At 44.7% G+C, this 57,229-nt stretch carries 58 protein-coding genes and 5 pseudogenes (1 of these 63 cut by a window edge); 29 read left to right on the top strand and 34 right to left on the bottom strand.

Annotation, left to right across the window (positions count from 1 at the left end; all coding sequences use genetic code 11):
• Both RIG66_RS03930 and RIG66_RS03925 read left to right on the top strand, forming a co-directional pair.
• Positions 1-126: the end of a glycosyltransferase gene (locus RIG66_RS03930; RefSeq protein WP_446375405.1), read on the top strand. 1,980 nt of this gene lie to the left of the window's left edge; only the last 126 of its 2,106 coding nucleotides appear in the window; its start codon lies off the left edge, out of view; its stop codon occupies positions 124-126.
• Positions 127-697: 571 nt separating this feature from the next.
• On the top strand, positions 698-1,300 hold the full coding sequence (locus RIG66_RS03925) for a Uma2 family endonuclease (protein ID WP_446375403.1): 603 nt from the start codon (positions 698-700) through the stop codon (positions 1,298-1,300).
• 261 nt (positions 1,301-1,561) lie between these two features.
• On the opposite strand, the gene RIG66_RS03920 is transcribed toward RIG66_RS03925, so the two are convergent.
• The 8 genes from RIG66_RS03920 to lepA form a co-directional block, all read right to left on the bottom strand.
• Positions 1,562-1,774 (bottom strand): hypothetical protein, encoded by a 213-nt coding sequence (locus RIG66_RS03920; RefSeq protein WP_446375401.1) that lies wholly within the window; start codon positions 1,772-1,774, stop codon positions 1,562-1,564.
• Positions 1,775-1,838: 64 nt separating this feature from the next.
• Complete coding sequence (locus tag RIG66_RS03915; RefSeq protein WP_446375399.1) at positions 1,839-3,014, bottom strand: glycosyltransferase; 1,176 nt, start codon at positions 3,012-3,014, stop codon at positions 1,839-1,841.
• 12 nt (positions 3,015-3,026) lie between these two features.
• Positions 3,027-3,935: a glycosyltransferase family 2 protein gene (locus RIG66_RS03910; protein WP_446375397.1), complete on the bottom strand. Its 909-nt coding sequence runs from the start codon at positions 3,933-3,935 to the stop codon at positions 3,027-3,029.
• Between the two features lie 10 nt (positions 3,936-3,945).
• Positions 3,946-4,857 (bottom strand): sulfotransferase family protein, encoded by a 912-nt coding sequence (locus RIG66_RS03905; RefSeq protein ID WP_446375395.1) that lies wholly within the window; start codon positions 4,855-4,857, stop codon positions 3,946-3,948.
• 33 nt (positions 4,858-4,890) lie between these two features.
• Positions 4,891-6,102, bottom strand: a complete 1,212-nt coding sequence (locus tag RIG66_RS03900; protein WP_446375393.1) for a glycosyltransferase family 4 protein — start codon at positions 6,100-6,102, stop codon at positions 4,891-4,893.
• 33 nt (positions 6,103-6,135) lie between these two features.
• The gene (hpsE, locus tag RIG66_RS03895) at positions 6,136-7,077 is read right to left on the bottom strand and encodes a hormogonium polysaccharide biosynthesis glycosyltransferase HpsE (protein WP_446375391.1); all 942 of its coding nucleotides are present in this window, start codon (positions 7,075-7,077) and stop codon (positions 6,136-6,138) included.
• 313 nt (positions 7,078-7,390) lie between these two features.
• Positions 7,391-8,293, bottom strand: coding sequence for a polysaccharide lyase (locus RIG66_RS03890; protein WP_446375389.1), 903 nt, complete (start codon positions 8,291-8,293; stop codon positions 7,391-7,393).
• A gap of 419 nt (positions 8,294-8,712) precedes the next feature.
• Entirely contained in the window at positions 8,713-10,524 is a 1,812-nt protein-coding gene (gene lepA / locus RIG66_RS03885) for a translation elongation factor 4 (RefSeq protein ID WP_446375387.1), read from the bottom strand.
• A 206-nt stretch (positions 10,525-10,730) separates the two neighbouring features.
• Between lepA and RIG66_RS03880 the strand changes: the two genes are divergently transcribed.
• From RIG66_RS03880 to RIG66_RS03865, 4 genes are all read left to right on the top strand, one after another.
• Complete coding sequence (locus tag RIG66_RS03880) at positions 10,731-10,961, top strand: hypothetical protein (RefSeq protein WP_446375385.1); 231 nt, start codon at positions 10,731-10,733, stop codon at positions 10,959-10,961.
• 125 nt (positions 10,962-11,086) lie between these two features.
• A complete protein-coding gene (locus tag RIG66_RS03875; protein ID WP_446375383.1) occupies positions 11,087-12,796 on the top strand; it encodes an ATP-binding protein in 1,710 nt (569 codons plus the stop codon).
• Between the two features lie 500 nt (positions 12,797-13,296).
• Positions 13,297-13,665, top strand: a complete 369-nt coding sequence (locus RIG66_RS03870; RefSeq protein WP_446375381.1) for a hypothetical protein — start codon at positions 13,297-13,299, stop codon at positions 13,663-13,665.
• 381 nt (positions 13,666-14,046) lie between these two features.
• Positions 14,047-14,667, top strand: a complete 621-nt coding sequence (locus tag RIG66_RS03865) for an HPF/RaiA family ribosome-associated protein (RefSeq protein WP_446375379.1) — start codon at positions 14,047-14,049, stop codon at positions 14,665-14,667.
• 281 nt (positions 14,668-14,948) lie between these two features.
• Here the strand turns inward: RIG66_RS03865 and RIG66_RS03860 are convergent, their stop codons facing one another.
• The gene (locus RIG66_RS03860) at positions 14,949-16,217 is read right to left on the bottom strand and encodes a molybdopterin molybdotransferase MoeA (RefSeq protein ID WP_446375377.1); all 1,269 of its coding nucleotides are present in this window, start codon (positions 16,215-16,217) and stop codon (positions 14,949-14,951) included.
• Positions 16,218-16,241: 24 nt separating this feature from the next.
• A pseudogene (locus RIG66_RS03855) lies at positions 16,242-16,669 on the bottom strand (CHAT domain-containing protein); the annotation flags it as partial.
• Positions 16,670-16,673: 4 nt separating this feature from the next.
• Here RIG66_RS03855 and RIG66_RS03850 point away from each other — a divergent pair.
• Positions 16,674-17,366: a hypothetical protein gene (locus RIG66_RS03850; RefSeq protein WP_446375375.1), complete on the top strand. Its 693-nt coding sequence runs from the start codon at positions 16,674-16,676 to the stop codon at positions 17,364-17,366.
• Here the strand turns inward: RIG66_RS03850 and RIG66_RS03845 are convergent.
• The 3 genes from RIG66_RS03845 to RIG66_RS03835 form a co-directional block, all read right to left on the bottom strand.
• Complete coding sequence (locus tag RIG66_RS03845) at positions 17,354-18,547, bottom strand: DNA cytosine methyltransferase (protein ID WP_446375373.1); 1,194 nt, start codon at positions 18,545-18,547, stop codon at positions 17,354-17,356. The genes RIG66_RS03850 and RIG66_RS03845 overlap by 13 nt on opposite strands.
• Positions 18,548-18,950: 403 nt before the next feature.
• Entirely contained in the window at positions 18,951-19,844 is an 894-nt protein-coding gene (locus RIG66_RS03840; protein WP_446375436.1) for a cysteine peptidase family C39 domain-containing protein, read from the bottom strand.
• Between the two features lie 69 nt (positions 19,845-19,913).
• Positions 19,914-20,066: a hypothetical protein gene (locus RIG66_RS03835; RefSeq protein WP_446375371.1), complete on the bottom strand. Its 153-nt coding sequence runs from the start codon at positions 20,064-20,066 to the stop codon at positions 19,914-19,916.
• A gap of 367 nt (positions 20,067-20,433) precedes the next feature.
• Here RIG66_RS03835 and RIG66_RS03830 point away from each other — a divergent pair, with 367 nt between their 5' ends.
• The 9 genes and pseudogenes from RIG66_RS03830 (at position 20,434) to RIG66_RS03790 (ending at position 26,237) form a co-directional block, all read left to right on the top strand.
• On the top strand, positions 20,434-21,021 hold the full coding sequence (locus RIG66_RS03830) for a DUF3727 domain-containing protein (protein WP_446375369.1): 588 nt from the start codon (positions 20,434-20,436) through the stop codon (positions 21,019-21,021).
• A gap of 103 nt (positions 21,022-21,124) precedes the next feature.
• Positions 21,125-22,216, top strand: coding sequence for an endolytic transglycosylase MltG (mltG, locus tag RIG66_RS03825; protein ID WP_446375367.1), 1,092 nt, complete (start codon positions 21,125-21,127; stop codon positions 22,214-22,216).
• A 198-nt stretch (positions 22,217-22,414) separates the two neighbouring features.
• A complete protein-coding gene (locus RIG66_RS03820) occupies positions 22,415-22,978 on the top strand; it encodes a YqeG family HAD IIIA-type phosphatase (RefSeq protein ID WP_446375434.1) in 564 nt (187 codons plus the stop codon).
• 159 nt (positions 22,979-23,137) lie between these two features.
• Positions 23,138-23,272 (top strand): hypothetical protein, encoded by a 135-nt coding sequence (locus RIG66_RS03815; RefSeq protein WP_446375365.1) that lies wholly within the window; start codon positions 23,138-23,140, stop codon positions 23,270-23,272.
• A gap of 17 nt (positions 23,273-23,289) precedes the next feature.
• Positions 23,290-24,405 (top strand): glutamate 5-kinase, encoded by a 1,116-nt coding sequence (gene proB / locus RIG66_RS03810; RefSeq protein ID WP_446375363.1) that lies wholly within the window; start codon positions 23,290-23,292, stop codon positions 24,403-24,405.
• Between the two features lie 44 nt (positions 24,406-24,449).
• Positions 24,450-25,064, top strand: a complete 615-nt coding sequence (locus RIG66_RS03805; RefSeq protein ID WP_446375361.1) for a hypothetical protein — start codon at positions 24,450-24,452, stop codon at positions 25,062-25,064.
• A 232-nt stretch (positions 25,065-25,296) separates the two neighbouring features.
• Positions 25,297-25,491, top strand: a pseudogene (locus tag RIG66_RS03800) (UPF0175 family protein); the annotation flags it as partial.
• Positions 25,492-25,608: 117 nt separating this feature from the next.
• Positions 25,609-25,836, top strand: coding sequence for a DUF2281 domain-containing protein (locus RIG66_RS03795; protein WP_446375359.1), 228 nt, complete (start codon positions 25,609-25,611; stop codon positions 25,834-25,836).
• 11 nt (positions 25,837-25,847) lie between these two features.
• Positions 25,848-26,237, top strand: coding sequence for a type II toxin-antitoxin system VapC family toxin (locus RIG66_RS03790; RefSeq protein ID WP_446375357.1), 390 nt, complete (start codon positions 25,848-25,850; stop codon positions 26,235-26,237).
• Here RIG66_RS03790 and RIG66_RS03785 read toward each other — a convergent pair.
• The 4 genes and pseudogenes from RIG66_RS03785 to RIG66_RS03770 form a co-directional block, all read right to left on the bottom strand.
• Positions 26,229-26,501 carry a hypothetical protein gene (locus RIG66_RS03785; protein WP_446375355.1) on the bottom strand — a complete coding sequence of 91 codons (273 nt, stop codon included), beginning with the start codon at positions 26,499-26,501 and terminating at the stop codon, positions 26,229-26,231. The genes RIG66_RS03790 and RIG66_RS03785 overlap by 9 nt on opposite strands.
• A gap of 3 nt (positions 26,502-26,504) precedes the next feature.
• A pseudogene (locus RIG66_RS03780) lies at positions 26,505-26,606 on the bottom strand (addiction module protein); the annotation flags it as partial.
• Between the two features lie 35 nt (positions 26,607-26,641).
• A complete protein-coding gene (locus RIG66_RS03775) occupies positions 26,642-27,001 on the bottom strand; it encodes a hypothetical protein (protein WP_006104700.1) in 360 nt (119 codons plus the stop codon).
• Positions 26,998-27,333, bottom strand: coding sequence for a DUF5674 family protein (locus RIG66_RS03770; RefSeq protein WP_446356551.1), 336 nt, complete (start codon positions 27,331-27,333; stop codon positions 26,998-27,000). Before RIG66_RS03770 ends, RIG66_RS03775 begins: the two co-directional genes overlap by 4 nt.
• A gap of 94 nt (positions 27,334-27,427) precedes the next feature.
• Between RIG66_RS03770 and ilvA the strand changes: the two genes are divergently transcribed.
• On the top strand, positions 27,428-28,939 hold the full coding sequence (gene ilvA / locus RIG66_RS03765; protein WP_446375352.1) for a threonine ammonia-lyase, biosynthetic: 1,512 nt from the start codon (positions 27,428-27,430) through the stop codon (positions 28,937-28,939).
• 245 nt (positions 28,940-29,184) lie between these two features.
• Here ilvA and RIG66_RS03760 read toward each other — a convergent pair.
• The 6 genes and pseudogenes from RIG66_RS03760 to RIG66_RS03735 form a co-directional block, all read right to left on the bottom strand.
• Positions 29,185-29,496, bottom strand: a pseudogene (locus RIG66_RS03760) (Uma2 family endonuclease); the annotation flags it as partial.
• 173 nt (positions 29,497-29,669) lie between these two features.
• Positions 29,670-30,323 carry a glutathione S-transferase family protein gene (locus RIG66_RS03755; RefSeq protein ID WP_446375350.1) on the bottom strand — a complete coding sequence of 218 codons (654 nt, stop codon included), beginning with the start codon at positions 30,321-30,323 and terminating at the stop codon, positions 29,670-29,672.
• 7 nt (positions 30,324-30,330) lie between these two features.
• Positions 30,331-30,792, bottom strand: coding sequence for a type II toxin-antitoxin system VapC family toxin (locus tag RIG66_RS03750; RefSeq protein WP_446375348.1), 462 nt, complete (start codon positions 30,790-30,792; stop codon positions 30,331-30,333).
• A complete protein-coding gene (locus RIG66_RS03745; RefSeq protein ID WP_446375346.1) occupies positions 30,793-31,056 on the bottom strand; it encodes a hypothetical protein in 264 nt (87 codons plus the stop codon).
• A gap of 231 nt (positions 31,057-31,287) precedes the next feature.
• Positions 31,288-33,210 (bottom strand): P-loop NTPase fold protein, encoded by a 1,923-nt coding sequence (locus RIG66_RS03740; protein ID WP_446375344.1) that lies wholly within the window; start codon positions 33,208-33,210, stop codon positions 31,288-31,290.
• 376 nt (positions 33,211-33,586) lie between these two features.
• Positions 33,587-34,354: a glutathione S-transferase family protein gene (locus RIG66_RS03735; RefSeq protein WP_446375342.1), complete on the bottom strand. Its 768-nt coding sequence runs from the start codon at positions 34,352-34,354 to the stop codon at positions 33,587-33,589.
• Positions 34,355-34,860: 506 nt separating this feature from the next.
• Here RIG66_RS03735 and RIG66_RS03730 point away from each other — a divergent pair.
• Positions 34,861-35,943, top strand: coding sequence for a DUF3474 domain-containing protein (locus tag RIG66_RS03730; protein WP_446375340.1), 1,083 nt, complete (start codon positions 34,861-34,863; stop codon positions 35,941-35,943).
• Between the two features lie 88 nt (positions 35,944-36,031).
• Here the strand turns inward: RIG66_RS03730 and RIG66_RS03725 are convergent.
• The 4 genes and pseudogenes from RIG66_RS03725 to RIG66_RS03710 all read right to left on the bottom strand — a co-directional run.
• A pseudogene (locus RIG66_RS03725) lies at positions 36,032-36,106 on the bottom strand (PAP/fibrillin family protein); the annotation flags it as partial.
• Between the two features lie 24 nt (positions 36,107-36,130).
• Complete coding sequence (gene hisG / locus RIG66_RS03720) at positions 36,131-37,156, bottom strand: ATP phosphoribosyltransferase (protein ID WP_446375338.1); 1,026 nt, start codon at positions 37,154-37,156, stop codon at positions 36,131-36,133.
• Positions 37,157-37,233: 77 nt separating this feature from the next.
• A complete protein-coding gene (hisZ, locus tag RIG66_RS03715; RefSeq protein WP_446375336.1) occupies positions 37,234-38,805 on the bottom strand; it encodes an ATP phosphoribosyltransferase regulatory subunit in 1,572 nt (523 codons plus the stop codon).
• Between the two features lie 249 nt (positions 38,806-39,054).
• Positions 39,055-40,251, bottom strand: coding sequence for a histidine kinase (locus RIG66_RS03710; protein ID WP_446375334.1), 1,197 nt, complete (start codon positions 40,249-40,251; stop codon positions 39,055-39,057).
• Positions 40,252-40,838: 587 nt separating this feature from the next.
• On the opposite strand from RIG66_RS03710, the gene RIG66_RS03705 reads away from it, so the two are divergent.
• Positions 40,839-42,050 carry an RNA-guided endonuclease InsQ/TnpB family protein gene (locus tag RIG66_RS03705; RefSeq protein WP_446375332.1) on the top strand — a complete coding sequence of 404 codons (1,212 nt, stop codon included), beginning with the start codon at positions 40,839-40,841 and terminating at the stop codon, positions 42,048-42,050.
• 65 nt (positions 42,051-42,115) lie between these two features.
• Positions 42,116-43,705 (top strand): glycoside hydrolase family 57 protein, encoded by a 1,590-nt coding sequence (locus tag RIG66_RS03700; protein ID WP_446375330.1) that lies wholly within the window; start codon positions 42,116-42,118, stop codon positions 43,703-43,705.
• A gap of 191 nt (positions 43,706-43,896) precedes the next feature.
• On the opposite strand, the gene RIG66_RS03695 is transcribed toward RIG66_RS03700, so the two are convergent.
• Positions 43,897-44,325 carry a Fur family transcriptional regulator gene (locus tag RIG66_RS03695; RefSeq protein WP_446375328.1) on the bottom strand — a complete coding sequence of 143 codons (429 nt, stop codon included), beginning with the start codon at positions 44,323-44,325 and terminating at the stop codon, positions 43,897-43,899.
• Between the two features lie 286 nt (positions 44,326-44,611).
• Between RIG66_RS03695 and purS the strand changes: the two genes are divergently transcribed.
• Genes purS through RIG66_RS03680 form a run of 3 tightly spaced genes read left to right on the top strand, consistent with a single transcriptional unit; the run spans position 44,612 to position 45,910 of the window.
• Positions 44,612-44,893 (top strand): phosphoribosylformylglycinamidine synthase subunit PurS, encoded by a 282-nt coding sequence (purS, locus tag RIG66_RS03690; RefSeq protein WP_446375327.1) that lies wholly within the window; start codon positions 44,612-44,614, stop codon positions 44,891-44,893.
• A complete protein-coding gene (gene purQ / locus RIG66_RS03685; protein WP_446375325.1) occupies positions 44,890-45,600 on the top strand; it encodes a phosphoribosylformylglycinamidine synthase subunit PurQ in 711 nt (236 codons plus the stop codon). Before purS ends, purQ begins: the two co-directional genes overlap by 4 nt.
• Before the next feature lie 58 nt (positions 45,601-45,658).
• Entirely contained in the window at positions 45,659-45,910 is a 252-nt protein-coding gene (locus RIG66_RS03680; protein ID WP_446375323.1) for a hypothetical protein, read from the top strand.
• Positions 45,911-45,957: 47 nt separating this feature from the next.
• On the opposite strand, the gene RIG66_RS03675 is transcribed toward RIG66_RS03680, so the two are convergent.
• The gene (locus RIG66_RS03675) at positions 45,958-46,377 is read right to left on the bottom strand and encodes a secondary thiamine-phosphate synthase enzyme YjbQ (RefSeq protein WP_446375321.1); all 420 of its coding nucleotides are present in this window, start codon (positions 46,375-46,377) and stop codon (positions 45,958-45,960) included.
• Positions 46,378-46,550: 173 nt separating this feature from the next.
• On the opposite strand from RIG66_RS03675, the gene RIG66_RS03670 reads away from it, so the two are divergent.
• Positions 46,551-47,183 carry a Uma2 family endonuclease gene (locus RIG66_RS03670; RefSeq protein WP_446375319.1) on the top strand — a complete coding sequence of 211 codons (633 nt, stop codon included), beginning with the start codon at positions 46,551-46,553 and terminating at the stop codon, positions 47,181-47,183.
• Positions 47,184-47,576: 393 nt separating this feature from the next.
• On the opposite strand, the gene RIG66_RS03665 is transcribed toward RIG66_RS03670, so the two are convergent.
• Together RIG66_RS03665 and RIG66_RS03660 are read right to left on the bottom strand one after the other, a co-directional pair.
• Complete coding sequence (locus tag RIG66_RS03665; protein ID WP_446375317.1) at positions 47,577-49,904, bottom strand: VIT domain-containing protein; 2,328 nt, start codon at positions 49,902-49,904, stop codon at positions 47,577-47,579.
• A gap of 96 nt (positions 49,905-50,000) precedes the next feature.
• Entirely contained in the window at positions 50,001-50,681 is a 681-nt protein-coding gene (locus RIG66_RS03660) for a two-partner secretion domain-containing protein (RefSeq protein ID WP_446375315.1), read from the bottom strand.
• Positions 50,682-50,871: 190 nt separating this feature from the next.
• Between RIG66_RS03660 and RIG66_RS03655 the strand changes: the two genes are divergently transcribed.
• The 3 genes from RIG66_RS03655 (at position 50,872) to RIG66_RS03645 (ending at position 51,893) form a co-directional block, all read left to right on the top strand.
• Entirely contained in the window at positions 50,872-51,117 is a 246-nt protein-coding gene (locus RIG66_RS03655; RefSeq protein ID WP_446375313.1) for a UPF0175 family protein, read from the top strand.
• The gene (locus tag RIG66_RS03650; RefSeq protein WP_446375311.1) at positions 51,114-51,617 is read left to right on the top strand and encodes a DUF3368 domain-containing protein; all 504 of its coding nucleotides are present in this window, start codon (positions 51,114-51,116) and stop codon (positions 51,615-51,617) included. The genes RIG66_RS03655 and RIG66_RS03650 overlap by 4 nt, the downstream gene beginning before the upstream one ends.
• 78 nt (positions 51,618-51,695) lie before the next feature.
• A complete protein-coding gene (locus RIG66_RS03645) occupies positions 51,696-51,893 on the top strand; it encodes a hypothetical protein (RefSeq protein ID WP_446375309.1) in 198 nt (65 codons plus the stop codon).
• A 49-nt stretch (positions 51,894-51,942) separates the two neighbouring features.
• Here RIG66_RS03645 and RIG66_RS03640 read toward each other — a convergent pair whose 3' ends face one another.
• Together RIG66_RS03640 and RIG66_RS03635 are read right to left on the bottom strand one after the other, a co-directional pair.
• Entirely contained in the window at positions 51,943-52,131 is a 189-nt protein-coding gene (locus RIG66_RS03640; RefSeq protein WP_446375307.1) for a CPXCG motif-containing cysteine-rich protein, read from the bottom strand.
• 133 nt (positions 52,132-52,264) lie between these two features.
• Positions 52,265-53,704: an MFS transporter gene (locus tag RIG66_RS03635; RefSeq protein WP_446375305.1), complete on the bottom strand. Its 1,440-nt coding sequence runs from the start codon at positions 53,702-53,704 to the stop codon at positions 52,265-52,267.
• Positions 53,705-54,202: 498 nt separating this feature from the next.
• Here RIG66_RS03635 and RIG66_RS03630 point away from each other — a divergent pair, with 498 nt between their 5' ends.
• Entirely contained in the window at positions 54,203-54,733 is a 531-nt protein-coding gene (locus RIG66_RS03630) for a DUF4330 domain-containing protein (protein WP_446375303.1), read from the top strand.
• Between the two features lie 248 nt (positions 54,734-54,981).
• Here RIG66_RS03630 and RIG66_RS03625 read toward each other — a convergent pair whose 3' ends face one another.
• Positions 54,982-55,902: an alpha/beta fold hydrolase gene (locus RIG66_RS03625; protein WP_446375301.1), complete on the bottom strand. Its 921-nt coding sequence runs from the start codon at positions 55,900-55,902 to the stop codon at positions 54,982-54,984.
• 486 nt (positions 55,903-56,388) lie between these two features.
• Here RIG66_RS03625 and RIG66_RS03620 point away from each other — a divergent pair, with 486 nt between their 5' ends.
• A complete protein-coding gene (locus RIG66_RS03620; protein ID WP_446375299.1) occupies positions 56,389-56,937 on the top strand; it encodes a hypothetical protein in 549 nt (182 codons plus the stop codon).
• Positions 56,938-57,229: the final 292 nt, after the last annotated feature.

The raw sequence follows: 57,229 nt of genomic DNA, 5'->3' as shown, positions 1-57,229 counted from the left end.
GTCAAATCATCGTTAAAAAATCTTGATTTATCCAACAGTAGCAATCGTGCTTTAATTCTGCGTAATACGGAGGATGTAACTGTCGAGTATGTGTTGCCAGAGACAGCTTTCAAGAAAAAGGAATAAAAAGAATCTGATTTTCGTATTCTTCAGGCTGACTACATCAAGTCCGGGCAATCGTCTGATCAGCTAACACAATATGGCTCCGTTAAAGTTTTCGTCATTGGACTTACACAAAAACTCTATGTGTAGGGTGTGTTAGCGTAGCGTAACACACCTTTGCCACGATATGTGGTGTAGCGACGTAAGTCCTGCGTCAGTCAAAAGACGCACTTGATATCAACTCACTGGGTATTGATGGCGAGTAAGGAGACGTTGCCTCAGATTAACCAACTTATAGTTGTGAGCCAGTTCCTGTCTGTGCGGTTGAACTTTTTGGCGACTAACATGATTTTTTTGGGATTTTGACTTGACAAAGTGGCTCAAAAGGGTAAGCTAATGAGCAATTGTATATTGTGAATCCTTAGTAGGGGTAGCGTTGTTGCGGCAATTGGATGATTGGATTGAGGATTCCTCAGATATTACACCTGTCGCTTTAACCATCAAACCCGCGAACCTCCCAGAAGAAAAAAGAAAAGAAATGCGATTGCGCTAACATTTAAGTTTTGAGCTAGACGAAACCAACTGAGGAAAAATAATGACGACGCTGCTAATTCAAACCCAAAGTGTCCCCCTGACGGTGAATTTTCCTGCTCTCAAATCGATTAGTGTTGAACAATTCTACGAATTCTGTCTAGCCAATCGCGATTTGAGAATCGAGCGTACTGCCAGTGGGGAAGTTATTATTATGCCACCAGCCTTTTCAGATACAGGGAATCGCAACATGAAAATTGCTCAACAAGTTGCGAACTGGGCAGAACAAGATGGCACGGGTGAAGTGTTTGACTCCAGCGCTGGCTTTACCTTACCCAATGGAGCAACCCGCTCCCCCGATGCTTCATGGATTAAACTAGAGCGCTGGGATGCCTTAAGTGAGGAACAAAAAGCCTCTTTTGCACCGATTTGTCCAGATTTCGTAATTGAGTTGCGTTCTCAGAGCGATACCCTTAGTGGATTGCGAAAGAAAATGCAGGAATATATTGACAATGGTACATTACTCGGCTTGTTGATCGACCGCAAAAACAGAAACGTTTATATCTACCGCCCCAATCAAGAACCGGAAATCTTGGAGAATCCTGAAACAGTCAGCGGTGAGCCAGTGCTACCAGGATTTGTCTTGCGGATGGCAAAAATTTGGTGATTGACTGTCCTAACCGTTGTGGCGGTTGCTATACAATCCAACATCCTATCTTAATGCAAATTTTGTTCACATCGCTGAAAAATATAGCGCAGCAACCCGGCTCTCCCGTACATGGTGTGATAAATTTTACTTATGTGTGTGACGATTGGCTTGATTTGAGGAAAACCTAGCTTTTAAGCTGGATTAGTTGGGTTTCCTTTGTCAACCCAACCTACAAGCATTACACCCTGGGACTTTAGCTTAATTCATAAGACTTTATTATCACTCTAAGTACGGGAGAGCCGATTCTTCATACTTTTGTAAATCAAAATATTGTAATCTAGCCCAGCGTTCTTGGAAAAAGGGACTGGGTGTAATAGGTTTACTATCAATATTCCAGGGTAGTAATTCACTGATGCTTAATTGCTTGTAAGCTTCTGTGGTATTAAAGCTAGCAAAGTTTTTTTTCTTTCGCTTTTTGGCATTTGACGACATTTCGCGCCTTCCTGGTTAAAAAATACGCCGAAAAGAACTTATAGCAACGTTTCCGGCTCGTCAATTAACCCAAGATACTAGTATATACCTGTTCCAGGCAAGCCGTGTTCCGCTGCAGACTAAATCGTTGTTCTACGCGCTGACGTGCCGCGATCGCAAACGCTTCCCTCATCGGTGTATCCTGCACCAGAGTCAAGATAGATTTTGCCAGATTTTCCCAATCCCTTTCTCGAACCAGAAAACCTGTTTCGCCATCTACCACAGCTTCAGGAATCCCCGCACTCCAAGAACTCACCACAGGTAATCCCATTGCCATGGCTTCTAAGATAACTATCGGCAGTCCCTCTGTCTCTCCGTGATCAGTCGTGATACTTGGCGCACAGAGTACAGAAGCACAATTCATCCACATTTTAACCGTTTCTGGTGCTTGTACTCCCAGGAAACGGTAGCGACTTAATCCCTTTTTCGCTAACGTTTCTAAACGCTGGCGCAGAGAACCATCGCCAATCATCACTAACTCGACATCGGGTCTAATTTTTTGCACTTCAGCCATTGCCCGAATTAAATAGTCGCACCCTTTTTTCTCAACTAAACGCCCCACAAATAAAACTGTTGATTCTCGCTGAACCTGGGAATCTGGTATAAATTTATCGACATCAATGCCAATATAATTAACTTTAATCTTTTCCGCTGGACATCCTTTTTCTATCAGTTGAGAACGGATAAACTGGGAAACGGCAATCAAACAATCGGCTTCCCGAAAAAGGGTCTTGCGCCTTCTCCCATAAAACTCCCGAAAAAACTGACCCCGCCGCTTGACAAAATCTTCCCCATAGTCATACCACGTTTTTCCGCTTACTTCGATTTCCGCTGTTGCATAATAGCCGTGGAATGTTACAACTAGCGGAACACCTAACTTCCGAGCTAAAGGTAATGCTAAAACGCCATCCAAGCCAAAATGAGCGTGAATTAAGCTAGGTGATAAATTTTTGATTCGCCTCAGCCAATTCGGATGCAGTACGCCAGCTAATTTGTACGCTGTCTTCCACAAACCGGGTAAAGGTTTTTCATCATCCAAAACCATGCAGTTTTCCTTGAGTACCATAGATTTAGCACTAGGAAGATAGGAAGAACCAACGTAGAAACCTTGATAAGACGTAAAACTTTCAACTTGAGCCGGAATAAACGTTTCTGAATAAGGTAACAGTTGGTCGCGATAAATAAGAATTATTTTTTTCATTAATAACTTAGCCTATTTCGGCAGCATAGGACGCAGGATTGACTTAACTAGACCGCGAATTAATGGAAGACCAGTCAACGGAGAGAAAGCCAGTTCTGGTGCAACATTAGACGCTTTTAAATAACTCTGCCAAGCCGTTCTATAGTTCCCTTTTCTATACTCATTTTCCGCGCTTTGCGACAAACGAGCGCTTTCTCGAATCCGGTTTCCCTTGGGTTGCTCTGTAGCCGGAAGGCTATCAATAAACTCCTGAAACACTTTTTCTCTAAGTTCTTCTATATTTTTCGGTCGCCACTGTTTACCGTGAACGCGGTAATCCAGCACAATATCTGGAATCAGAGCAACTTTACCCAATTTAGCCACTTTCAGCCAAAGTTGCCTATCCTCACAGATGATCAGATCGGGTCGATAACCCCCCACTTCTCTAACAACCGTTGTTCGGTATAAATTCTGACCCGAAATGGAAGACCAACCCGCTAATAATTCCGACCAAATGAATTTCTCTACATAAATGATGGGATGTTCTATTTTCAGGGCATAGTCACCCGCTTTAAATTTCCATCTTGCACCCACTGAAGCGACAAGGTTTTTATTTTTTACCAAAGGTTTGGCTAAATTAGTTAAAGCATTTTGACGCAGTAAATCATCATCATCTAGAAACATAATCAACTCTCCTCTAGCCTCTTTTAAGCCTCGGTTCCGTGCTGCCGAACGTTCATGATTTTCGGGTTGCTTAAATATCCTAATATTAGGTTGATTTCTGGTGGTTAGCCACGTCCAAGTTTCGTCTTCAGAAGCATCATCGACAATCAGAAGTTCCCAATTTTTAAAGTCTTGGGCTTCAACGCTAGCGACAGCTTGTTTGAGAAATTCCAGCCGATTATAAGTTGAAATTACCACAGAAACCAAGGGATGATGCATAACTTTTACCTCAAACGGTTAACCAGCTTGTTAAATCTTTATCAAGAAGCTCTTGAAGCTTCAATATGTCTTCTCGATACTCTTCTATCAGTTGTTTGCGAACCTCTGGAAGCAGCGGAGGCTTGGGACGACGGTTAAAGTTTAATAATCTGGATTTTACCGACTTACGTAATTCAGGTGACACAAATTTACGCAAAAATGTACTGGTTGGGCTCCGAGGATCGAGAAACTTATTAAGCGTTCTATTTTTAGGAATAGAAGTAACATTGTATTTTTGCGAAATATTGGGACAAAAATTATCATCTACACCCAAAAAAATAAAAATATCATTTAATACAGAAACAGAGTCAGCTTGAAAATCTTCATAAAGATAGACTTTAATTTGGTGGCTAGAAAATCTGTCGAAATAGCGCTTCAACTGAGCAGAATAAAACCCTCTTTGTTTATAATGCCAACGAAACCAATAGTTCTGACAAATTCGCTCGGATTCGGCTGCGATTGCTTGGGAAAAATCAGCAATTGGTTCAGCGCCTCTACTCAAATTAAATAAAAAGTCAGAGTAGGCTCGTTCAACCGGATCGCGCAGGATTGCGATCAGCTTGACATCAGGAATATAGTGCTTTATAATTTCCGGTGCTTTTGGACTCAGCAAATAAAGGGGTGATGCTTCACCAATTGCTACTTGGTTAGAAACCTTTTCAAAGAAGCGACAATAGGTTTCAAGATTAGTAATAAAATTAGGCGTATCACTATCTCCCTGAAAATTACCACAATAATCATCTTGGCGTTCTCCTTCAAGCGCAAAAAAATTCAGTTCTTTACGAGGACTCATATATATTTGTGGATGCTCGTCAAGATAGTTATTCAAGGATGTTGTTCCCGCTTTTGCTGTACCGATAATTAAAAAATTAGGCAATGTCATATCTTTGGGGTTTTGCTGATGAAATTATCTTATTTATTTACCTAAAAGTGTATTAATTTTGGATTGAGCAATTCTGGCTCGTTTACACAAATCGTAGAATGCGGCTAAAAACTGAGATTGATTATGGTTGGCTAGAACCCATTCTCTACCTTCTTTGCCTAAACGAGTTCGTAACTCCCGATCCTCGATTAGACGAGTCAAACCGTCAATAAACAAAGGAATACTGTCCATCCCACTCCCATCCCAACGCCCCACATAAATCCCGAACCGAGACACGACATCTTGAGGATTAACACAACTTAACAAAGGAGTTTCACACTTGAGTGCTTCTTGGAAGCTGACAGCTAATCCTTCATGAATAGAGGTGTTAACCAAGACCCAGGCTGAAGCCAGAAGGCGAATTTTTTCCTCTCCTTGAACATGACCCATTAGTTTCACATTATCAGGTAAGTTATCGGGTTGCCAAGCCCCCTTGCCTTGAAAATGAGGTTGCCCCATAAAGATAAACTCGACATCCGGGAAATGGCGGGCTAATTCAGCAAAAATCCAAGGGCGTTTATAGGGATCAAGGCGGGCTAGAAAAATGACGCTTGGTTGTTCACTTTTGACAATCTCTCCTGGTTCTAGATCAATAATATTGGGCAGAAAATAAACTTCTGGCGGTTGTACCCCGTAAGTTCCTAAAACTTTATCTTTGAGAAAAGGTGCAGGAGTGGCAAAGAAAATCCGACGTCCCATCCATTTTGATTGGTTAACGACTCCGGCAAAGGATGTACAGTCAAAGCATTTTAGCCCTAAGGGTAACATATTTTCTTGTCCTGGAATGCGTACTGTGTTAATTTTTTCGACATCTTCTGGCGGACGCGGATCACGTACCCAAAGAACGATAGGTGTGCGCGGTAGCAGCCAAAATAAAGGGCGATAATTTGGGCGGTAGTCAATCGATAGGATTAAGTCAATTTTTTCACTCCAGATGCGACGAGCATAAGCCCATTTATTTGGCTGGCGCAGGATGAGAGGTGTTTGATGAATTCGGGGATCGGGTTGACCAGATTGAGCGTAGGATTCACCCGCAATAAAGACAATCTCCACGCCTAAGTTGGGGTTAGCGTTAAAGCAGTTAGCCACTTGCCGTGTCGCCCAGCCAAATCCGCCCATGCGACTGACAGATAGATCGAAAAATTCGTTAGCAATTACACCTACTTTTAGATTTTTTCGGGAATGTTTGGGAGTTGATTGGTTCATGAAATTAAGAAAAAATTAACTTTAGTACCAAAACTAACGTTTTCTAAAATAGAAAGGACTTGCTAAACTATTAACTAGCAATGACATTTCACTCGCAGCTACGATATCAGTCGTCATAACCCGGCGGTATTTTAACCAATGAATCGCGAGGCGACGAAAATCGTTAATCAGATACAAGAAAAACATAAAGGGACGTTGCCATCGTTTATATCGTAGCATACGAGTATGATGGCGACCCCTGCCGATTCCCTCAAAAAACTGCTGTAAATATTGCTTTTCCAAGCGGGTTTTGGGAATGTAATGATCAATGTGCATTTCCGAGTTATACCAAATTTCCCAGCCAGCTTTTTGCATATAGATAAGGGCTTCTATATCTTCACCTTTTGCGGCTAAGGATTGACCAACTGGTCCTTGTAAAATCAAATATTTTGGGATGCAGTCTAACCAAGCCTGTTGGCGAATGACTAATCCAGCACCGGGGGGTAATACTCCCTTGGCTCTGTAGGTATTGAAACAAATGGTTTGTTGGCGTTCAACGATAGGCAAAAATCCAGCAATGCGTTCAAAGTTTTCCGGTGGAGGAACTTCAAACTTCCCATGAATTTGACTGCCGTAAGCACCAGCTTGGGGATGAGACTGAGCAAATAAGTAAGCTTTCGCTACCCAGTCTAATGCAGGTAAATTATCGTCGTCTAGAAAGCCAATCAGAGGAGATTGAGCTTCTTGAATGGCGCGTTGCCTTGCATAATAGGCTCCTGGCTGGGATTCACAAAAGTATTTGAGCGGAAATGCTTGAGTCCAGTTGCGTTGATAGTCTTGGATAATCTTTGCTGTATTGTCTGTACTGTTATTATCGACGACAATAATTTCCCAATTGATATTTTCGGTGTCGCGCTGTAATCGCAGTCTTTCCAACAGGGCTGGTAAGTAATTTTCACGATTGTAAGTGCGAATAGCTACAGTAAATTCGGGCATTGAGTTTATTGTTTATTCATAAAATGTGGGTAATATCCTCCTTGATTCAATAGTAACTTTTTTTATTTTGGAAGAAAACATTTTTACAGAAAATGTACGATAACTTCACAAAACAATCGCGATAAGTTTAGAATTTATTACGACTGATAAATTGCATTATTTTCAGTCAGCCCTGACACCGACAAAGAATTCAGATTTTGGGCAAGGAAGCGACTGTCCATTAAAATGGACTAAAATGATTATCCAGTCAGCTTGATTCGGACTTGCGCTTTTGTTTCCTTAGGTTTCAACCCAAGGAGAGTTGACTTTTGTGCTACTCGCTTACCTCGGAGACAGAGAAATCAGCAAAATCGACATACACATCTTTCGGAGTTGCCCAAGAGGGATCACCGCCGCCAAAAAAGGTGGAGAAAAATATACCATCAATTTTAAGGTCTTCAACGGTACGGAATGTCAATCCTTGCTCATCTAGAACCATGTTTCCATCCAACCAAACTTTAACCCGACCATTGGCTTGACCCGGTTCATTGAGGACAACTTCTTGCTCAATATGATGCCAAGTTCCAGGGATAAATTGCCAATTCCCCCGACCAATTGATGAGCCGTATTCTTCACTTGTGGGTAGATAGGCATACAGTTCCCCATCTCCATTGCGTCTCCACATAAAGCGCGTCGAAAACCCATCGGTTCCATCAGGCGTTTTTCCGCCACTAGCACCGTCACCCCCATAAAGTCCTGGCAATTTCCCCCCTTTAACAAAGTCAAAGTCGTCGGAAAAACGAACATAATAACTCAAGCGCAGGGATTCTTTAGCAGGTAAGCCTAAATCCGCATAAAACTGTGTACCCCCTAACGGAGCATCATTTTTTCGAGAAACTGTAGGGCTAGCTGAACCCGCCGGATACTTCACCCGCAGCACCATCTCAAATCTGCCGTCGGCGTCTTTAATCACTTCACTATTTTCTAAACCCCATTGTTTCTCACTTTTAAGCTGCCAAGATTGCTGCCAATCCGTTGCGGCAAAGCTATCTGACCAAAGCGGGGTGACATCAGCGTTAGAGGCTACGTCTTGACTGGTTTCTGTGGAATTGCTTAAGGCAGAAGAGGAGTCTATTTCATTTGAAGCAGTCTGAGCGCAACTATTCAGCATGATGACTAAAAAAGCTGCACTTAGTAATTGACCTGAAGCGGTTAGATGCTTAAATTTGATTGACATGGGTTTGGCTTAAACGTGCGGGATAGTGTAGAGTTTTGAGCATTTTCATCTTGATGCACCCTCAACCATCCAATTTAATCCTTGCTCTGTGCTTTTGTCAGCCCTTGACTGAAGAAAGGTAGCAGGCAGATGGCAGATAGCAGGGAATAAGGACGTGATCGCTATTAAGATGGATATCAATACTGCTCGGATCAGCTCTAATTTAATCAGAACTTACGCCGATCCAGCATATATAGTGCCAATGGTGCGTTACGCTTGGCTAACGCACCCTACAGATAGAGGCTATGCGTAAATTCTCCCTAGAAGAGCGGGTTTATTTAATTTATCAGTTGTTGCCATAAGTTATCTGTAAAACCCGCCCCTACATCCCCGGCTTTCTCATCTCGCCATAGTGCCATGGCACGTCTCTACATTTCTGCCTACTGAGGATCAAGGCGCAATACTGCCATAAATGCTTCCTGAGGCACATCAACCGTACCTAAAGACTTCATCCGCTTTTTCCCTTTTGCCTGCTTTTGCAACAATTTTTTCTTGCGGCTAATATCCCCGCCGTAACATTTAGCGAGTACGTCTTTCCGCAGTGCGGGAATATGTTCGCTGGCAATTACCCGACTTCCAATTGAGGCTTGCAGGGGAATTTTGAATTGGTGACGGGGAATTAATTCCCGGAGTTTTTCCACTAACGCCCGACCAACAGAGTAAGCTTTATCACGGTGAACAATCATTGCCAGGGAATCGACTGGATCACCGTTAATTAACACATCGAGGCGGACCAGCGTGTTTTCCCGATACCCAATAAGCTGATATTCCATACTGGCATAACCCCGCGATCGCGATTTGAGTTGATCGAAAAAGTCAGTCACGACTTCCGCCAGAGGTAATTCATACACCAAGGTGGTTCGCCCTTGGGTTAAATAGCGCATATCTTTAAACTCACCCCGCCGCGTTTGGCACAGTTCCATCAGCGTCCCCACATAGGTTTCTGGGGTAATCATCTCGATGCGAACATAAGGTTCTTCAATTTTCTCCCGCTGCTGGGGTGGAGGGAGTAAGCTGGGGTTGTCAATTTCCAAAACCTCCCCATCCATATTCGTGACTCGATAAACCACTGACGGGGCGGTAATGATTAAATCTAAATCATATTCCCGTTCTAATCGTTCCTGGACAATTTCCATGTGCAATAAGCCCAAGAAACCACACCGGAAACCAAACCCCATGGCGCTGGAGGTTTCCGGTTCATAGTTGAGAGCCGAATCATTGAGCTTGAGACGATTCAGGGCTTCGCGTAAATCTTCGTACTGATCCGCGTCGGTGGGGAATAAGCCACAGAACACCATGGGTTTGGCTTCCTTGTAACCCGGTAAGGGCGTCTGTGCCGGTTCAGCAGCTAGAGTTATCGTATCGCCAACACGGGCATCTTCTACGGTTTTAATCGCCGCCGCTATGTATCCCACTTCTCCGGCGTGTAGTTGCTCAACCTGGATTTGTGTGGGTGACAATACACCCAGTTCATCAATTTCATATTCCTTTTTGGATGCCATCAGGCGAACTTTATCCCCAGTTTTTACCGTACCATCCATCACCCGGAAATAGATAATGACACCTCGGTAGGGGTCATAGTAACTATCAAAAATCAAGGCTCGCAGGGGCTGATTGATGGTGTCTTGGGGAGGAGGAACCAAATGCACGATAGATTCTAAAATCTCATTGACACCAATCCCCTCCTTTGCCGATGCGAGGATTGCTCCGCTACAATCGAGACCGATGATCTCTTCGATTTCTGAGATCACTCGTTCGGGTTCGGCTCCTGGGAGGTCGATCTTATTCAGAACCGGAATAATTTCTAGGTCATGCTCTAAGGCTAAATAAACATTTGCCAGAGTCTGAGCTTCAACCCCCTGAGAGGCGTCTACCACGAGCAATGCGCCCTCGCAAGCGATAAGCGATCGCGAAACCTCATAGGAGAAATCCACATGACCCGGGGTGTCAATCAAATTGAGAACGTATTGCTCACCATCTCGCCCCTGATAGTTCATGCGAGCGGCTTGCAGTTTAATGGTAATCCCGCGTTCCCGTTCCAATTCCATGTTGTCCAGGAACTGTTCCTTCATGTTGCGATCGCTCACCGTCCCGGTTGTCTGTAAGAGGCGATCGGCTAAAGTGGATTTACCATGATCAATATGAGCAATGATGGAAAAATTGCGAATGCGAGAGACAGGAACATCAGTCATAGAATTATCGGGTGACAAAAAAAATTGGCAACACGGAATGGATGGCTCTTAATGTATTTTAATGTTTCTTCCAAAAATGGGGACAATACTCCTGATACTCTAACTCCAGAGAACCTTTTGGGGCTAAGTACGTCACGAATCTCAGGTGGCAAGAGAGCAAGTTGTCGTAAAATGTAGTGTAGGGGAAGACTAAAACACTGATGACAATGAATAATCATGCCGTCCATCGAGAGCATTCAACAGACAAGGAAGAAATATCTATCCTGATGGATGCTCAACTGTTAGACCAAATCAAACACTTAACCAATGATCCGTCTAAGGTGATAGAAACAGCCATTCGTCAATGGCTAAGAGGAGAGCGCGATCGCGATGATGAGCTAACCCGCACCTTGAGACGAAATCCACCAGTACCGCCACGAGGCGAATGGAACGATTAAGAGCCAAGAGGTTCGTCGCTTTAATCGTTCGCCTGAGGCTCCAGGGCGTTAAGGGGTTGCATTTATGTCTGTCTTGGTGCGAGCGCTAATCCTTTCGCTGCTTGTAGTTTCCAGGTTTCTTGTAGATGATTGCTCCTGCTGATTTCCACCATCCTCGATTCGGGTATACCACTATGCAATCTACTACTGCACAAGGCAAGTCAAGCTTTTTGCAGGAGTTAGAGGTTGAGCTGATGTGTAGCCAAGATGCATCAGGTCAGTATCACTCCTTTTATTGGCGACAAGCCGAGCAGTATGATTTAACTCAAGAACAGGTTATTGGGGTTCCCCTCAACGAAACCTTTCATCCCATTGCTCTAGATGCTTATCGGGATCGAATCCAGCGGATTCTAGACAACCGCACCCCAGAACGCTGTATCCACGACTTCTGCTATGGCGATCACGTTTTTCCCTTTGAACTGGTGATCAGCCCAATTTTACAAGCAGACGGTCAGGCGACTCAGGTTTGGGTGATAGGTCATCTATTACCTGAGGGTTCGGTGCAAAAAGTTATCGATTCGCTGGTACCGTTAAGTGTCGATCCCAATCAAAAACTACTCACCCAAATTGCCCGCCGGATTCGCCGGACGTTAGACTTAGATACAATCTGGCAACAAACGGTAGACAGTTTAGGGAAAGCTCTACAAGTCAGTCGCTGTATTATCTGTTCCTACAAACCCGACTACATTGATGTCAAGGTGGAAGCGGAGTATCGCCAAGACTCATTAGAGGAAATGTTGGGGATGACGCTGGAACTGGAGTCGGAACTGATAATGAAACAAGCGATGTGGAGTTCCGAACCCGTTGTAGTTGACCAAATCGCCCCGAGTCGGTTTCAAGAAAAATCCTTGCTGGTGGTTTCCACGTCCTATAAAGATGAACCCAATGGCTTAATTAGTTTACAACAGTGCGATCGCCACCGTCCGTGGAGTGATGCGGAAATTGAGCTAGTGCGGGAGTTAGCCGAACAAGTGGGAACCGCGATCGCGCATGGTACGCTCTATAAAGAACTGGAACTAGCCAGAGAACAAGCCGAAGAAGTGTCCCGCCTCAAGAGTGAATTTCTGGCTAGCACCTCTCACGAATTGCGGACGCCCCTAAATGGGATGATTGGCTTTCTCAAGCTGATTCTGGAAGGAATGGCGGATGACCCTGAAGAACAGCGCGAGTTTATCCAGGAAGCCCATAATAGCGCCTTACATCTGCTCAACATCATCAACGATATCTTAGATATCGCCAAGATTGAAGCCGGAAAAATGGAGCTGGAGTTTAGTCCAGTTGAGTTAGAGTATCTATTTAATAAGGTCTATGATTTTACCGCCCAGCAAGCCCATCACAAGAATTTGAGCTTCACCCTGGAAATTCCCGCCGTCTACGATGGCATTGTTATGTATGGAAACTATCAACGGTTGCTACAGGTGATGCTAAACCTGGTGGGGAATGCCATCAAATTCACCGATGAAGGGGGAATTACCATCAGCGCCGAAGTCATTCGCAAGAAAGTCCATTTTCAAGGACAGGAGTTTCCTGGACATGTGAAAGTGCGGGTAGCGGATACGGGAATTGGGGTGTCCTTGGATAAGCAAGACAAACTCTTCCAATCCTTTAGCCAGGTGCATGGTGGACTCAATCGTCCTTACGGGGGAACCGGGTTAGGGTTAGCTATTTCCCAAAAGCTAGTGGAAACCATGGGCGGTGTTGTACATTTCTTCAGCATGGGAGAAAACTTAGGTTCAACTGTGACATTTACTGTACCCCTTTATCAAGAACCCGTGATGGTGTCGCGCACAGATTGAGCAAAAGGCGAGGTATCCTAGTGCAGCGTCGCAGAAATAGCCTTAAGTCAGTACCATTCCGTTAGGTTGGTAGCTGGAAAACGTATTGAATTGAGTTATAGCGCTACGCGCTAGGCTTTCTTGCAATAGGCAACACCTCGGACTTCGGCGTGAGCGCTCAGTCGAACGCTTCGCTCGGTGTGTCATGGGCAATAGTGAAGAAAAACGCTTACCTGACAAGCGATTGAGCGATTTTAATTTTTCTTCATTTGTCCTAACCTTAATGCGTAGTGCTATAAAGACTTACTGGCGAAGGCATTTCCTGTTCCCTGTTCCCTATTCCTTTTTTTTTTTTTTCAAAAAGTTAGGGGAATCCCCTAAGTCTGACATCTTCCCCTAACTGTTTAGTTGAGATAATCACCACCGTCCAGCCTCTAGAGGATACAGTTGGCATAAGGAAAGTTCTGCCAACTATTCTGAACTCAACGTAAGCGATTAGAGTTGAGTCAGGAACATTATCTATGAATACTCAGGCTGGCATAGTATTAAACCTAATTCTTTGGGGAACGGTTTTGAGTCAGCCTGTCATTGGCATTCAACCTCATCAACGTTTCCTGATGTTACAATTTCACCCTCAAGCTGGACAGGATTTATTATTAATCAAAAAAAACGTCATCCAAGTAGACGAACCCCCACTCAATCCAGGTTCTCCCGATGAACGGATACCAGCAGGAACCCACAAGGGCAATAGTTTGGCTGTTTTGCCAATACGGAAGGATGGGGTAAGAGTCGAAGACGAACCGACTCCACCAAAAGAGCAGATACCAGGGGGTAGTCGGTGGATTACACAGACAGATCCCCGACTTCAAGAAGTCGGGGATCTTGCTTAAGGCTGTACTTCATCAACCTGAAATCTGCTGTAAATCAATCTTAAGGAAGAGGCAAAGGCAGCGACAATTTTTTAATAAAAATTATCCGATCCTTCTAGGAAAAATCTACGTAATTCGATAGAAAACCTGAACCCGATCACTTTGTTAACCTGATCACAGGGGTGGTACAGAGGTTCACAGCAAATAAAAACCTCTGGCATCCGATGAAAATAACATAAAAGGAGGAATAATAATAGTTATGTCTATGACAGGATTACCAGCATTTGACACCACCGTTCAAAAAACCAATACTTGGGTCAATGATGTAGCCAAAGAACTGGGTTGGGCAGTCCGTGCGTAATTGTAAATAGCAGCAATAGCTGAATTGAGGACTGATAATTTATGCAACTTCCCTTAGAAATTTCCTATCGGGATGTACCAAAAACCGACGCCCTGGATGCGTTAGTCCGGGAAAAAGTCGGTAAGTTAGAGCAGGTTTGCGACCACATTAATAGTTGCCGCATTGCGATTGAACAGGCACACAAGCAACCGAATAGCGGTTCCCCCTATCGGGTGCGAATCGATATGACCGTACCACCAGGTCACGAACTTGCCGTGGTCGAAAATCCGGGAGAAGGAACGCAGTACCAGTCGGTAGAAACCGTGATCCGTAACGCCTTTGAGTCGGCACGCCGCCAGCTTATCGAACTTAGCGAACGGCAACGGAATGAGGTTAAGTCTCATCCTACTCAGGAAATGACCGCAATCGTGACCAAGTTATTTCCCGAAGAAGGGTACGGCTTTCTCAAAACCGTGGAGGGTCAGGAAGTCTATTTCCACCGCAATAGTGTCCTCCATGATGACTTTGACCGTTTAAGTATCGGTACAGGTGTGCGGTTCTTTGCCGAGGAAGGTGAACAAGGACTGCAAGCCAGTACCGTGCAGATTGTGAACAAGCCAGGTGAGCGTATTTCCAAAGTTGATGAATTGGAAATTGAACAGCCCCTCGGTTGGAACAAATAAATTAGCACTTGTGTAGGGTGCGTTAGGCGCATAGTTTTTTATTCACTTTTATTTCCCACAGAATACTCATGCGCCGTAACGCACCACCTTCCAAATTACAATTAATGAGACTTTTTACTCGCGATATCTTGACATTCATAATTTATAAATTAAGGCAGAAGATAGAAGAGAAAGAGTAAATTGGCAAATGTAAACCCGCGCAGGCGGGTTTTGTTTGTATAGCTGCGGTTACCCTACGGGAAGCCGCTCCGCGTCTACAACCGCCCCATCTTAAAGGATTCTTACAAGCCAACCGACAAAACTTGCACCATTTCCCCGGCTGGAATTAAAGTTTGACCAACGGGTACAACCGCCAGACCTGTGGTTTGAGCTAAGTTAATTAAATTACCCGAACTGTGACTCCCACCCGCCAAATTGAATTCATAGTTTCCCTCAACTAATTGAAGCTGACCCCACAAATAGGATTCTCGACGCCCATCAGATTTGAGTTCGCTACGGGAGATGGCGTTGATAAACCTAGGTTTCCATCGTTGCATTGGTAAACCGGACAGCTTTTTCATCACAGGTTGCACAAATCGCCAACAACTGACTAAAGCCGAGACTGGATTTCCGGGTAGACCAAAATATAAGACTGGATGCGATGAGCCTTTTTTATTCCCCTGACTCGGAGGCGGAAACGTCGCCACGGTTAAGGGTTTACCGGGTTTAACCGCAACCGAACGGATGTGAATCTCCGCATTCAGTTGGGCTAAGATTTCATCTACATAGTCATAATCCCCCACAGAGACGCCACCTGTAGACAGAACAATATCGGCGGCTAGAATCGCTTGGGCAATGGCTTGCTTCAGGGCGTCCGGTTTATCGCAGACAATCCCCTGTACTTTAGGAATTCCGCCACAGAGAGTCACCCAAGCGGCTAAGGCGTATTGGTTGGAATCGACAATTTGACCCGGTTGCAAGGGTTGGTACGGTGTAACCAGTTCATTTCCCGTGGAGAGAATCGCGACTTTGGGACGGCGATAGACAGTGAGTTCCGTACATTGGGCGGCGGCGAGGATGGCAATTTCTGGCGCACCCAGTTGAATTCCTGCGTCTAAGAGGGGTTCTCCAGCACGGTAAAATGATGCCTGATGACGCACAAAGCCTTGCGGTTTCGGTGCTTGTAAGATTAAAACCTGGTTATCCTGGCGCTGTGTATGTTCCTGCATTACCACCGTATCAGCGCCCTGGGGCATACAAGCACCGGTGAAGATACGCGCCGCTTGTCCGGCTACGATAGTTTTTTGCGGTTGATAGCCGGCGGGAATCTCTTCGACGAGTTCTAAACGTATTGGTTGCTGTTCATTAGCCGACTGCACATCAGCATGGCGTACCGCATAACCATCCATCGCCGAATTATCCCAGTGGGGAAAATCCAATTGGCTGGTTACAGGAGACGCCAGAATGCGACCTGTGGCGGTGGATAGGTCGATACTTTCGCTGTCTAACTGGGAGTCTAAGGGGTGGACGAGATCTAAGATAATGGATTCGGCTTGGTTAACGGGTAGCATGGGGCAAGAATTAGGAATAATGCGTTATTTAGCTTCTCCTATGAGTGTAAAGGCTGCCCAGTCTCTGGGATGAGGATGTTTTACCATGGTCGTCAGCATTGCTTGTCGCAGCGCTTGGGCTTTGTCAGGATTGTTTTGTAGATTTTGATAAAATTCCTGCATCAGGGAGGCTGTGGAGGCATCTGGTACTGTCCACAGGAATACAATCACACTGGGTACACCTGCCGAATAAGGGAGCGTGATAAACCGATGACGCCATCCCCGGTAATTCGACCTTGACCCGTATTGCAGGCGCTGAGGACAACCAATTCGGCGTTCAGGTTCATGGTGAGGATTTCATCTGCCGTGAGTAAACCGTTATCGTTAGTAGAAGGGGCTAATGCGATCGCACTCCCTAATCCCCAGATTTCATCGAGTATGCCATGGGTGGCTAGGTGAATAATCCGGGCGTTTGCCATGTTCTCAACCACGGTAATTTTTCAAATGACGGTTCAAGATGATCGTCGAGAAAACGAACTGATCACTCTCTTTCAACTCCAGAAACCTGCCAACGCAACTCGCAGCGGTACAGATGCTGTTCTTTATTTCAATGGACGCTATATCCCCTTTGAATTAAAATCAACGACAAGTTATTCTGTGACAACTGTTCGTGATTTTGGGTTAACTCATATTCAAAAGTGGCAAGATAAACACTGGTTATTTGGTTTCTACAATAAGGAGGGCGCAAAATTAAACTATTGCCTTTACGGTTCTCCCCAAGCCATGGAAAAATGGATTCATGAAAAAGAAGCTTACATCTTACCTGACTACAAACTCGCTCAGCTTGCCCCTGAATTACTAACCTTTAATGTGCTTTACAAAATTCTGGGGCAAAAACAGATTTATACCCTTGAAGATGCGCGTCGTCTGCAAAAGAAACAGTATACCATCCAGCAATATCGTAACCAGATGGACTTAACTCAAGGCTATTCACCTGAACGAATGCTTGCTATCTTAAAGGATAGATGTCGCTATTTAATCGAGAGAGGTTCGACCTTAAATAATCCTCACATTCCGGCGTCTTATTTTCAAGGTTGGGAACGGATTACCGAAAATCATGCTCAGCGTCTGCGGGAATTAGTAGCGGAATTTCTTGACTATAAAGCTTGAGCAATAGATACAGCCACTCTATACGCCATTGGTGGGGGAACAGCATTGCCAATTTGACCTAGGGCTTTATAAACAGCACCATCAAATGACCAGGATTGAGGAAAGCCTTGCAAAATCGCACAGTCAGGTACAGATAAGCGAAAGTGACCATTATCTGGTACAAATAAATGCGCCTGTTCTCGATTGAGAGCAACTCCATTGGGCCAAATTTGTAGTTTTTCCCAAATCTTTTGCGCGGAAACACTACTCAACACTGATGTGGTATGACGGGGACCGGTGAGAGAACTGCGAATGGTAGGAGATAACGCATCAAATCCTATATTAGGTAGTCCTAATGCTTCACGCACGCCCATACAAGGTTGTAACGTTTCAGACGGGTCGAGGAGCGAAAATAGATCTAGCTGAACATGAGGTTTAATTTTATCCGTAGGCAAATGATGCCAACTGTGGGTGGGGAGAGGGGACTGGTAATTTGACGCCATTTTTTCCTGACGAAACCCCACAAAAAATACACGCTTTCTCATTTGAGGAATTCCGAAGGATGGCGCTGCGAGGATAACTCGAATCAGCGTATAGTTCTGACGCAGGGGATGTTCAACAACCTCTTTAAGATATGAGCTGAATTTTTTGCCCACCAATGCTGTAACATTTTCCGCCACGAAAGCAATTGGCTCAATTTCTAATACAGCCCGGATGAATTCTGGAAACATATCCCGGCTGTCTTCTTTTCCTTGCTGACGACCAGCGACAGAAAACGGTTGACAGGGTGGACCGCCATGGATTATGTCAACTAAGCCCCGATAGTCTCGCCAGTCTACCTGGGTAACATCTCCTTGTTCCCCCCCAAACACAGTCCACTCTGGTCGAATGTTCCTCAAGGTAACACCAGATTCAGGTAAGATATCGTAGGATGCGACATGGGTAAATCCAGCTCGATCAAAGCCTAGGTCTAAACCGCCACCACCACTGAACAAAGAGAGCGATCGCCAGCCGTTACTGGCTAATTGTGGCATCAGGTCGTCTGGATTGAGCCGAGGTACATTAATCGGATGAATCGGTGTTCGTCCCTCACCCCGGACAGCTTTGGCTTTAGCTCGACTCGACGCCTGAGAACGTTTCCTGTAAACCTCTCGTTCTTCGTCAGTGATGTCCCAGCCTTGATGCCAAGATGATGCTGCCATAAATGGGTCTCCAGATCAAAGGTTTCAGCTCCCAGAAGTTTATATCAAGTCCTGTTAATTGCCCATAATAGCAATATTCAGCTACTCTGTTTTTTTGTTACAAAAATTAATAATTTCTAAAATTACCTGATCGCCAATTTGAGGCTCTAGGATACATTCAGCTAAAAATGTATTGAATTCTACATAAAATTGACTGAAATATCTTTATTGCTTCCCCACCATCTCAACCTAAAACATTTTGAACGACTGATACAGGGCAAGGTTGATGTCCCAGTTCTGAGCTAGTTTGACAAAATCTTGATGAAAATTAACGTAGACTTCACGATTACTTTACCCACAAGTGATCCGTCTCAGTCTACTGTAACTATGCTAATGACTGATTTTTATTTGTTGTGTTGCCAATTTATAAAAGTAAACCAACGGCGAAGACATGCAGCGTGATAAAACTTTTGTGGATTACCACCCGGTCGAGAATAATTTGGGTAAATAGGGGTGTAATTAGTCCAAAAAGCTGGATTAATAGAGAGGCTAAGATAATTTGCCCAATCAGCATCCGGTAGGGGGATAGGGCGCTGATAAATTTACCGAAGGAGGTTTTTTGACTTTCTACCTCTTTGAGGCGTTCAGTTGGTTCGATGAGTAACGCATAACCCGTCCAGCCTTCTAGAAACGCTTGGCGAGAGATTTTGCGCCTACCCACCGCCGGATCAGCCACCAACATGCGATCGCCTTTACACCAGTAAACTACAACATAATAGACCGATAAATCCGTCTGGGCTATCCAATCCTCTGGGATGGTTTGAGGATATCCCCAACTGTCACCAATATTCGGGGGTGAACTGTCATCCTTTTGACTGGCAATGTCACCGTGACGCAACCAGAAACGACCCGCGTCGGCTGGGGTGGATTGGATTAAGGGTTCTCCGGTGGGAATCTGTTCAGCGTCTAAATAAGGAAGGAGTTGCTGGAGATCCTGGCTGGGAATGTCTGCCAACTCGGTGTTGGTTTTGAGAAAGAGGAGGCGTTGGCGGTGGCTAATAGTTGAGGTGAGGTAGTCTTGAAGCAGAGGAAGCCGCTCAACCCATTGATTGAGTTGGGTTTCAGCCATCCGCGCCACCAGACCGGAACTAACCGCCCGGACTTGATAGGGTAAAGTGCGATCGCCAACTAGAGTATCTGCGCCAAAACTATCACCAGATTCTAGCACCCCAGCCGATACATGACGTTTTTGGCTGGGATTGTAACCCAGTAGCCGCACCCGACCTTGACAAACGAAGTAAAGGTCACTAGGGTTCAGTTCAGATTGACCCGAATTCGGGGATTGGCTGGAGGCGCGATCGCTAAATAAGTCATCACTGAGTTCAAATTAATACCATTCTAAACCTTGACAAAACTCCGATACCAAATCGGCATCAACGTCCCATTGGTTCAGGAACGAGTGGATCACAGCCAAGTTCTGAGTCTCAGTTGGTGATGCCTGATCGTGCAATTGCCCCCGATTTTTGAGTGTCTGATTCATTTCTAACTCCTCAGCCTGGGCATGTTCAAAAGCATCAGCCGCTACACTACCAAATTAGGTAATACTTTTTGAGTACCTTTAGGTCGTTGACAAAAACGAGGTTATATTTTATACCGAGAAACTATCCCTTCGGGTGTGGGATGTTGGGTGTCGGGTGTCGGGTGTGGTTTGTATAGCAGTACTCAGGCAGGTAGTGACATTCGTTACTGTTCCCTGTTCCCTTTCCTAACCAAAATGTCCCGCCTTAGACCGATAACCTCGAAGATTATGATTTTGAGTTCATGCGCCATGATATTCTAAGACTTTGCCACCTGATCCACAGAGTACGGCAAGTTTTTGATATTCCATGAGCCTTGACAAAAACGGCATGTTTTCATCTGACTTTCCCCAAGAAAATGGACAATCTGGTCACAGTAGTAGTAATGTAACGCTCACCGATGAGGCGGGGCGATCGCTAAGTTGTTCAATCGAGCATTCTCTGAATGTAGAAGGCATTGACTATTTACTCCTCCTCCCTATCGATTCCCCCATCGAAATAGTCGCTTGGGATGAGGATGATCAAGCCGACGATCTCGCGGATGCTACCCTCGTAGAAGACGAGACAGAAATCGATGAAATCTTCTCCGATGCCCAAGCGGTTCTCGCTGAACAAAATCTCACCCTGAAACGCACCGCATTTACGCTAACCGTCGCGGGTGAACTTCCGCCAGCGGATGAGGAGGAGATTCTCAGCATTGAACTCGCCGAAGAAGATGTGGAACTCGAACCCGAACAATTGCAATTGTTGGCGAATTTTTACCATGAAGAACAAGAGTACGGAATTTACACTCCCATTGATCCCCTACTCTTTTTCGCCAAACATAACTCTAAAGGTCAATTAGAACTATTATCTCCCGAAGAATTCCAAAAAGTCCAACCGCTGCTAGAAGAGTTATTATTTGAAGATTTAGATTAAAAATGACATAAGACGTAGCTTTATTCTCGCGCAAGCGAGTATGACAAATGACAAATGACGAATGACAAATGACGAATGACAAATGACGAATGACAAATGACAAATGACAAATAAAACGATTCAACAATTCTCTAAATGGTCTTATTATCTTGCCTTACTCCCAGTAACCATGGTAATCGGTTTATGGCAGGGGTGGGCATGGTGGAGTTGGGTACAGTCTCCCCCTGTCGATCAATCCTTAGACCCATCAACCAATACCTTACAAATCCAGATTCCTACCGGAACAGCCGCCCAGCAAATCGGTTTTGATTTAGAAGAAGCGGGTTTAATTCGTTCAGCCAATGCGTGGAGACTCTGGGGTTATTGGTTAAGACTGCAAGATCCAGAGGGTGGATTTAAAGCTGGAACCTATAAACTATCCCCCAGTCAACCTTTACCCGAAGTCGCCCAAAAAATTTGGACGGGTGAAGTGATGCAACTCTCGTTCACGATTCCCGAAGGGTGGTCCCTCCAGCAGATGGCAACCTATTTTGAATCCCTGGGATATTTTAAAGCGCAAGACTTTCTGGCGGCGGCGAGTCAAATTCCCGACGATCAGTTTCCCTGGTTACCCAGTAACTTACCGCACCTAGAGGGCTACTTATATCCTGACACCTATCAACTACCGAGCGATCGCGTCACGCCTCAACAAATTATTAACCAAATGCTCAAACAATTTGAGCAGGTGGCTTTACCCGTATATCAACAGGGACAACAGCAAACCCAACTCAGTTTACATGAGTGGGTCACGTTAGCCAGTATCGTGGAAAAAGAGGCAGTCGTTGCCGATGAACGCCCCCTGATTGCCGGGGTATTTACCGCCCGTCTCCGCCGAGGAATGAAACTGGAATCTGATCCGACGGTTGAATATGGATTAGGCTTTCGCCAAACGGCAGATCAGCCCCTAACTTATGCCCAAGTGGGAACACCCTCTCCTTATAATACCTATCTCAATCCCGGATTACCGCCTACCCCCATTGGCAGTCCCCGAGTAGACAGTTTAGAAGCCACACTCAATCCCGAACAAACAGACTATCTCTTTTTTGTTGCCCGCTATGATGGCACTCATTTATTTAGTAAAACATTAGAAGCCCATGAAGCAGCAAGAGACGCCATTCGTAAACAACGGGAAGCGCAGCAAATTCAACAACCTTAAAAATGGAGCTTATTGGGTAAATTTTTGAACCCGTTAAAACGGGTTTGAGCTTTAAGCCAGAACTTTAGTTCTAGGCTGCGATCGCGAAGACTGCTACGCTAGAGGAAGCAGGAACGCTGCTACAACCATTCGGTGGGAATAAAGTTATTGGCTGAGGACAAATCACGGCTTATGTCTTGGGTATCAAACTTAGAAAAGATGGCTTGGGTATCAAACTTAGAACCGGACTTAGTTCTGGGGGGTCCGATCTTGAGTTTGAGTCGAGATATCCTGCAACACTATACGCTTAAAGGATTAGTGCTGGATGTGGATGAAACCTTGGTTCCGCTGAAAGCCTCCCAAGCCTCAGAAGAACTCAGGGCATGGGTTGAAGACATTAGACCCATCGCCTCCCTGTGGCTGGTGAGTAATAATCTGAGTGAGACACGGATTGGTGGGATTGCTAACTCCCTGAATCTGCCTTATCTCCACGGTGCGGGTAAACCATCCCGACGCAAATTAAAACAAGCCGCCGCCGCGATGAATTTGCCTGTGGAACAAGTAGCCATGGTAGGCGATCGCTTGTTTACAGATGTCTTAGCTGGAAACCGACTCGGTATGTTTACCATTCTCGTCGAACCAATGATGGACCCCACTCAAACTGCCTATTCTTCTCCCATTCGCGATTTTGAAGTCTGGATCACTCAAATTCTTGGCGTATCACTGCCCAGCAAGCAACATAAGTTTACAAAAGATGATAAATCAAGACAAACTGAAATATAAAGAAAAGATTAGGAAAAAGCAGGTAGTCAAAAAATCATGAGATTCTAATAATAGTTCAAATGGGGTCAGCCATAATAAAGACCCTAACCATAATAAAAACACCTGTTATAATTCCATAGCGAGCGCTATATCCCTTAGTTGAGGACGTAGCGCTCTATTGTGTTGAGATGGGAATCTGGGGAAGCTGGGGGAGCTGGGGAAGCTGGGGGAGCTGGGGGAGCTGGGGAAGATGGGGAAGCAGAGGAAGCTGGGGAAGCAGAGGAAGCTGGGGAAGATATGACGAATGACAAATGACAAATGACAAATGACGAATGACTAAAACAATTGTTGTCAAAGTGGGTACATCCAGCCTGACTCATCCAGAAACGGGTCAGCTAGCGCTGTCAACGATTGCGATGCTAGTGGAAACGCTGACTAGGTTGCGTTCCTCTGGGTATGGTGTAGTCTTAGTCACCTCTGGCGCCGTGGGAGTTGGGTGTGGACGATTGGGATTAAAGACTCGTCCTCAAACCCTCGCCCTCAAGCAAGCTGTCGCGGCTGTGGGTCAGGGACGATTAATGCGAGTCTATGATGATTTATTTTCCAGTCTTCAGCAAGCGATCGCGCAAATTTTGTTAAGCCGCCAAGACTTGGTACAGCGCAGTTGTTATGTTAATGCTTACGCAACATTTCGAGAACTGTTGCAGCTTGGTGTCATTCCTGTAGTTAATGAAAATGATACCGTCGCTGTCGAGGAACTCAAATTTGGCGATAACGATACCCTTTCTGCAATGGTGGCGAGTTTAATCGAAGCCGATTGGTTATTCTTATTAACCGATGTTGATCGACTCTATTCGGCTGATCCGCGTCAAGTCCCTGATGCTGAACCGATTACCCTGGTGAACAGCATGGAAGAATTAGCCGAACTTCAGATACAAACTGGGAAAGCGGGTTCTCAGTGGGGAACAGGGGGAATGGTAACAAAAATTACCGCCGCTAGAATTGCCACGAGTGCGGGAGTGAGAACCGTGATTACTCAAGGACGACACCCCGAAGCGATCGAAAAAATCTTACAGGGAGAACCATTAGGGACGCAATTTGCCCCCCAACCGCGAACCGAAAACGCCCGTAAGCGTTGGATTGCTCACAGTTTAGTTCCGGCGGGTAAGCTGTATTTAGATGAGGGTGCAGTGAAGGCAATTTGTCAAGGGGGTAAGTCTTTATTAGCCGCCGGAATTACTGCAATTGAGGGTAATTTTCACGCCTCAGATGCAGTACAACTCTGTGATAGTCATGGCTTAGAAATGGCTAGAGGATTGGTTAACTACAGCAGTCTAGAATTACAGAAAATTCGGGGACATAAATCAGCCGACATTCCGGAAATTTTGGGCTACGGTGGAGCCGAAACCGTCGTGCATCGAGATAACCTAGTTTTGAGTAATGTCTGAAGGCGATTCGCAAAATTATACCTGTTGAATTGGGACAAATAATTATGAACCGACTATTGAACGCTCAATTAATAGTTGTCTTGGCTGGAGCATCACTTTATTTTCTGACTGGAGTGGAGCCAGGGATTGCCCAGCCTGAACAATATTGTGATGATCCGGGTTCAATTCCAGCAGCGGAGACAACCAGAAACTTAGAACTCGATAGGTTTGGCATAGAACTCACCATCCCCTCCAATTTCAGAGCCATGCGCCTTAACAACGGCAACGTCAAAATTGTCGATCCAGGCACTTATGAATTATTATCTTGCATAGCTAGAGGTGGAGAAGCATTGGGGCGTGGATATGCTTACACCTTAGTTCGCACCGTTGAAAATCCAAACAATCTAGAATTACGTCAATTGGTGGAACAAAAGAGTAGAGAACATGAAAAAATATCACCCTATACTTTTGATGGTAAGCAAGGCTATCTAGTTGAATATCGGAATCAAGAGGCTGTGGGGATTCCCGATGCTCATGCTGAGTTTTGGCTGAATATAAACGATGTTCCCGGAGCCGTTGTCATTTCTAAAAGCTGTGATTGTTCAGGAATGAGTGAAAGCCTAGTGTCATTACTTGAGCGCTCAAGTTTACTCCAACCAAGCCAAGCCTCAACTCCATAGCGCGATCGCGAACCAGACAGCAAGCAATCCCATCCTTGAAGTGCAGCCGACATTACCCTCAATTGTATGTCACTGACATAGCTTACGTTCGTAGTTGCGCTGTCTTCGCCATCAGCGCTCGTATCACCCATTACAAACGATGACAAACCCTTAAGTCGGATGGCGCTGACTTAAGCTGAGTTCGTAGTAGGCACTTTAGAGCCAGAAGAAGCGCTAAAGCGCTTACTACAAACAATTTAAACAAGAAATTGCACTACTGTTATTTCAAGCGGATCGGCTAACGATTGGTCACGCTAGTCACTTAGTCCAGATGTCAGATAATGCCTTCCGGGAATTGCTAAAACAGCGCCAAATACCCCTCTATAACTACGATATTGAAGACTTCGAGCTAGATCTAAAAAACCTGCGGGAATTGGATCGGCTGTGATAGTTATTAGTGATATTTACGTCTTTACAAACTTAGGCATGTCGAATGTGGGATAAAATAATATTGATCGCCTAATTGGGTGGTTAATAAACTGCCCCAACCCGGAGAATTGTGAAAATGTCTGCAAGAGAACAACTTATTCAGGAAATTGCTCAAGCTCCAGATTTTTTAGTTGAGGAAGTTTTAGATTTTTTACTGTTTACTAAGTCTCGTAAAAGTCCGACCAAATTTCATGACAAGCAAAAACAAATCCGTCCATTTGCCCTTTGTGCAGGAGAGTTTACAGTCCCCCCAGAATTTAACGATCCATTGCCTGATCAGATTCTTCGTGATTTTGAAGGCTAATTGTTCAAACAATGAAATTATTGTTAGATACTCACATTTTCCTCTGGTTTATCAGTGGTAGTCCTCAGCTATCAGCAACCTTTCGTGATACCATTCAAAATCCTAACAATGATGTTTATCTGAGTGTTGTCTCGTTATGGGAGTGTATCATCAAGTATCAACTCGGCAAACTCTTACTCCCAGAGTCTCCTGAAATTTATTTGCCCAAGCAACGGGAAGGACACCAGATTGATAGCCTTGCTGTTGATGAGGCAAGTGTGGTTCAGTTGATCAACTTACCCTCACTACACCGCGATCCATTTGACCGATTACTGATCTGTCAGGCTTTACAGCACAACTTGACAATTGTGACGGCTGATACAGCAGTTATGGCTTATCAAATAGCTCAGTTTCTACGATAGCTGATCAAAAGAGCGATCGCGCAATGGTTGAGCAATTGCAAAATACAGTCTCGATCCAGGTGAATCTGAAGCGATCGCTTTAGCACTGGAAATCAATGCTGACTTGTTACTCATTGATGAGCGTCGTGGTAGAACAGAAGCGAACCGTCTGGGCATCCGGATTACTGGCTTGCTGGGAGTATTGGTGGAAGCCAAAAAACGAGCGTTCATTCCTGCTGTTCGACCTTTACGAGGAAGTGCAATCTGCTTGACAATAGCTTTCATCTAAGCTTGCTCGGCTGCAATACTGTCCCAGATTGCTTGCACAAGATGAATTCTATCTTCAATGCTGAGGGCTGCTATTTCATTCAACGTAGCTGTGATGTCCATGCTGAGCAACTATTCCTATAACTACTTCAACTCGCCTATGTAATAGGCTCAGACAGCAAACCAGACATTTCTAACACACGATCTGACCAAATTTTAGCTTGTTCGGCAACGTTCATCCGTTGTCCATCATCTGCCCAAATATTTGACCAGCCGAATTGCCAACGAGCCAGTTGTACTTGTAACTCAACTAAATCCGCAGCCTTTTCTATTCCAGCATCCATTGCTGTCCACTCGATGAAGAACTTGCTTTCTCTCATCAGATATTCGACAGTGTTACTACTAGCTCCACGCTGAACAAGAGATTTGATTCGAGCTAAGTTAGCAGCTAACCCACCTAAACGAGCTGACAAATCATCTTTTAGATACCGTTCGCGTAAAGCATTCCAGTCTTTCATACCCCTCCTAATAAGTTTTGAACAATTTGGGCAACCTGTTCCCGAATTTCAGGATTGAGAATTTCCATTGAACGGTTATTTTGCCTCGGACGGATGTTGATCAGGGATTCGTATGTCACAGTTTGGGTATCTGGATACCAATCGGCTCCCCAGATATCTGCCTGCTGACTGCCATCTTCAAGCAATGCTGTTTCGCAATCTGCATGGAACTCTCCACCACCAGCGAGAATAGCACGCCGAATATCTACTGCCAACTTAATGTAAACACTCAGGGTTTCAAGCATTTCATCGATTTGCGCTTTCGTGGCGCGAGTACGGATGATGTGAATCATGCAAAATCCTTCTGAGTAAGCAGATCCATAGTTTATCAGGGAATTAGTAAAGTACAATTTTCGTTACATCCTGCATCTGCCACCCGGTTTACCCATGCTTTGTGACTACCTAGTACAAATCCTCACCGCCCGCGTCTACGATGTTGCCCAAGAAACCCCGCTAGAATACGCCCCCAATCTATCCACCCGCCTGAATAACAAACTCCTACTCAAACGGGAGGATATGCAATCCGTCTTTTCCTTCAAACTGCGCGGGGCGTATAACAAAATGGTACAACTCCCCCCCGATATGCTGGCACAGGGCGTGATTGCAGCATCTGCCGGAAACCATGCCCAAGGCGTCGCCTTGGCTGCGCGTCAGCTAGGCACCCAAGCAATTATCGTTATGCCCGTAACCACACCCCAGGTTAAGGTAAATGCGGTTAAAGCCCGTGGGGGAGAGGTGGTTTTGCAGGGAGAAACTTATGATGAAGCATACGCCTTTGCCCGGAAACTGGAAGCCGAAAAAGGGTTAACCTTTATTCATCCCTTTGATGATCCCGATGTGATTGCCGGACAAGGTACGATTGGTATGGAAATTCTCCGCCAATATCAGCAACCCATCCATGCTATTTTTGTGGCAATTGGTGGAGGCGGATTAATCTCTGGGATTGCCGCGTATGTAAAACGGTTGTATCCCCACATTAAAATAATTGGCGTTGAACCCGTGGATGCGGATGCCATGTATCAATCCCTGAAAGCTGGGAAACGGGTGCGATTGCCCCAGGTGGGCTTATTTGCTGATGGGGTGGCGGTGCGAGAAGTGGGGGAAGAAACGTTTCGCCTGTGTCAACAATATGTGGATGAGATTATTCTGGTGGATACTGATGCCACCTGTGCCGCGATTAAAGATGTTTTCGAGGATACACGTTCTATTTTAGAACCCGCTGGGGCATTAGCGATCGCAGCCGCGAAAACCTACGTTGAACGCGAGCAAATTCAGGGACAAACGTTAGTTGCCGTTGCTTGCGGTGCTAATATGAACTTTGACCGTCTTCGCTTTGTTGCAGAACGGGCAGAATTTGGTGAACGTCGCGAAGCTATCTTTGCTGTAACAATTCCCGAAAAACCGGGGAGTTTGCGTCAGTTTTGTGAATGCTTAGGTAAACGAAACCTAACTGAGTTTAATTATCGCATCTCTGCTGAAAACGAAGCACATATTTTTGTCGGTGTTCAAATTGCCAACCGCAGCGACGCCGCTAAGATGATAGAAGCCTTTGAAGGGTGTGGATTCAAAACCGTAGATTTAACGGATGATGAACTGACAAAAATGCACCTGCGGCACATGGTAGGTGGACATTCTCCCTTAGCGGATAATGAATTACTTTACCGCTTCGAGTTTCCTGAACGTCCGGGTGCTTTAATGAAGTTTGTCGGTTCTATAAGTCCTAACTGGAATATTAGCCTATTTCACTATCGTAATAATGGGGCTGATTATGGGCGCATTGTGGTGGGAATGCAGGTTCCGCCGCACGAGATGGAGGAATGGCAAGGGTTTCTGGATACTCTGGGTTATCGCTATTGGGATGAAAACCAGAATCCGGCGTATAAGCTGTTTTTGGGATAGTTGTAGCGCTACGCGCCAGGGAGGGAAGAGGCAATAGGCAACACCTCGACTTCGCTCGGTAACACGCTCGGTGTGTCATAGGCAATAGTGAAGACAAAAGCTTACCTTACAAGGAATTAAGCGGTTTGAATTTTTCTTCATTTGTCCTAACCTTAGTGCGTAGTTCTATATGACTAGAGATGTTGGGTTTCGGCGCGTCAAGCCAACCTACATGGATAGGCAATTATACTGATTACTATAAATAATTAATTGGGCATAACATCGTCAAATTTGAGCTTTAAGTTTGGCAAGAGGTAAGATGTAATTGTATCTCTCAAGCGATATTTTTGCTGCTGATACGTCCCCTGAATGAGTTGGCATACTGTAAAAGTGGGTTGTTTGGGGTTGCCAATGAATTGCCAACCGCCTAAGCCGCGAAAGTCTACAATCCAGAATTCGGGAATGCCTAGAACCGCATACTCTTCTACTTTTCTGGCATAGTCATCTTGCCAGTTGGTGCTAACAACTTCGGCAACGAGTTTGATTGTTTTGCCATTGCAAATAATTGGCTCTTTCTTTTTTATTCACATCTTATACCAGTGGCAACAATCAGCCAGGGATTCAAATCCCTGGCTCAAAGCTCAAGTCAGCTAAAGCTGACTGGATAATAGTTTTAGTCCATTTTAATGGACTTTAGGTTTTAGCCCGGAGTTTGAACTCCGGGCTCCGGGCGGATGTCTAGATCTCTGAATTATCGCTTCTCTAAAATTGCTCGCATATTTGGAATAGCAGCTTCAATCATTTCCGGTTTCACAGATGTCTGTTGCCAACTTTCTCGCTGCTCAAGCTGCTGTGACCATGTTTTTAGGGATGGGTAATTGTCTAGAGATAAACCGAATTGAGGCAAGGAGGGAACCAGTGTTCCAGCTACGATATCCGCTAGGGTAATTTGATTGTTGACAAAGTAAGACTGTCTCGCTAAATTATTTTCATAAAATTGAATAATTTTCACTATGCGTTGCCGAGCATTGTCAATTTTATCAGGCTTAATTTCTAGTCCAACTAATTGTTTCATTAACGGAATCATCAGCGGTTGAAGTTCATTGACGGCGATCATTTCTACCATGCGAACCGTTGCGATCGCGTTAATTTCATTAGGCATCAATGATGGCGTTGGATACTTCGCCTCTAAATAGTCCAAAATGGCTAACGATTCAACAATCCGAAATCCGTTATCGATGACGACAGGAATTTGCTGAAGTGGGTTAATGGCGGTAAAATCCTCACTCAGGTGATCTCCATCTAGATTCACCAAAATTGGCTCAAAGGGAATTTGTTTTTCCAGTAATGTTACCCAGACTCGACGAGCGTTAGCAGAGATAGGATTGTAGTAGAACTTTAGCATTAGATTATCAGTAATTATTGGGGTTTTCAACAATCATACCCTCACTGGCTGCGGCTATATTCAAGTCGTTATCAGCAGATACAAATGTCACACTAGGCAAACTGTTAGCCCTGCAAAGGACATTTATCGCACAACCTGCTGCTAGTTGAACGGCGTCGTAGCCTCTTAATCCGTAGGCTTCAGCTAATTCCATTGCTGAGTTGATGATGCTCTGTTGAATTTCGACGACTTGATATTCGGATTGTAGATCACTCTTTAATTGATGACATACTGCTGTCGCATCCGTAGCACTTATACTTCCGTCACGCGATCTTCGGGTAATTGCAGCAATAATTTCCACAGATGTTATAGAAGCAATCACTACATCATTATTCAGTTGTGGGTCAAATAAATTCAAAACCCATACTGAACCTATCTCATTAATGTAGCGTTTAACCAATGCACTGCTATCTATAAAATAAGCTGCCATTTAGCGGCGTTCCTCAATGATTGTCTCAGACATAGGCTTACCCTGCACCTGAATCAGACGCCGTTCAGGTTGCTGATGATTAGAAGCGTCTTTGAGTTGTTTAACTAAACCAGAGGTTAACAGCGCTTGGTGAAATTTTGTGCGTTGAGCAGCTACTTCTTTGTCAGTAAGATGTTTTTGGATAGCCAGATTAAGTTGCTGTAGTTCCTCTGACTTAAGCATCTCTAACTGATTGAGGATTTGATTCAGGATTGTTTGTGGCATAGCCTTTTAGTTTTTCGTCATCGAGTTTGTCTCCTATTTTACGGCGGATACTCAAAAAGTATGGGAATTAATTGGGATCGGGTTGGGCGCGATCGCACGAGCATTAAGGACTAGCAAGCGCTCCTGAATGCGCTGGGTTATGGCTATATAATTGTGTTGGTTGTGAATCATGAGATGTTGGGTTTCCTGCGTCAACCCAACCTACAGTGATGGGTTAACGCACTGATTAATTTATGCTGGTGAATGTTTTGCCTCAAGCTTTTCAATCGCTGGATTCAAGCAGTTTTCAACCAGCCATTCTAAACGATATCCGCTAAGCTTGCCTTTCCTGTTATCGGCTTCTTCGAGCAATAAATCCCGAACCGATTTAAGCCAATCCAATTCTTCAATAAGTTTCTCGTTAACCCAATCTAATTTATATCGTTCGATTAGCCCTGCGCCAATAGTTTTTTGGTGTTCAAAGTTCATAGACACAATTTTTTCCACAAAAACGGCTGGATCGATGTGTTTTAATATAGGAATTTCACTGTATATCCCCGACACATCTTGATTCTCCAAACTCCTTGGGCAAATCATTTTATAGAACTTCCCTATATCGCTCTGCATAGTAGCAAGTAAAATTTTAGCCTCATTTGGCAGACTTTCAATCCTTGCCTCCTCGCTAATTTTGTTAATGTAGGAACTAAATTCTTTAAATTCGTCAAGCTCTCTTCCTTGGACTTCGAGTCCCCGGTAGATTCCATATATATTCTCAATTACTTGAGTTAAAGGAACATATTGAGGAGAGGACTTAAGTTGATCATTTTCTCTTAACTGATCAATATAAAGCTTTGAATCCCGTAAAATATCTTCTTTACTTTTACTATATAGACCAACATTAGATAAATTTAACAAAAGTCCAGTGACATACGTGATCTCCCCAATATCAATAAATTGTCTATTAGCATATTCTGATTCAAGTTTATTGAGTAAAGTAGAGAACTCATCATCAGCTAGATCGATAAAGTGCCGCAATCTAACCCAATCAGGTGTATTTTTATCCTGAAAATATTTACTAGTTGACAGTGATTGCTCTAGCTCCTGCCTATCTATAATGCCTTTATCAAAAAATGCTTGCCACCATACTTTACTAGGGAATGGATCATAGAGCTTAAGCTGGGGATACTTGTTAACGATGTTCTGAGGTGAAGTTAGCTCCTCACTATTCTCATTTGTTCCTGAACTAGATTGTTGATGAGAATAACTGTCTATCTCTTTTATACGTTTTTCCCGTTGATATGCAAATTCTTCTTGCAATTCAAGAATTTGTTTTGGGAGTAGTCTTCCTGATTTTATCTCAAGAGAAAAAACAGTGAGTATGTTCAAAATATCTTTAAGAAACTCTAGCTTATTTTTTGCCTTATCTGGTAGTTTTTCAAAAATTCGATCAAACTCTAAAACAACTTGCTTGAGAATTCTGAGATTCTCAGATTCTGCTTCTTCGTATAACTTTTGGAGTAATTGAGTATTGTCAGATAAGAACTGTCTGACATCTGAATTGTTCGCTACAGTAATAAAATTTTCTAAGGCTCCCTCAAAATCAAGAGTTACACCAAAAGTTTTACCAATTAACTTTTCCTTGATGTCTTTATAGCTACTCTCTTTGAGTAATTCATCCTCATTAGCAATGATAACTACCTTTAGATCTTGATGTTCTACAAAGTAGTTGATGTATCCTAATATGCTGCCAAGCTCTATTTTGCAACGTTCTAAATCATCGAATATTAAAATACTTTTATCAGCATCTTTAAGATAATCAGGAAGATTTTCTTGTGTTTCGAGTTTGATGTTTTCTATATCAAATTTTATTGTGCTTTTTATTGCTTCTTTAAAAATTTTTTCTATTATTGCCATTCCCTTGAACGCTCGTACAGGATGTAATTGCTGAAAGAAAGCATCTTCTATCTCAGAAAAGGTAGTCATTCCGTAAAGACTAACATACAAGCATTTCTGCTTATGTGCTTTTAGCTTTTCGTAGTACTTTTTGATAAACCATGTTTTCCCCGCTCCCCATTGCCCTTTGAGTAAAACAGCAAACCCAGGTGCGTGGGATAAACTACAATAATAATCTAAGTAGGCTTCGATATGGCTATTAGGATTGTTCTCAGAGGTCATAGTTCTTGTTCCTTATATCAAATAGCATTTCCTGTTTGAGTCTCGCGTGCTTGCTGGAAACGATCCAAAATCTCTGGAATAAAGGGTTCGCTATCCATGGGTTTTGTCTACTATTTTACGACGGATATTCAAAAAGTAGGGGGATTTAATTGAAGTAGAGTTAGGCGCGATCGCACAAATATTAAGGAATGGCAAGCGCCCTTAATACTCTGGGTTATAGCTATAGAATTGGGTTGGTTATGAATCATGAGATGTTGGGTTTCCTGAGTCAACCCAACCTACAGCGATGAGCGATCGCACTGATTAATTTATGCTGGTGAATGTTTTGCCTCAAGCTTTTCAATCCCTTGATTTAAATGAGGTTCAACCCGCAATTCTAAACGATATCCGCTAGGCTTTCCTGTTCCGTAATTAACTCCTTCTCTCTATCACTGTAAAACTGTTGAGTCATTCGCTCGTAGTGCTGGCAGAGATTCGACTGTTGGAGAACATAGTCAACGATTGAGCTTTTATAAGGTGGCTTAATGAAAGTACCAATGTAAGCATAAGCCGTTGCATCTAAAGTCGTCGGTTGCTCTCCCATAAAAAATGGTTTATCCGTTAGAAAATCTGAGAGGGCTTGAAAATCAGCACAGATAATCTGGATAATTTCCTCATTGCTATGACGAGCCATACCATGACCATACATTTGAGAGCAAACACTTTCACGTATCCCTTCGACAAACGGTTCCCATTCTGCTTTTGACACCTCAGTTGGGAGTAAAGTTGCTAACACCTCGCGATAGCCTCGCCAGTTTTCTTCCATGTTGAAGCGAATGTGGATACCCCCCCAGTAAATGTTTTCTTTGATCATCCGACGGAAAGCAAGGGAGATGGCTCGCTCGGTGCAGGTCAAGTTAGCATCGAGATCGATTCCTTCTGCTTGCTTGAGCATCTCGATGATTAAGGTGGAATCGCCGAATAGCTTTCCTTGATAGTTAATGAATGGAATTTTACCCTTTGGGGCTATGGCAAAGTTTTGTGCTGTCACGATCACTGCTTGGTAAGGAATCTTTGCCATACGCAGCCAAGTTTCCAGCTTCATACAAGGTGGGCTAATGCTTGGCAATCCCCAGAACGATTGTGCGGTGTATAAGGTAATCATTGATATCGAAAACGATTTGACTGAAATGGCTCTAAAAAGGGTGCGATCAGTTTTTTCATAGTGGGAAGCCTAGGTCTGCTTCACCGGCTGAAGATGAACGCGATCGCACTTTTATTATTGTAGGTTGGGTTGAGGTTGCTTAAACCAACACATCTAGTTATAGTGTTAGAGCTACGTCTGATTGACTACTGAATGCATATTTATAGTATTGTGTCAACTATGTTTTGCACTGACTGATACTATAAGATATTGCTATGGGGATCAAAGGCAACATCTGGCATAAATGCTATTTTGGTGCTAATGGGATGAGCCGCTTGCGCGATCGCGTAGTTATTGACTGACAAACAACTGATCCACTAATTTTAGATTTATTTGAACAACTAAGGTCATAAAAGGTTACAATCAAGCTTGTGTAATTCAAGCCTATATTTACCCGGTTTACCTGGCATATTATTTGTGGCAGGTAGTTGATTAAATGTAGGTTTTTCAATTAAATTAGAAGTTTCGTGCAATCAAACACAGTTCTCAAGCAGGCAACGATTACAGCCTCATCCACTCCTAAAGAAGAGTTACCCTTTACTCTTCAAGACTTGAAAGCGGCAATTCCCGCCTACTGTTTTGAACCCTCTGTTTGGAAGTCTCTAAGTTACTTTTTTCTAGACATTGGCATCATCGCTGGATTTTATGCCATCGCCTATAAACTAGATTCCTGGTTATTTTTCCCCATCTTTTGGGTACTGCAAGGAACTATGTTTTGGGCGTTGTTTGTGGTGGGTCATGACTGTGGTCATGGCTCTTTTTCTAAGATTAAATGGCTGAATAACCTGATTGGACATCTGTCTCACACTCCCATCCTGGTGCCCTTCCACGGGTGGCGGATCAGTCACAGGACTCATCACGCCAATACCGCTAGCCTGGAAACAGATGAAAGCTGGTATCCGGTATCTCAGAGTAAGTATGAGCGGATGCCATGGTATGAAAAGCTATTCCGCTTTAATTTACCATTGCTAGCTTATCCCCTCTATCTATTTAAGCGATCGTCTGATCGCAAAGGTTCCCACTTTTTGCCCAGCAGTCCGTTATTCCGTCCCTCAGAAAAATGGGATATTGTCACCAGTTCTACCCTCTGGATATTAATGGTTACCTTTTTAGGTGGACTGACGTTTCAGTTCGGTTGGCTATTTCTGGTGAAGTATTACCTGGTTCCTTATGTGGTGTTTGTAATGTGGCTAGATTTAGTCACGTTCCTGCATCATACTGAACCGGATATTCCCTGGTATCGGGGAGATGATTGGTATTTCCTGAAAGGGGCATTATCAACGATTGATCGGGATTACGGCTTTATCAATCCCATTCATCATAATATCGGGACTCATGTGGCGCATCATATTTTCTTGAATATGCCCCACTATCACTTGAAAACGGCAACCGAGGCAATTAAGCCAATGTTAGGCGATTATTATCGCTGCTCAAACGAGCCGGTTTTGAAGAGCTTTATTCGTTCTTACTGGGCTTGTCGTTTTGTTGCCGATCAAGGATCTCCGGTTTACTACGAACCTGCCATAATTCGCGCTCGAACTAAAGACTAGAAGGCGGATTTATTCCATTTGACTAGCCTCTTGTTAGGTAACCTGTAGAGACGTTGCATGCAACGTCTCTACAATCTAGAAAGCAAAATCAGTTTTGTCGTTCACCGACTAAAACAGTACCCTTTTTCCCTCGCGTAATCCGTAATTCCTCATCCAGATAAAGCCGTTGATCAGATGTCCTGGTTTATTAATCTTCCTTTAATCGTTCCAAGAATACCTGATAATTCTGAGACTGAGAACCAAATACATAGTCGGGTGACGTAATTGTCATATCTGTCCCCCCCGCCTTTCTCAGATGATTAACCGCCGCCAGTAACATGTTTTGCTCAACGACAATGGTTACCGCATACCAATCCTTTTCTTCATTAGAATAAACCTGGGCAATCGTGGGTCCTCGTAACCCAGTTAACCCGCTTAATTCACTATGATTGACCAAATAGTTGCCAATCTCATCGGCTGACTTACCGCGAACATTCGCCGTGATTGAGACATATTTTTTGGCATTCAGATTTGCCTCAATTAATTCCAAGATGGTTTTAGTTGTATCCAGTTTCGTGGGATCGTCTTGGAGGAGGCGTTTATTGCCAATCAGACAAGCTTGAGACTTCAAAAGTGTCCCACCAGTAATCCGCTTCAAGCGGTTTTCTCGCAGGGTGGTTCCGGTACTGGTGACATCGGCAATCATGTCCGCATAACCCATACTGGGCGCGGCTTCCATGGCGCCTTGGACGGAAACGAGGGAAAAGTTGACAATTAGCTTTTCATACAACCAATCACGAGTCAGATTGGGATATTTTGTAGCAATTCTGAGGTTTTTTCCTTTTTCTTTAAATAGAAGCGTGAGTTCGGCTAAATCTTCAATCGAGGAGACATCTACCCAACTTTCGGGAACGGCTAATACCAGTTCGCATTTACCGTAACCCAAACGGTCATGAATAACCACCACATTATCATGACCCACGCCTTCTTCACGGACTACATCATAGCCAGTAATTCCTAGGTCAACGCTACCTTCTTCAACTTTGGTGAAAATATCAGCCGCCCGTTGGAAAAGTACATTAATTTGAGGGAGTGAAGGAATCGAGCCGAAATATTGGCGATCGCTGGGTCTAAAGACGCTCATTCCACAGGCTGACAGGAGGCTGCTTGTCGAGCGTTCCAGCGCTCCTTTACTGGGGAGAGCGAGGCGAACGGGTGATTGGTAATTTGTCATTGGTGATTTGTCATTGGTCATTCGTCATTGGTCATTTGTGATACCCGCTTCTGAAAAAAAGCAAGCACCATCATTTGTCAAGTTATCCGGCTTAATTGATCATGAATATGCTTGGCGGCGTCGCTGACGGTTAGCTGCTGCTGTTCTCCGGAATCCATCTGCTTGAGTACAACATTTGACGCTTGTCGTTCCTCTGAACCCACGAGAATGGTGTAGGGAATGCCTTGTTTGTTGGCGTATTGAAAGTTACTGGAAACACTTTTGCCTCTAAGATCCATGGCTACAGCTAATCCCATCTGTCGTAACTGTTGGGCAACGCCAATGGCATAACCTGCATCATCTTGACTGACAGGAACAACTAAAGCATCCATCTGTCGCTGTACTTGCCAAACTCTGCCCTCGGCTTCTAGGGCTAATCTTAGCCGTTCCATCCCGTAGGAAAAGCCAGTGGCTGGGGTATCTTGGCGTCCGCCGAAGGTTCCCACTAAATCATCATATCGACCACCGCCGCAGATTTGTCGCTCCTGCTTGCCTGCGCCATGATAAATTTCAAAAATCATGCCTGTATAGTATTGCAATCCTCGGCTAAGTCCTAAATCCAGGCTAATTTGACTAGAATCTAGATTGTAGAATTCTAATGTCTTAATAATCTCACGCAGTTGTTCAAGTCCAGCATCATCAATGCCATGGGAACAGAGGAGTGTTTGGGCTTCTTTTAAGACTTCCGTGGGTTCTCCTACCAGTTGTCCCAGTTGACTCATAAACTCTAGCGCCTTACTGACTCTCTCAGTTTGATCTTGGCGTTTTATTTTGGTCAGCAGGCGATCAACAATCTCTTGGGCGTCGCGATTACCCGCCAATTCAATGTTCATGCTGTCTAGGAGATCCAGAATCGTAGTTTGGGCGTCGGATTCTGCCATTCCCTGAAAGAGTTGACTCAACCGTTGGCTGTGGACTGTTTCCGGGTTCGTTTGTTCTGGATTGAGTTGGGGGTTAGAGGTATAGAGGGCAAAGGCGGGATAGATATCACACAAACGTTGTTCAACGGCGGATTTGCCTTCCTTGCGTAAAATTTCCATATTGGTGAGTAGGAAGCTACGCAGGCGACTTTCGATCTGGAGGTTATCCAGAAATTTAGAGATTACACCAATATGACCCAGAACGATTCGATACCCGCTTAATCCTAAGCGATTTAACCCTTGAGATGCGATCGCAATAATTTCGGCATCTGCCATCGCCCCAGTCGCGCCAATCAGTTCAATCCCCATTTGGTTAAACTGGCGGTAGCGTTCCTTCTGGGGGCGTTCGTAGCGGAAGGCGGAACCCGCATAGTAGAGGCGAATGGGTTGGGGAACGCCTTGCAGGTTGTCTACATAAGCGCGGACAACCGAGGCGGTAAATTCAGGGCGCAAGCAAAGGCGGCGGTTGCGGTAGATGAAGTCATAGAGACGGGGGGCGATTTCTTCACCGGATTTCCTTAAATACAGTTCTGTATATTCAATCAGTGGCACGTCAATTGGACGATAGCCGAAGGATTGGAAGCATTGGCGCAGGGTATCTTCAAGTTGTTTAGTGATGGCGTAATCATCGGGCAAGACATCGTTGACGCCCCGCACTCGTTCAATTTTGGTTGTTCGCATTTTGGTCATTTGTCATTTGTCATTTGTCATTGGTCATTTGTCATTGGTCATTCGTCATTTGTGATAATTGAACGGTTAGGTCGGGGCGGGTTTAGTTATATCAGGGTAACACCAAAGGTTAACGGTAAAACCCGCCCCTACAAAAGATATTTCATCGGAACGTCTCTGCTTCCCCTGCTCCCTCTGCTTCCCCTGCTTCCCCTGCTTCCCCATCTCCCAGACGTAGCATGCTACGTCTCTACATCGCTTCTTTAACGTTTACCGATAAATGGGTAGGGTAAAGTGGAAACAGCCACCACCTTTACCTTTAGTAGGGCAATCGACCCAGATGCGACCATAATGGGCGCGGATTATGCGTTGACACAAGGATAAACCAATCCCGTACCCGTCCTCGCCTTGATCGCGTTTGAGTCGGAAATGATTCTCAAAAATGCGATCGCTATTTTCTTCCGGGATACCCGGACCTGTATCATAGACCGAGACTTGAACTTTTTGGGTGGTGCGGTGCAGCATCGAAACCTGAATTTTACCCCCTTTTGGTGTGTATTTGTTGGCATTGTCTAGCAGATTGACGATGACTTGACGCACCAACTCACTATCGGCATGGACAGGGGGTAAATCCTGGGGAATGTCTGTTTCCACAATCTGGGATTTGAGTTGGAACGACTCCTGCATTTGATTGAGAATATCTTGACACAAGGGTCCTAAAGCCAGTTTGCGGGGTTTAACGTAAAAGTCGGCGTTGCTGCCTTTGGCAGCTTGCAGGATTTCCGTAATCATGCGATCGATGGTACGGAGTTGGATACGCGCTTGTTCCAATAACCGGGCTTTTAGAGTGGGCGTCAATTCAGAACGAGGGGATTGACTGGGGTTGTTTTGACCTAATTCCAGGGTATCTATGGCAATGGATGCGGCGGTTAAAGGGTTGCGGATGTCATGGGCTAACATGGACAAAAGTTGGTCTTTAAAATGGATATTTTCCCGCAGTGCTGTGTTTTCTTGGTTGAGGCGAAAAATTTCGTCAGTGAGTTGAATCACTTCGACGGAAGATGCCATGGAAGGTTTGGCGGATGAGCCATTCTCACTGGAGATATCCCTGTTAGCGGATAAGATCATCTGCTGGGTTAACTCGGCTTTATAGTCTTCGAGACAGCGTTGCCAGCGTGACCAACAGCTCTTCAACTGTCCTACTAAATTCGTTCCCGCTAGGGTTTGCCGGGGTTGGGGATGAATCTTTAGCAGGGCTGGAGTGGCTACAATTTTAAAATGTTCGGCTAAATAGGGCTGTTCTCCCACCTTCACAATCATCAGTTCAAACGGATAGTCCTGTTTCAAGGACTCCAGATAGTTGCGGATGTGATGGATATGTTTCCGGGAACTGGGGCGCTCATCGACAAACAGCAAAAGCTGTAAGGTGGCTTCCCCATCCGGAGAGTTCTCATGAGCGACCTGCATGAAATTGGGTGTTAGCACTCTTAACTGGGGCAATTATAGGAGAACATTGGACTTGACTGCCTAGGGCTGGGGGGGTCTTTGCTTCCTTATAATTTAATCTCTATTTTAGATTTTCCGCAAAACTAAACGGTTTGCCAGGTGTATCCATACCTTTTCGTCCTAAAATTTTGAATGACTGTTGCTAACTAAAGCCTGATTGACAGGCAATTTCGAGATATTTTCCTGAATTCTCTTTCGGGCGTGTGGTATAGCAACCGTCAAGACGGTTAGGACGTAGACTAAAGATGTTATCGTAATCAGCTAGCTGTGTACTCTCTTTGCCCAAACCCACTTACAATCACTGTTCACAGATGCAAGACTCATCAAAGAAGTCGGCTCAGGACTCAACTACAAGCGCAAAGGACTTCCATCCCTTTTGGGACAAGTTCTGTTTGCAAACGTCAGAGAAGTTCTGGTCAACAGCCAAGACCGACTCGTCAGGTTGGGTCTTGACCTCATCGAGTGGCTCTCTCAGCCAAAAGACGGCGAACTCGTGGTTCTCAACCGATGCGACCCGTCTAATGAATGAGAAAGGGTTGAGGATATCCTTGCCATCGTCCACGTCTTCAGTTGCCGATTGTACGGAAAAAGGAAGTACAAGTCTCTTATCAAGGAAGATTCGAGTTTACCCAGAGATAGCACTAGCTAAGACCTGGTTCCAATGGATGTCGGCGGCACGATGGTGTTTTAATCAAGCCATTGCCATACTTAAGACCCAAAGAATTGGTAAGTACGACTTAAGGAAAACGGTTATGAGCTTGGCTCCAGAGTGGGTAAATCAAACTCCATACAACCCACGTCAATTGGCTGTATTTCAAGCTTATGAGGCACATAAAAGCGCCAGAAGCTCAGGGGGAGACGCCAAGTTTCGCTCAGTACGTGAACCTGTGAAATCTATCCGCTTTCAAAAAGACAATTGGAAAAAGGGAACGTTTTACCCGACACAGACCAAGGGGTTAGAGTTCAAAGCAAGTGAACCAATTGTCGAAAAAATGTACCATGAGCCGACCTTGGTACTAGACAGAGGACGATGGTTTATCTGCTACGCCATAGACGTGCCTAAACCGGAACCCCTGAACAGTCAGCTAGCCATTGCCCTTGACCCCGGCGTCAGAACGTTTTTAACCGGGTTTGATGGCTCCGAAATCTGGGAAATTGGCAAGTATGATATGGGACGCATTTACCGATTAGCTTGCCATCTTGACAAGTTGATGTCTAGAGTCGGTCTATCCAAGGGGCGGCAATTTAAGCGTCTACGGTATCGGTTACGCAAGGCGGCACAAAAGATACGAGTCAAGATTCGTGACCTAGTTGATGAACTACACAAGAAAGCAGCCAACTATCTATGTACCAAGTACCATCTGATATTTCTGCCCGGGTTCGAGGTGAAGAACATGGTCAAGAGGGGCAAGAGACGACTAACAACCAAGACAGCGCGAAAACTGGTTACATGGTCACATTATCGTTTTAAGATTTCGTTGAAGCATCAAGCAGCTAAATATGGCTGTGTTGTAGTAGACGTAACGGAAGAGTACACCAGTAAGACTTGCTCAAAGTGTGGTAACATTCACACAAAATTAGGAGGCAACAAACAGTTTGTTTGTCCCTCCTGTGGTCACGCAATTGGGCGTGATATCAATGGCGCTTTCAACATTCTGTTGAAGGCTTTGAGAGATACCTCCACGTCGGGAGTGATAGCCTCATTCCAGATTGTGCCCTACTCAGAAACTTCCGGCAATTGCCAGATTTTTCCGGGTTAAATGTATCTGTAAACCTCCCGGGCTATCCTAAACTTTTTATTAGCAATTCACGACTTCTATTCACTATGGCTATCGGCTACGTTGCGCTCGTCCTTCACGCCCATCTACCTTTTGTGCGGCATCCAGAAAGTGACTATGTTCTGGAAGAAGAATGGCTATTTGAAGCCATCACCGAAACTTACGTCCCCCTCCTGCATGTCTTTGAAGGGTTAAAGCGGGATGGGGTGGACTTTAAAATCACCATGAGCATGACACCCCCTTTGGTGTCGATGCTAAAAGATCCTCTGTTGCAAGAGCGCTACGACAAACATCTAGCTCTACTCGAAGAGTTAGTTCAAAAGGAAGTCGAGCATAACAAACATAATGGTCACATCCGCTACCTCGCTGAACATTACGTTAACGAGTTCAGTCGAATTCGCCAAACCTGGGAACAGTACCAGGGTGACTTGATAACCGCATTTAAACAATTTCTCGACAGCAACAACCTGGAAATCATCACTTGCGGCGCTACTCACGGCTATTTTCCGCTGATGAAGATGTATCCCCAAGCTGTTTGGGCGCAAATTCAGGTGGCTTGTGAGCATTATGAGCAAACCTTTGGGCGTCCCCCGAAAGGGATTTGGTTACCCGAATGCGCCTATTACGAAGGGGTGGAACGATTACTCGCCGATGCAGGCTTACGCTATTTCCTCACCGATGGTCACGGGATCTTGTATGCCCGTCCCCGTCCCCGGTTTGGCACTTACGCTCCAATTTATACGGAGACAGGAGTCGCGGCATTTGGGCGAGATCACGAGTCCTCTCAGCAGGTGTGGTCTTCGGAAGTAGGATATCCCGGTTCACCCGAATATCGGGAATTTTACAAGGATTTAGGCTGGGAAGCCGAATACGAGTACATTAAGCCCTATATTATGCCCAATGGGCAGCGCAAAAATACAGGAATTAAATATCACCGGATCACAGGTCGCGGATTAGGATTAGGGGATAAAGCGTTGTATGACCCCTATTGGGCGCGAGAAAAAGCGGCTGAAAATGCGGCTAACTTTATGTTTAACCGGGAACAGCAGGTGGGTCATTTGGCGGGAATTATGCAGCGTCCGCCGATTGTGGTGTCTCCCTATGATGCGGAACTGTTTGGTCATTGGTGGTACGAGGGACCGTGGTTTATCGATTATCTGTTCCGCAAGTCTTGGTATGACCAGGGAACTTATGACATGACTCACCTGGCAGACTATTTGCAGGATAATCCCACCCAGCAGGTTTGTAAGCCCTCTCAGTCAAGTTGGGGGTATAAAGGATTCCATGAATATTGGCTCAATGAAACCAATGCTTGGATTTATCCTCACCTGCACAAAGCAGCGGAACGGATGATTGAGTTAGGGCGTCGCGAACCCGCTGATGAACTGGAATGGAAAGCCCTCAACCAAGCGGCGCGAGAGGTACTCCTGGCGCAGTCATCGGACTGGGCGTTTATTATGCGGACGGGAACCATGGTACCGTATGCTGTCCGGCGGACGCGATCGCACTTGATGCGGTTTAATAAGCTGTATGAGGATATCAAAATCGGTAAAATCGACAGTGGCTGGTTAGAAAAAGTCGAGGAAATCGATAACATCTTCCCCAAAATTAACTATCGGGTTTATCGTCCATTGTAAAGATTGGGGACAAGGGGAGGGAGTAGAGACTTAGCATGATACGTCTCGTCTCTACTTCGGGGCGGGTTTAGTCGCATCTAGGTGAGAGAATAAACGATAATAGTGAAACCCGCCCCTACACGCCAACCAGATTTCCTTGCTCAAGGGTGGCGAAGGGTCACGCGCTTATGCCCTCGCGCCAAAACTCAAAACTATCCCCTCTGCATCCCCTTGGCACTATAACGACGGTTTTGATCAGCTTCAACCATTTGACAATCCTCACAGAGCCCAAAAAATTCTAGGGTATGATAGTAAATCTGAAAGTGGTGGTTATCTTGTAACTGGGTCTCTAAATTGTGGACAGGACATTCCTCGATGGGAATTGATCGCCCACAATTGAGACAGGTGAGATGGTGTTGATCCTGCAATAAACTGTAGAGGGATTCGCCAGTGGCTAGAGTCCGCATTTGTACCACTCCTTCGAGTTTCAAGGCATCGAGAGAGCGGTAAACTGTGGCTAGACCCATACCTTGCTTCTGTTTGCGTAACTCGATATGAATATCCTGGGCAGAGACAGCACGATTTAAGGTTTTGAGCAACTTTAAAATTCGTTCTTGAGAACGGGTGCGTTGGGCTTTCATAGATTTAGGGGTTAATCGAGGAAAAAGGATATGGACTATTGGGGATTAGTAATTCAAAATTTAAACCTAACAAGAAATCTGTAACCGAGGCTATGATCAACTGAGTACCCAGGGACTCTGGGGGAAAGAAATTGGCTGTCAAGTCGGGCTGTCGGGGGCATGAGACCTAGATAAGTGGCGTAGGGCAGCAATGTCTAACAGCGATGATGGAAGCCCACACCAAATCAAAGATTATGGTGTGGGAGGATGTCACATTAAGGTAATCTAAAACCATTCGGGGGTGCTTGTGAATCATCAGTATAAGGCTCGAATTTATGTTACACTGCGACCTTCTGTATTAGATCCGGCTGGCGTGGCAGTCGAGTCCGGGATTGGGCAACTCGGCATCGCGAATGTTAAGCAGGTACGCATCGGCAAGTATATTGAGTTAATGCTGACAGCGACGGATGAAAACCAAGCCAGTGAGCAACTCGATCGCATCTGTGACCAACTTTTGGCGAATCCGGTGATTGAAAATTATCAATTTGATTTGGATGAAGTACAGGTACAGTTAGGGGTATCAACATGAAATTTGGTATTGTGGTTTTTCCTGGCTCAAACTGCGATCGCGATGTTGCTTATGTCACCCAGGATTTGCTCAACTGTCCGACTCGGATGGTTTGGCATGAAGAAACGGATATTTCTGATCTGGATGTGGTTGTATTACCCGGTGGCTTTAGTTATGGCGACTACCTGCGCTGCGGCGCGATCGCTCAGTTTTCGCCGATTATGTCCCATGTGATTGCCCACGCCAAACAGGGTAAGTTTGTCCTGGGTATCTGTAACGGCTTTCAAGTCTTAACCGAAACCGGGTTATTACCGGGGGCATTAGTCCGGAATCGAGATCTCCATTTTATTTGCGATCGCGTTCCCTTGAAAATAGAACGCACTGACATTCCTTGGACTTCAGCTTACGCCAGGGGAGACATGATCACACTGCCCGTGGCTCACGGTGAAGGACGCTACTACGCCCATACAGACACCCTGAAAGCCCTCGAAGATGGAAATCAGATTGTCTTTCGTTACGCCAATTCCAGTGGTGAAATCGACGAAACCAGCAATCCGAACGGTTCAGTGAACAACATTGCCGGAATATGCGATCGCACGGGTAAAATATTGGGGATGATGCCTCATCCCGAACGGGCATCTGACCCTTTGTTGGGCAGTGCTGATGGAATCAAATTATTTCACGGATTATTAGCGTTCATGAGTGAACAGCGACTCCAACCCGTCTAACCAAGTTTCTTTATGCTCTCTGAAATCGTAAATTAAATTCAATACTCCTAGAAAGCCAGTGACTTCAGACAATCCCAACACCGGCTTGCCCATCAAACCAATCCGCTACCGAGATTGGTTAATTAGCACGAAGATGATTGACAGACGGTTGTGGTTACGTTGGCAACACCCTCATGAAAATTTTGCTCGCTATAGCTATCCAGTGACGGAGCGAGGGTTGACCGATTCGCTTCGTTATGCTAGACATCTGATTGATTTAATTATCGAGTTAGAAGAAGCGGAGTCAAAAGCCGCTTCATCACGAGAGTAAGTACACCTTGGTAGAGGCGGGGGAAGCAGGGGAAGCGGAGGGAGAAGTTATTCTCCGTAAATTGTCACAATAACTTGGCGGCGACGCGGTTTCACATCGCATTCTAGGTGAAAGATTTGCTGCCAAGTGCCTAATTCTAACCTGCCATTTTTAAGGGGTACGGTGAGAGATGGTCCTAGCCAAGTGGCTTGCAGATGAGAATGTCCGTTACCATCATGCCAGGTTTGCTCATGTCCGTAATCCCGACTAGGTGGAATCAGTTTATTTAACAGTTCCGGTAAATCCCGTTCCAATCCTGGTTCAAACTCGATTGTGCCAATGGAGGCGGTACTGCCAATATTAAAGACATGAACCATTCCGGTTTGGATACCAGAGTGTTTAACAATGGCATTGACTTTATCGGTTAAGTCATGCATATCACCATTCTTATCGGTGGCAAGTTGAATGTAGTCTTGATGAACAGCCATTATGTTGATGTGAATCACTATTTCCTATTTAAGCAGGATAGGAGAAGATCGTCATTTGTAATTTGTCATACTCCAAACCAGATCTCTGATTTCTTAAAGAAGTCGGGGATCTCTGTCCCTTACTTGACAACTATAAAAATGAGATAAAATTTAATATCCCCAGGAGTTCAACCATGTTATTAGAACTTAATCGAATCACTGTACCACCAGGACAACGGGTGTTGCTCTCAAATATAAGCTGGCAGGAATTTGAGACGATTTTAGCAGATTTAGGCGAACATCGTGCCGCTAGAGTGGCGTATGATAATGGAACTCTGGAAATTATGACACCATTGCCCGAACATGAAAGTCGGAAAGAACTCGTTAGTGATTTACTCAAAGCACTTCTGGAAGAATTAGAGATTGAATTTTGCACCTTGGGTTCAACGACTTTCAAAAATGAGGCGATGATTAAGGGGATAGAACCGGATAACTGTTTTTATATTCAAAATGAAGCAGCGGTTCGGGGAAAAGATCGCATTGATTTAACCATCGATCCACCTCCGGATTTAGCGTTAGAAATTGATGTCACCTCTCGCACGCATCCGAGTATATATGCTGCTTTAGGAGTGCCTGAACTGTGGCGGTTTGAAAAAGGAAGGTTACAAATTAACGTGCTGCGAGAAGGGAAGTATAGTCCGTCTGAAGTTAGCCCCAACTTTCCTAACTTTCCACTTATTGAGGCGATTCCCAAGTATCTCAACCAATGTCGGAGTGTGGGTAGAACTAAAACAATGAAGGCATTTCGCGCTTGGGTAAAAGGCTAGAGACGTAACAGGGAGTATCTCAGTCTCACCCATCGCCTTGGGTTAAAACTCAAGGAACCCAAAGTGCAAGTCATCTTTAGACGCCTGCATCTCTAGTTTTAGTCCACTTGAGTGGACTTTAGCTATAAGCCAAGAACTTGAGTTCTTGGCGGGTGTCGAGGCTGACTGACAAGGGTATAATACCAAATCCGCCTTTATTACCCCCTTTTGCCAAGGCGATTGAAATCGCTGCTATACAAACATAGGCGAAGCCTTCCCGAAGGGTAGTCCGCCTGCGCGGACTGGGTTATAACGGGGGTAGCTAACCCGGATTTGGTATAAGATATCAGTTTTAACCGGACGCAAGCTTTTAGTCCGAACTTTATAATTGTCAGTGCTACGTCTGGAACAGGATTAACTGTCCGTTTGAATCCGTAAGGTTAAACGCACTGTATCCATTAACCATTGAGGAACCCGCCAACTTAAAAGCGATCGCTTAATTACATCAATGACAACGGCTTCATTGAGGCTAGAGGCATCCTCATCCCATAATACCCGCACCACACGCCCTTTACGCACTGGAAACTCAAACACAAGTTCACCACAGTATCCCGATGGTAAAATCACCTGTTGCAGGTGTTGCGTGAGTAGGGTAGCACTTGACTTTTCTAATCCGGTAACGCTGAGAACTTGCAGGTTGGTAATGGTTTCATCCAGAACCGGGGGAGATGCGGTAGGAGTGATATCAACATCAGTACAGTTAAGGAGTGGCTGTTGGATGGAATCACCTACAACCGGAGAAGACGCCCCATTAGTCGTGAGTGAGGGTGGCAAACCAGAATTGCCTCGCGATCGCCTGAATTTAAGTCCGAGGAAACGCATGGGAGATTGATCGAATATTCCTTCATAGGATACCCCTTCTGGCACCTCAACGGGTACAGAGACACAAATTCCTTTCCCTTGCGGATCAGTTCGGATTTGTTCACTGACGGCAACAAACGCTGTATAGGGGGCTAAAATCTGATAGGTTAAAGCCGTTTCGATGATTCCCTCAACCTGTGCCTTCTTCTCACAGTGCCACATTTGATTCATCAAATCTTTGATTCGCGCCCGCCCCCACAACTGCGCGATCGCACAATTACCCTCTGAATCAAATCTCAGGTGAAATTCCTGTTCATAACGCTTACCCCCGGTAACGGTTCCGGTAATTTTAAGAATACCCGTCTGTTCCGGATGAATCGGAGAAATGCGCCCAAATAAAACTAAGGGTTGTTGGGTAAACAAATCGGGAGGACTTGTCGGATAAATCATCGCCTCTCCCATTCCTTGCCACTCAACATTTATATTCGTAAGAACGGGATTATTGATGTGGCGCAAGAATTTTTCAGTGACGTCCTGAGTTGACTCATCCTGACGCACAATTCGCGATGTTCCTCGCCCTAATTCAGCCATCCGATTTAAGAGAAACCGATTGGGCGAACTGCCAACGCCAAAACTATATAAACGATTTCCGGGTTTGAGATACTGTTTAACCTCTGCCAAAATTTCTGATTCGTTACCAATATAACCATCAGTAATTAATACAATACTGCGTAAACGTCCTTCGGGTGCAGGGGGAAAATTTAAGACAGCGCGAATTCCATTGAGTAAATAAGTGCCGCCATTTGCCTTTAATTGATTGATATACGTGAGGGCTTTAATCCGATTTTGGGGTGTATTGGCTAAGGGTTTAGCAGACAATTGGGTTGTGATATCGGAAAAATCAAGAATCGTAAACGTATCCTGCGGATTCAAACCCTGGATAAATCGGCGCATGAGTTCCTGGGATTTGCGGAAGGGATCACCTTTTTGAGATCCTGATGTATCGATGAGAAAAACCACATCTTTGGGGACAATTTCATGATCGGAATAATCCACCGCCGGAATCAAATAGAGGGCGAAATGACCGCCGCGTGTATCCGATTGCGTCAGTACCGTCGCCTGAGTGCGATCGCCTGCCACTTGATAGCGTAAAATCAGGTCTTTGTTGGGAATGGTGTCCTCTTCCCCCAGGAGTACGCGCACCACTGTTTCCTCATGTTCCACTTTGATCTGGTGCGAGGGGGAATTAATGTTGGAAATGGGAACCCCAGCGTCAATTTCCACGGTGATCCGAATATCATGTCCAGAACGGGTACTGGGTGGGATAATCGTAGGCATAATCCGTGACGCATCCGCCACGCGATCGCTATCCCCCGTCTCATCAATGGGAATCCCTGGACAAAATCGGGGTCCTACCACCATCGGGAAGACAAATTCGCATTCACCGCCACTAAATTTCAGGGTATCAGTATAGCGAATCGTGACATCAATTCGTTCTCCGGGTTTAATATTGACTAAAGATTGAGTAAAAATATTATCCCGTTCTTGTTCTAATAATCCTGCGGTTCGTCCCTCTTGGCGGGCTTGTTCGTAAATTAGCTGCGCCTCTTCCCGTTTTTTAATCCCCCCTTTAATCACGCGATCGCCCAGTTTGATTTCCATCTCATCCACAACTGCCGCATCTGGCAAAGGGAAGATATAGATAGCTTCTAAGGGTTCCCGGAAGGAATTTTCAAAGGTTTGCGTTACCTCGACGCGGGATAAATTCCCCGCCACTTTAGCCAGCACTTGCGTATGCTTCAAGGGGAAAACCAAAGCGTGTTCCCCCGTTTTGGTGTATAGTCCACCAAGGGGTTTATGAGAGCGGAGCGTTGTATTCATAACCATGAGTGCATCTTTCACCAATGAGGGGCATTTGTAATAAATGCTACTGTTTAATTTTGGCGTTTCAGGAGCAGTTGACCCCTTATGCTAGCGTTAGTGGTTTTTGTACATCCAGAGAAAATCAATAAATATAAAGGATGAGGAGTATACCCGGATTTCTCCCGTATTGACCACAGTACCACCCAGCAGGGTTAAGGTTTGACCTTCCAGCACCTCCAAATTGCCAGCATTAATAATACTTCCCGGTTGCATCGAATCAAACGCAAACTGACTCGGTGTACCACTTAAATTCGAGTAGTCATTCTCACCAAACCCATTGAACCAATACCCGTTCTCAAACCCCACACCCGTCGCCGTTGTCAGCGTAAACGCCGCCGGAACATTAATTTGAGTCTCTGAACCCAGCACCCAACCCGCCGGATTCATCAACACTAAATTAGAGTTACCCCCCATAACCTGAATTAAACCATTAATCTGGGAGGCATCACCGCCAACAATTCGCCCGATAATATGCTGAATCGTAGGATTCGATAAAAAATTGGCAATCTGACCCGAATCTAAGCCAAACTGCTCAAAACTGTGGAACAGATTTGCCCCATCTCCCGAAAACGTGCCACCGTGGATATCGAAGCGGTTTCCATCCGGTGTTACCATCGTCCCCGTGCCATCGGTTGCTGGAGTAATGGATTGAGCATAGGTAGAGGAAGGAGCGAACATTCCTGCCAACAAGAGAAGCAGAAAAGTCCAAACCGGGCGAACTTTAGGATAGGGCATGGTTCAATAACCTTTTACGCTCTCTAACGAAAAGTTTCCCCCATAAACTGACTTTTTTTGCCAAACGACCAAAAAACTTAACAAATCCTGCGTCTTCTTCTCTAGAGGCATCATTGTAGAGACGTTCCATCTGACGCAGAATCGCTTATCCTTAGAATCAGAATAATCCAATTTCCTCAAACCGAAACCGATGAGTCTGGTCATACCGAATGACATCCTCGAAGCCACCAAGATGACTAAGGATGAACTAAAGCTAGAGATTGCCATCATGCTGTACAAACAAGAAAAAATCAGCAGTGGCAAAGTCCGCGCCTGGACTGGGCTGACCGTAATTGAGTTCCAACACGAATTAGGGAAACGAGGACTTTGCATCAACTATGATGTAGAAGATTTTCAGTTGGATATTCAAACCTTGCAGTCAATGGGCTTACTATGATTGTTGTCAGTGATACTTCACCCATCACCAATCTGGCAGCAATTGGTCAGCTCGATTTATTGCGGCAACTCTATAAAACCATCATTATTCCGCAAGCTGTTTATGATGAAATGGTGGCAGTGAATAAAATTGTTCCTGGCGCAGTTGAAGTACAGTCTCTATCTTGGATTCAGACTAAGACAGTCGCTGATGTTCAAAGAGTGACAGACATTCAAACTAGCCAGAACAATATTGATTTGGGTGAAGCCGAAGCAATCATTTTGGCGCTGGAATTGAAAGCTAACTTACTCCTGATGGATGAGCGGCGTGGTAGAGCGTTGGCAACTAATTATGGACTCAATGTAACTGGATTGTTAGGCGTTCTACTACAAGCTAAACAGAATGGTTTCATTCCCACGGTTAAGCCTTTGATAGATCGGTTGATGGGAGAGTTGGATTTTCGAGTAAGTAGTCAGTTGTATGCAACAATTCTACAAGCGGCAGGTGAGTTACAAACTTAACTCATATTGACAAGTTGTTATACCCAATCTAGGTTAACTACCCATTCTTGCCTAAGCTGTCATGCATTTAAATTGGGAATGGGTAGCGAGCAAGATGCTCGCATTACAAGGATTTCTCCATTATTGACTCGTCAAGGAAGTCTGGTAACTGTTAACAATGCCAAAAATTTTCATATTTCCGAATCTAGTCAAAAAGCTTTTATTGATTTAATTAATGTGCTTGAGGATGATGAATATTTAGTTCTTTGTCTGGATAAGATAACAAGCTCAAACTGATTTGAGATCGCTCCAGCATCAAAGTAATGAACAAAAGCGTCAGTTCCAGTTAACTTTCCACATCCGTATCAATTTCTACGTCGAGGGTGTCTTCATCAATCCGGACATACAAAATATTCGGTTGACAACAAACCTGGCAATCCTCAACATAAGATTGCTGAGAGCCTGCACTAATATCAATAAAGGTGATATTGGCTTCGCCACAGTAGGCGCAACTGTATTCTGCTGTATTTTCCATTATGACGACTGATAACGTATAGATAAGTTAGGGGTGAGATAGGGCGGGTTTTGTTGTTCCGTTATTGGTGACTATCGAAATTTAGTGGCTAAACCCGCCCCTACAATTTCCTAAACCCGCCCCTACCATTGATCTATGACTGATGATTTCGTTCCCAGAGTTGATGAAGAATTTGGACATGAACCTCGCGAGTAATCGGATAAAAATAGCTAAAAACCAAACCGCAAAGTAATATCAATGTCGGTAACGGACCAATAATCATCCGGATAGCAAACAACGCCGACTCCGGTTGTACAGGATTGGGTTCTCCTGCCACACTGGAAATAAACCCAGCCCAGTCGAGTATTTTCCCCACTAAAAAGAGAGCGATCGCAAACCCCATTTTCTGAAATAATACCATGAACCCATAGAAAATTCCCTCCCGTCGTTGTCCGCTGTTGAGTTCATCGAGATCCACAACATCAGGTAACATTGACCAGGGAATCAGATAAGCCGTAGCAATACCAAATCCTGCCAGTATAGCCAAACCATAGAGTAAACCAACTTGACCCGGTTGCAAGAAAAATAACCCAGCTTCCGCCAAAATTAACAACGGCATCCCGATTAAATAAACCGCTTTTTTCCCCAGCCGCTTACTCACGAAACTCCAAATAAACATCATCATCAGCGCCGTTCCTTGCACCGCGATCGCGACTTGGGTAAAGTGGTGATCGGGTAATCCCATCCAGTTAATTACAAAGTAGGGCAAAATCGCGGCAGTAATCTGTACCCCTAACCAAGAACAAAGATAAATACCCATGACATACAAGAAGGGACGATTGGCAAAAATATAGCCAATTTGCGATCGCCAGGGTAAAGATGGGCGTACAGGCGCATTCACTGTCTCTGGTTCTTGCTGATTGAGGACAACCCAATGAGTTCCTAAAACACTGACATAGGCAGATACAACAGCGCAAGTGGCACAGACAATTCCTAACACTAAATATTTTTGGCTAGGGTGTTCCACTACAGAAAAGATAACTTGAGCCAAGACTAATGCTAGAATCGCGCCACCGACAGAAAATGCAGATTTAAAACTAATCAAGCTAGTCCGTTCATGATAATCTTGAGTCAGTTCGGGAGCTAGGGCAGAGAAAGGCAGCAAGACTGATGTAAATGCGGCATAAAATAGAACCCCTAAAACCCCGTAGTAACCGAATAAAGCCTGCTGATTCAATGTGGCATCCTGACTAAACGTCGGCACAATCCACAGCAACATAAAAAAGAGTCCCAAAGGAACCGCCCCACACACAATCCACGGATACCGCCGTCCCCAAGGTGAACGGGTGTGATCACTAAGCCAGCCAATCAGCGGATCATTAATCGCATCCCAGGCTTTGCTAATCAGCATCACAGTACCCGCTTTACTCGCACTAAGTCCAGCGATATTCGTGAGAAAAAACAAGAAGAAAAAGGATAAAATATTACCAGGAATCGCGGCTGATAACTCACCCACTCCATAGGTAAACTTGGTGGTAAAACGCAGCGTTTTAGTATCTGGCTTCGGTAAAGCGGATGAGGGAGACTGATCCATAGCGTCAACTTTAGAGTTTGTAGTAAGCGCTTTAGCGCTGATCTCTCATGGACTGACAACAAAGCCAAAGCCTTATTATTAGTACCTTATACCGTGTAGACTACCTACTTTCCAAGTAGCGTATCACCTCGTAAGGTTTATGGCACTTTAGTGCCTACTACGAACGGAACGAATGCGATCGCCTGATCAATTATGTCTGACAATTTTGCTTCCCCTGACATCCCAGAGGATATGCTGAATTATAGGTACGCGATCGCGTACCTCCCACACGCTGAAAACGCCAGTAACGCTCAGTAGCCTTTGGAGACTGCCGTTGTGCTTAGCATCAGAATCCTCATCTAGAAACTTTGCTTTAGATGGGATGCGTTCAAACTCCTAAGCTTTCCACAGGTTATACTGATCTATTGTTGCTGCCGTAGTAATTTAACTCAGGACAGCATAACTGAGTTTTCTGTTGATGTTAAAACGAGAGTTAAAAACTACTAATCGTAAGGATTTATGACTATTTTGGATTCTAAAGGTCGTCTTTTTGGTAAAATCAGCATTCTTGATCTAGGGGCTGCCTTGGTCATTTTATTAGTGATTGTGGGAATCTTTTTCATTCCAGGTACAGGTTCCGTCGCCCAGATACCTGGAAGCAGCGCCGAAAAATCTGTTGAAGTTGATTTGATTGTTCGAGGGTTGAGCGTGCGTAAGCCAGAGGATTTGATGTCTCAATTTAGAGCAGAAAAGAAAACAAATATCGTTATTCGTAATCAACCCTCTGGTCAGGTGGACATCATATCGGTACAAGAATTGCCAAGACTAGTTATTATACCTCAACCCGATGGCTCGGCTAAAGCACTACCCGATCCTAGACCTGACACCTTTAGCACTGATATACTAATGACCCTCGGTGGTCAAGCCACTATTACCGATGATGGTCCGGTTCTGGGAAATAGCAAGCTTAAAATTGGAACGCCTGTGGAATTAGAGGGTAAGGATTACAATTTCAACGCTAGCGTGATTGATGTCAGGGTTGACGATTAGAGCTTGATTCACAGGTAATTTCTAGATATTTCCCGAAAAACATCCTATCTAGCCAAAAACCACAGCCGGATAGGAATAGAAAATTTCCACCGACCTACTTCATAGGGAACAGTGAACAGGGACAAGGAACAGGAAATAGGATAAACAACTGTTTCTTGATTCCTGACAATGTTTGGATAGGTAAGTTTAGCCTTAAGGACAAATGACCAATGACAAATGACCAATGACAAATGACCAATGACAAACTCTTAATCGCCTATCATTTCCTCTGAATTCAGCATCTTCAAATACTTTCGGATTAAACCAATCGTGACGGCTGGTAATTCGAGCTGAGGAGTCAATCCAACATCCTCAAGAGTTTGAAAGACTTGAACGGCTTTCGGATTGAGAGCCGCCAGTCGCTTGCCGAGTTCTGGGCTGGTAAATTCCGATTTTTGTCCCCAGATAATTGCTGTGGGAGTGGTCAGTTGAGTAATGTACAGCGATAAGTCAAAGCACAAGTCTCCCCGGACAAACGACAGTGCTGCATATTCAGCATTGGGTTGTTGAGCTGAGGCTAAATAAGCCTCCACAATTTCTGAGTAAATTCGGCTCGAACGAGCAAATTGCCGACTTTCCAAGAAACTGCGGATACCGCCTTCAGTGGCGACGCCAGTGCTGTAGAGGATGCGATCCAGAATCGGTGTGCTGATTAACTGAGCAAAAAAGCTACGTGTGTAGTCTTCCCCGAAATCAGAGAGTCCTGATGGAGTGGTAAGAATCAAAGACTTAAACAGTTCAGGACGTGCGATCGCAGCTCGGATTGTCAAAGCGGCGGTTAGAGACGAAGCAACCACTGGTGTTCCTTGAGGACAGGTTTGCTCTAGGAATTCATTAATCGTGGTGATGTAGTCATCAATCTGATAATTGCGTTCAGGATGCTCTGAACGACCCCAACCGATGAGGTCAGGGGCTAAAATTCGATACTCACTGGCAAATGCCGGATAGACCTTTGACCACTCATACGCTGATGACCCACCCCCAAAGCCATGCAAAAAGACTAATGTTGGTCGTTCTTCTGGCTCAGGGGTTTCTGGGCTTTGCCACGGCATGTCGTCAGCCGTGTAGTATGTCATGCGTCCCAGTGAGGTCACTAAGGAGTGCTGTTTAAAACCGTTGGGTTCAATCATATCTCAACTTTATCGCTATTGCTATCATCCCTGATTCTAGGGTCGAGAGCCTCTGACTTTAAGTTGATTCCCTTAACCCGGAATCCTAGGTCAACGTGAGTCAATCTTTGAGAAAGGCGTTAAAATCATAAGTTTTGAACTGAGGGAACTTTTCTCAATATTATTTCATCGGAGGATTTTATGTGAGTGGACGTTTACACACAAAAGGGTACAAACTCATATCAGTAATCACCTAAAAAACACTTGTAGTTTTGAGTGAGACGGTTTCAGGGAGCATCATTGCGGCTGAGTTTCAATTTGAGCATAACCCGCCTGTAGACGAGATTTGCAAGCAGAGCGGAGATATCTGGTGATTTTGAGAGCAGGAGATTTGAGCGGTGCTTGAAACCTAAAACTTGACATTTTTTCTAGGCTTATAGAGTTATAAGCTTTCCGGTGTTCGATCTCATCAATTTATTTATTTGTTGTTTAAAATCTGTTATAACAATGCAATGCAATTTACAGTTACAGGAAATTATAGATGATAACTTCATCAAGTCGCAAGCGGCGATCGCTTCTCCTGCCTGGGATATAGCTGAATATGAGTCGAGTTTACTCGTGATAAGACCGAAGAGTGTCTGCCTTAATTTGGAAGCTTTAACCTGTTTTGAAGTGGTAGAGCATCAATTTCACCAGTTTGGAGTGACATTTAAAAACGCGATCGCTCTACAGCCATCAAACCCTGCCTATCCTCCCCGCTCTGGTACAATAGTACTCATGGCGGCACCTAAAAGCGGTTGGCTAGAAGCAACGTTTTTGCAGCCGATTGCTCGGTTCTGCTGCTACGTCATCAGTTCCCAGCGAACGATCATGTCTGCTTACGACTCCCAAGGTATGCTTATTGATCAAGTGACGACTCAACCCAATTTAGCTGGATCAGATTCATCTACACCTCCCAATACCCAGCTACAGATTAATGCGCCGAATATCTCTCGCATCACATTCTATGCCTTTGACGGTCAACTGACCCTAGATGACTTAAGTTTTGAGTGTTGAGTGTTGAGTGTTGAGTTTTGACCTTAATTTTTGCGTCCCCTGAATCCGGACAAGGGCGGGTTTAGTTCAGTTATCGGTTTGTGCCAAAACGTTATGGGTAAAACCCGCCCCTACAGAATCGGCTGTATTCCCATCTCCCCCTGCTCCCCCTGCTCCCCCCGCCTCACAAGGGTAGGTTTTTTACCTGGACGGTATAATGGAGGTAAGACTTGGAAGACCTGGAGGGAAAGTGGACAAGGAAGAAGACCAAAAAAGCATCAAAACTCATGAAGATCTAATTATTTATCAAAAA

The organism is Coleofasciculus sp. E2-BRE-01 (genome assembly GCF_040221695.1).
Taxonomy (GTDB): Bacteria; Cyanobacteriota; Cyanobacteriia; order Cyanobacteriales; family Coleofasciculaceae; genus Coleofasciculus.
This window is presented reverse-complemented; position numbering and strand designations above follow the sequence as displayed.

Coding starts and splice junctions, on each gene's coding strand:
- RIG66_RS03905 (WP_446375395.1), bottom strand. CDS start 4,857: ATGACATTGCCTAATTTTTTAATTATCGGTACAGCAAAAGCGGGAACA.
- RIG66_RS03925 (WP_446375403.1), top strand. CDS start 698: ATGACGACGCTGCTAATTCAAACCCAAAGTGTCCCCCTGACGGTGAAT.
- RIG66_RS03645 (WP_446375309.1), top strand. CDS start 51,696: ATGGGTAGCGAGCAAGATGCTCGCATTACAAGGATTTCTCCATTATTG.
- lepA (WP_446375387.1), bottom strand. CDS start 10,524: ATGACTGATGTTCCTGTCTCTCGCATTCGCAATTTTTCCATCATTGCT.
- RIG66_RS03850 (WP_446375375.1), top strand. CDS start 16,674: ATGTTCTCAACCACGGTAATTTTTCAAATGACGGTTCAAGATGATCGT.
- RIG66_RS03890 (WP_446375389.1), bottom strand. CDS start 8,293: ATGTCAATCAAATTTAAGCATCTAACCGCTTCAGGTCAATTACTAAGT.
- RIG66_RS03620 (WP_446375299.1), top strand. CDS start 56,389: ATGCAATGCAATTTACAGTTACAGGAAATTATAGATGATAACTTCATC.
- RIG66_RS03915 (WP_446375399.1), bottom strand. CDS start 3,014: ATGAAAAAAATAATTCTTATTTATCGCGACCAACTGTTACCTTATTCA.
- RIG66_RS03785 (WP_446375355.1), bottom strand. CDS start 26,501: ATGAAAGCTATTGTCAAGCAGATTGCACTTCCTCGTAAAGGTCGAACA.
- RIG66_RS03655 (WP_446375313.1), top strand. CDS start 50,872: ATGAGTCTGGTCATACCGAATGACATCCTCGAAGCCACCAAGATGACT.
- RIG66_RS03750 (WP_446375348.1), bottom strand. CDS start 30,792: ATGGCAGCTTATTTTATAGATAGCAGTGCATTGGTTAAACGCTACATT.
- RIG66_RS03830 (WP_446375369.1), top strand. CDS start 20,434: ATGTTTTCATCTGACTTTCCCCAAGAAAATGGACAATCTGGTCACAGT.
- RIG66_RS03880 (WP_446375385.1), top strand. CDS start 10,731: ATGAATAATCATGCCGTCCATCGAGAGCATTCAACAGACAAGGAAGAA.
- RIG66_RS03845 (WP_446375373.1), bottom strand. CDS start 18,547: ATGGCAGCATCATCTTGGCATCAAGGCTGGGACATCACTGACGAAGAA.
- RIG66_RS03900 (WP_446375393.1), bottom strand. CDS start 6,102: ATGAACCAATCAACTCCCAAACATTCCCGAAAAAATCTAAAAGTAGGT.
- RIG66_RS03735 (WP_446375342.1), bottom strand. CDS start 34,354: ATGATTACCTTATACACCGCACAATCGTTCTGGGGATTGCCAAGCATT.
- RIG66_RS03805 (WP_446375361.1), top strand. CDS start 24,450: ATGAACCGACTATTGAACGCTCAATTAATAGTTGTCTTGGCTGGAGCA.
- RIG66_RS03710 (WP_446375334.1), bottom strand. CDS start 40,251: ATGCAGGTCGCTCATGAGAACTCTCCGGATGGGGAAGCCACCTTACAG.
- RIG66_RS03695 (WP_446375328.1), bottom strand. CDS start 44,325: ATGAAAGCCCAACGCACCCGTTCTCAAGAACGAATTTTAAAGTTGCTC.
- hisZ (WP_446375336.1), bottom strand. CDS start 38,805: ATGACCAAAATGCGAACAACCAAAATTGAACGAGTGCGGGGCGTCAAC.
- RIG66_RS03755 (WP_446375350.1), bottom strand. CDS start 30,323: ATGCTAAAGTTCTACTACAATCCTATCTCTGCTAACGCTCGTCGAGTC.
- RIG66_RS03670 (WP_446375319.1), top strand. CDS start 46,551: ATGTTATTAGAACTTAATCGAATCACTGTACCACCAGGACAACGGGTG.
- RIG66_RS03635 (WP_446375305.1), bottom strand. CDS start 53,704: ATGGATCAGTCTCCCTCATCCGCTTTACCGAAGCCAGATACTAAAACG.
- hisG (WP_446375338.1), bottom strand. CDS start 37,156: ATGACAAATTACCAATCACCCGTTCGCCTCGCTCTCCCCAGTAAAGGA.
- RIG66_RS03835 (WP_446375371.1), bottom strand. CDS start 20,066: ATGAATCAGACACTCAAAAATCGGGGGCAATTGCACGATCAGGCATCA.
- RIG66_RS03740 (WP_446375344.1), bottom strand. CDS start 33,210: ATGACCTCTGAGAACAATCCTAATAGCCATATCGAAGCCTACTTAGAT.
- RIG66_RS03745 (WP_446375346.1), bottom strand. CDS start 31,056: ATGCCACAAACAATCCTGAATCAAATCCTCAATCAGTTAGAGATGCTT.
- RIG66_RS03920 (WP_446375401.1), bottom strand. CDS start 1,774: ATGTCGTCAAATGCCAAAAAGCGAAAGAAAAAAAACTTTGCTAGCTTT.
- RIG66_RS03640 (WP_446375307.1), bottom strand. CDS start 52,131: ATGGAAAATACAGCAGAATACAGTTGCGCCTACTGTGGCGAAGCCAAT.
- ilvA (WP_446375352.1), top strand. CDS start 27,428: ATGCTTTGTGACTACCTAGTACAAATCCTCACCGCCCGCGTCTACGAT.
- RIG66_RS03820 (WP_446375434.1), top strand. CDS start 22,415: ATGGCTTGGGTATCAAACTTAGAACCGGACTTAGTTCTGGGGGGTCCG.
- RIG66_RS03865 (WP_446375379.1), top strand. CDS start 14,047: ATGCAACTTCCCTTAGAAATTTCCTATCGGGATGTACCAAAAACCGAC.
- mltG (WP_446375367.1), top strand. CDS start 21,125: ATGACAAATAAAACGATTCAACAATTCTCTAAATGGTCTTATTATCTT.
- RIG66_RS03790 (WP_446375357.1), top strand. CDS start 25,848: ATGAAATTATTGTTAGATACTCACATTTTCCTCTGGTTTATCAGTGGT.
- RIG66_RS03650 (WP_446375311.1), top strand. CDS start 51,114: ATGATTGTTGTCAGTGATACTTCACCCATCACCAATCTGGCAGCAATT.
- RIG66_RS03660 (WP_446375315.1), bottom strand. CDS start 50,681: ATGCCCTATCCTAAAGTTCGCCCGGTTTGGACTTTTCTGCTTCTCTTG.
- RIG66_RS03860 (WP_446375377.1), bottom strand. CDS start 16,217: ATGCTACCCGTTAACCAAGCCGAATCCATTATCTTAGATCTCGTCCAC.
- RIG66_RS03775 (WP_006104700.1), bottom strand. CDS start 27,001: ATGAAAGACTGGAATGCTTTACGCGAACGGTATCTAAAAGATGATTTG.
- RIG66_RS03910 (WP_446375397.1), bottom strand. CDS start 3,935: ATGCATCATCCCTTGGTTTCTGTGGTAATTTCAACTTATAATCGGCTG.
- proB (WP_446375363.1), top strand. CDS start 23,290: ATGACTAAAACAATTGTTGTCAAAGTGGGTACATCCAGCCTGACTCAT.
- RIG66_RS03795 (WP_446375359.1), top strand. CDS start 25,609: ATGTCTGCAAGAGAACAACTTATTCAGGAAATTGCTCAAGCTCCAGAT.
- RIG66_RS03770 (WP_446356551.1), bottom strand. CDS start 27,333: ATGATTCACATCATCCGTACTCGCGCCACGAAAGCGCAAATCGATGAA.
- hpsE (WP_446375391.1), bottom strand. CDS start 7,077: ATGCCCGAATTTACTGTAGCTATTCGCACTTACAATCGTGAAAATTAC.
- purQ (WP_446375325.1), top strand. CDS start 44,890: ATGAAATTTGGTATTGTGGTTTTTCCTGGCTCAAACTGCGATCGCGAT.
- RIG66_RS03870 (WP_446375381.1), top strand. CDS start 13,297: ATGAATACTCAGGCTGGCATAGTATTAAACCTAATTCTTTGGGGAACG.
- RIG66_RS03630 (WP_446375303.1), top strand. CDS start 54,203: ATGACTATTTTGGATTCTAAAGGTCGTCTTTTTGGTAAAATCAGCATT.
- RIG66_RS03700 (WP_446375330.1), top strand. CDS start 42,116: ATGGCTATCGGCTACGTTGCGCTCGTCCTTCACGCCCATCTACCTTTT.
- RIG66_RS03665 (WP_446375317.1), bottom strand. CDS start 49,904: ATGAATACAACGCTCCGCTCTCATAAACCCCTTGGTGGACTATACACC.
- RIG66_RS03875 (WP_446375383.1), top strand. CDS start 11,087: ATGATTGCTCCTGCTGATTTCCACCATCCTCGATTCGGGTATACCACT.
- RIG66_RS03675 (WP_446375321.1), bottom strand. CDS start 46,377: ATGGCTGTTCATCAAGACTACATTCAACTTGCCACCGATAAGAATGGT.
- RIG66_RS03625 (WP_446375301.1), bottom strand. CDS start 55,902: ATGATTGAACCCAACGGTTTTAAACAGCACTCCTTAGTGACCTCACTG.